Annotated in this window: 45 protein-coding genes and 1 pseudogene (1 of these 46 cut by a window edge); 19 read left to right on the top strand and 27 right to left on the bottom strand. The window is 68.4% G+C overall.

Features of this window, described 5'->3' with window-relative positions; all coding sequences use genetic code 11:
• Positions 1–166, bottom strand: a pseudogene (locus AC1DYK_RS18420) (ribonuclease P protein component); the annotation flags it as partial.
• Positions 167–238: 72 nt separating this feature from the next.
• Positions 239–373: a 50S ribosomal protein L34 gene (gene rpmH, locus AC1DYK_RS18415; RefSeq protein ID WP_007834827.1), complete on the bottom strand. Its 135-nt coding sequence runs from the start codon at positions 371–373 to the stop codon at positions 239–241.
• 320 nt (positions 374–693) lie between these two features.
• Between rpmH and dnaA the strand changes: the two genes are divergently transcribed.
• From dnaA to gyrB, 3 genes are all read left to right on the top strand, one after another.
• Positions 694–2,073 (top strand): chromosomal replication initiator protein DnaA, encoded by a 1,380-nt coding sequence (gene dnaA / locus AC1DYK_RS18410; protein WP_478167621.1) that lies wholly within the window; start codon positions 694–696, stop codon positions 2,071–2,073.
• A gap of 269 nt (positions 2,074–2,342) precedes the next feature.
• Complete coding sequence (gene dnaN / locus AC1DYK_RS18405; protein ID WP_478157682.1) at positions 2,343–3,449, top strand: DNA polymerase III subunit beta; 1,107 nt, start codon at positions 2,343–2,345, stop codon at positions 3,447–3,449.
• A gap of 146 nt (positions 3,450–3,595) precedes the next feature.
• Positions 3,596–6,214 carry a DNA topoisomerase (ATP-hydrolyzing) subunit B gene (gene gyrB / locus AC1DYK_RS18400; RefSeq protein ID WP_478167620.1) on the top strand — a complete coding sequence of 873 codons (2,619 nt, stop codon included), beginning with the start codon at positions 3,596–3,598 and terminating at the stop codon, positions 6,212–6,214.
• A 4-nt stretch (positions 6,215–6,218) separates the two neighbouring features.
• Here the strand turns inward: gyrB and AC1DYK_RS18395 are convergent, their stop codons facing one another.
• Positions 6,219–7,454 (bottom strand): MFS transporter, encoded by a 1,236-nt coding sequence (locus AC1DYK_RS18395; RefSeq protein ID WP_478167619.1) that lies wholly within the window; start codon positions 7,452–7,454, stop codon positions 6,219–6,221.
• Between the two features lie 267 nt (positions 7,455–7,721).
• On the opposite strand from AC1DYK_RS18395, the gene AC1DYK_RS18390 reads away from it, so the two are divergent.
• On the top strand, positions 7,722–8,207 hold the full coding sequence (locus AC1DYK_RS18390) for a hypothetical protein (RefSeq protein WP_478167618.1): 486 nt from the start codon (positions 7,722–7,724) through the stop codon (positions 8,205–8,207).
• A 96-nt stretch (positions 8,208–8,303) separates the two neighbouring features.
• Positions 8,304–9,482: a metallophosphoesterase gene (locus AC1DYK_RS18385; protein WP_478167617.1), complete on the top strand. Its 1,179-nt coding sequence runs from the start codon at positions 8,304–8,306 to the stop codon at positions 9,480–9,482.
• A 116-nt stretch (positions 9,483–9,598) separates the two neighbouring features.
• Here AC1DYK_RS18385 and AC1DYK_RS18380 read toward each other — a convergent pair whose 3' ends face one another.
• From AC1DYK_RS18380 to AC1DYK_RS18370, 3 genes are all read right to left on the bottom strand, one after another.
• On the bottom strand, positions 9,599–10,030 hold the full coding sequence (locus AC1DYK_RS18380; RefSeq protein ID WP_478167616.1) for a PaaI family thioesterase: 432 nt from the start codon (positions 10,028–10,030) through the stop codon (positions 9,599–9,601).
• Complete coding sequence (locus AC1DYK_RS18375; RefSeq protein ID WP_478167615.1) at positions 10,027–10,443, bottom strand: MerR family transcriptional regulator; 417 nt, start codon at positions 10,441–10,443, stop codon at positions 10,027–10,029. Before AC1DYK_RS18375 ends, AC1DYK_RS18380 begins: the two co-directional genes overlap by 4 nt.
• A 127-nt stretch (positions 10,444–10,570) precedes the next feature.
• Entirely contained in the window at positions 10,571–11,068 is a 498-nt protein-coding gene (locus AC1DYK_RS18370) for a polyhydroxyalkanoate granule-associated phasin (protein ID WP_478087370.1), read from the bottom strand.
• A 184-nt stretch (positions 11,069–11,252) separates the two neighbouring features.
• Between AC1DYK_RS18370 and AC1DYK_RS18365 the strand changes: the two genes are divergently transcribed.
• A complete protein-coding gene (locus AC1DYK_RS18365) occupies positions 11,253–11,825 on the top strand; it encodes an acyloxyacyl hydrolase (protein ID WP_478167614.1) in 573 nt (190 codons plus the stop codon).
• Here the strand turns inward: AC1DYK_RS18365 and AC1DYK_RS18360 are convergent.
• From AC1DYK_RS18360 to AC1DYK_RS18295, 14 genes are all read right to left on the bottom strand, one after another.
• The gene (locus AC1DYK_RS18360; protein WP_478167626.1) at positions 11,813–12,820 is read right to left on the bottom strand and encodes a lysylphosphatidylglycerol synthase domain-containing protein; all 1,008 of its coding nucleotides are present in this window, start codon (positions 12,818–12,820) and stop codon (positions 11,813–11,815) included. The two genes, AC1DYK_RS18365 and AC1DYK_RS18360, sit on opposite strands and share 13 nt — an antisense overlap.
• On the bottom strand, positions 12,820–14,079 hold the full coding sequence (gene clsB, locus AC1DYK_RS18355) for a cardiolipin synthase ClsB (protein ID WP_478167613.1): 1,260 nt from the start codon (positions 14,077–14,079) through the stop codon (positions 12,820–12,822). Before clsB ends, AC1DYK_RS18360 begins: the two co-directional genes overlap by 1 nt.
• Entirely contained in the window at positions 14,076–14,804 is a 729-nt protein-coding gene (locus AC1DYK_RS18350) for an endonuclease/exonuclease/phosphatase family protein (RefSeq protein ID WP_478167625.1), read from the bottom strand. Before AC1DYK_RS18350 ends, clsB begins: the two co-directional genes overlap by 4 nt.
• A gap of 231 nt (positions 14,805–15,035) precedes the next feature.
• Positions 15,036–15,599 carry a Spy/CpxP family protein refolding chaperone gene (locus tag AC1DYK_RS18345; RefSeq protein ID WP_478167612.1) on the bottom strand — a complete coding sequence of 188 codons (564 nt, stop codon included), beginning with the start codon at positions 15,597–15,599 and terminating at the stop codon, positions 15,036–15,038.
• Positions 15,600–15,775: 176 nt separating this feature from the next.
• Positions 15,776–16,681 carry a pirin family protein gene (locus AC1DYK_RS18340; protein WP_478167611.1) on the bottom strand — a complete coding sequence of 302 codons (906 nt, stop codon included), beginning with the start codon at positions 16,679–16,681 and terminating at the stop codon, positions 15,776–15,778.
• Positions 16,682–16,746: 65 nt separating this feature from the next.
• On the bottom strand, positions 16,747–17,478 hold the full coding sequence (locus AC1DYK_RS18335) for an aspartate/glutamate racemase family protein (RefSeq protein WP_478167610.1): 732 nt from the start codon (positions 17,476–17,478) through the stop codon (positions 16,747–16,749).
• Between the two features lie 13 nt (positions 17,479–17,491).
• A complete protein-coding gene (locus AC1DYK_RS18330; RefSeq protein WP_478167609.1) occupies positions 17,492–18,382 on the bottom strand; it encodes an ABC transporter permease in 891 nt (296 codons plus the stop codon).
• Positions 18,383–18,442: 60 nt separating this feature from the next.
• Complete coding sequence (locus tag AC1DYK_RS18325; protein ID WP_478167608.1) at positions 18,443–19,378, bottom strand: ABC transporter permease; 936 nt, start codon at positions 19,376–19,378, stop codon at positions 18,443–18,445.
• Positions 19,375–20,646 (bottom strand): ABC transporter substrate-binding protein, encoded by a 1,272-nt coding sequence (locus AC1DYK_RS18320; protein ID WP_478167607.1) that lies wholly within the window; start codon positions 20,644–20,646, stop codon positions 19,375–19,377. The genes AC1DYK_RS18325 and AC1DYK_RS18320 overlap by 4 nt, the downstream gene beginning before the upstream one ends.
• A 73-nt stretch (positions 20,647–20,719) precedes the next feature.
• Entirely contained in the window at positions 20,720–21,832 is a 1,113-nt protein-coding gene (locus AC1DYK_RS18315) for an ABC transporter ATP-binding protein (protein WP_478167606.1), read from the bottom strand.
• Between the two features lie 87 nt (positions 21,833–21,919).
• Complete coding sequence (locus AC1DYK_RS18310) at positions 21,920–23,206, bottom strand: biosynthetic peptidoglycan transglycosylase (protein WP_478167605.1); 1,287 nt, start codon at positions 23,204–23,206, stop codon at positions 21,920–21,922.
• 15 nt (positions 23,207–23,221) lie between these two features.
• Entirely contained in the window at positions 23,222–23,794 is a 573-nt protein-coding gene (locus tag AC1DYK_RS18305; protein WP_478167604.1) for a hypothetical protein, read from the bottom strand.
• Positions 23,775–24,653: an exosortase Q gene (gene xrtQ, locus AC1DYK_RS18300; RefSeq protein ID WP_478167603.1), complete on the bottom strand. Its 879-nt coding sequence runs from the start codon at positions 24,651–24,653 to the stop codon at positions 23,775–23,777. The genes AC1DYK_RS18305 and xrtQ overlap by 20 nt, the downstream gene beginning before the upstream one ends.
• 22 nt (positions 24,654–24,675) lie before the next feature.
• The gene (locus AC1DYK_RS18295; protein WP_478167602.1) at positions 24,676–26,748 is read right to left on the bottom strand and encodes a VIT and vWA domain-containing protein; all 2,073 of its coding nucleotides are present in this window, start codon (positions 26,746–26,748) and stop codon (positions 24,676–24,678) included.
• A 213-nt stretch (positions 26,749–26,961) separates the two neighbouring features.
• Between AC1DYK_RS18295 and AC1DYK_RS18290 the strand changes: the two genes are divergently transcribed.
• Complete coding sequence (locus tag AC1DYK_RS18290) at positions 26,962–29,331, top strand: penicillin-binding protein 1A (RefSeq protein WP_478167601.1); 2,370 nt, start codon at positions 26,962–26,964, stop codon at positions 29,329–29,331.
• A gap of 288 nt (positions 29,332–29,619) precedes the next feature.
• Positions 29,620–30,225 (top strand): hypothetical protein, encoded by a 606-nt coding sequence (locus AC1DYK_RS18285; protein WP_478167600.1) that lies wholly within the window; start codon positions 29,620–29,622, stop codon positions 30,223–30,225.
• Here the strand turns inward: AC1DYK_RS18285 and creC are convergent.
• The 4 genes from creC to AC1DYK_RS18265 all read right to left on the bottom strand — a co-directional run bounded on the left by creC (position 30,219) and on the right by AC1DYK_RS18265 (position 33,768).
• The gene (gene creC / locus AC1DYK_RS18280) at positions 30,219–31,658 is read right to left on the bottom strand and encodes a two-component system sensor histidine kinase CreC (protein WP_478167599.1); all 1,440 of its coding nucleotides are present in this window, start codon (positions 31,656–31,658) and stop codon (positions 30,219–30,221) included. The genes AC1DYK_RS18285 and creC overlap by 7 nt on opposite strands.
• Positions 31,659–31,868: 210 nt before the next feature.
• The gene (gene creB, locus AC1DYK_RS18275) at positions 31,869–32,621 is read right to left on the bottom strand and encodes a two-component system response regulator CreB (protein WP_478167598.1); all 753 of its coding nucleotides are present in this window, start codon (positions 32,619–32,621) and stop codon (positions 31,869–31,871) included.
• A gap of 61 nt (positions 32,622–32,682) precedes the next feature.
• Entirely contained in the window at positions 32,683–33,456 is a 774-nt protein-coding gene (locus AC1DYK_RS18270; RefSeq protein ID WP_478167597.1) for a TIGR04325 family methyltransferase, read from the bottom strand.
• A gap of 117 nt (positions 33,457–33,573) precedes the next feature.
• The gene (locus tag AC1DYK_RS18265) at positions 33,574–33,768 is read right to left on the bottom strand and encodes a heavy-metal-associated domain-containing protein (RefSeq protein WP_442285188.1); all 195 of its coding nucleotides are present in this window, start codon (positions 33,766–33,768) and stop codon (positions 33,574–33,576) included.
• Positions 33,769–33,883: 115 nt separating this feature from the next.
• On the opposite strand from AC1DYK_RS18265, the gene AC1DYK_RS18260 reads away from it, so the two are divergent.
• Together AC1DYK_RS18260 and AC1DYK_RS18255 are read left to right on the top strand one after the other, a co-directional pair.
• Positions 33,884–34,573 carry a response regulator transcription factor gene (locus AC1DYK_RS18260; protein WP_478167596.1) on the top strand — a complete coding sequence of 230 codons (690 nt, stop codon included), beginning with the start codon at positions 33,884–33,886 and terminating at the stop codon, positions 34,571–34,573.
• Positions 34,570–35,955: a sensor histidine kinase gene (locus AC1DYK_RS18255; protein ID WP_478167595.1), complete on the top strand. Its 1,386-nt coding sequence runs from the start codon at positions 34,570–34,572 to the stop codon at positions 35,953–35,955. Before AC1DYK_RS18260 ends, AC1DYK_RS18255 begins: the two co-directional genes overlap by 4 nt.
• Before the next feature lie 217 nt (positions 35,956–36,172).
• Here the strand turns inward: AC1DYK_RS18255 and AC1DYK_RS18250 are convergent, their stop codons facing one another.
• Complete coding sequence (locus AC1DYK_RS18250) at positions 36,173–37,276, bottom strand: alkene reductase (protein ID WP_478167594.1); 1,104 nt, start codon at positions 37,274–37,276, stop codon at positions 36,173–36,175.
• Positions 37,277–37,399: 123 nt separating this feature from the next.
• Between AC1DYK_RS18250 and AC1DYK_RS18245 the strand changes: the two genes are divergently transcribed.
• A complete protein-coding gene (locus AC1DYK_RS18245; RefSeq protein WP_478167593.1) occupies positions 37,400–38,611 on the top strand; it encodes a YbfB/YjiJ family MFS transporter in 1,212 nt (403 codons plus the stop codon).
• Between the two features lie 136 nt (positions 38,612–38,747).
• Here the strand turns inward: AC1DYK_RS18245 and gstA are convergent, their stop codons facing one another.
• Positions 38,748–39,353, bottom strand: coding sequence for a glutathione transferase GstA (gene gstA, locus AC1DYK_RS18240; protein WP_478167592.1), 606 nt, complete (start codon positions 39,351–39,353; stop codon positions 38,748–38,750).
• Positions 39,354–39,621: 268 nt separating this feature from the next.
• Here gstA and mnmG point away from each other — a divergent pair, with 268 nt between their 5' ends.
• The 7 genes from mnmG to AC1DYK_RS18205 all read left to right on the top strand — a co-directional run bounded on the left by mnmG (position 39,622) and on the right by AC1DYK_RS18205 (position 46,223).
• Positions 39,622–41,571: a tRNA uridine-5-carboxymethylaminomethyl(34) synthesis enzyme MnmG gene (mnmG, locus tag AC1DYK_RS18235; RefSeq protein WP_478167624.1), complete on the top strand. Its 1,950-nt coding sequence runs from the start codon at positions 39,622–39,624 to the stop codon at positions 41,569–41,571.
• Positions 41,568–42,206: a 16S rRNA (guanine(527)-N(7))-methyltransferase RsmG gene (rsmG, locus tag AC1DYK_RS18230; RefSeq protein ID WP_478167591.1), complete on the top strand. Its 639-nt coding sequence runs from the start codon at positions 41,568–41,570 to the stop codon at positions 42,204–42,206. The genes mnmG and rsmG overlap by 4 nt, the downstream gene beginning before the upstream one ends.
• A gap of 60 nt (positions 42,207–42,266) precedes the next feature.
• A complete protein-coding gene (locus AC1DYK_RS18225; protein ID WP_478157690.1) occupies positions 42,267–42,881 on the top strand; it encodes a LysE family transporter in 615 nt (204 codons plus the stop codon).
• Positions 42,882–42,883: 2 nt separating this feature from the next.
• A complete protein-coding gene (locus AC1DYK_RS18220) occupies positions 42,884–43,741 on the top strand; it encodes a ParA family protein (protein ID WP_478089587.1) in 858 nt (285 codons plus the stop codon).
• A gap of 14 nt (positions 43,742–43,755) precedes the next feature.
• Entirely contained in the window at positions 43,756–44,298 is a 543-nt protein-coding gene (locus AC1DYK_RS18215) for an RBBP9/YdeN family alpha/beta hydrolase (RefSeq protein WP_478167590.1), read from the top strand.
• 5 nt (positions 44,299–44,303) lie between these two features.
• Positions 44,304–45,245, top strand: a complete 942-nt coding sequence (locus AC1DYK_RS18210; protein WP_478167589.1) for a ParB/RepB/Spo0J family partition protein — start codon at positions 44,304–44,306, stop codon at positions 45,243–45,245.
• Between the two features lie 105 nt (positions 45,246–45,350).
• A complete protein-coding gene (locus tag AC1DYK_RS18205) occupies positions 45,351–46,223 on the top strand; it encodes a CsgG/HfaB family protein (protein ID WP_478167588.1) in 873 nt (290 codons plus the stop codon).
• A 270-nt stretch (positions 46,224–46,493) separates the two neighbouring features.
• On the opposite strand, the gene AC1DYK_RS18200 is transcribed toward AC1DYK_RS18205, so the two are convergent.
• On the bottom strand, positions 46,494–47,918 hold the full coding sequence (locus tag AC1DYK_RS18200; protein ID WP_478167587.1) for an FAD-binding oxidoreductase: 1,425 nt from the start codon (positions 47,916–47,918) through the stop codon (positions 46,494–46,496).
• A 68-nt stretch (positions 47,919–47,986) separates the two neighbouring features.
• Between AC1DYK_RS18200 and AC1DYK_RS18195 the strand changes: the two genes are divergently transcribed.
• Positions 47,987–48,359: the 5' portion of a cob(I)yrinic acid a,c-diamide adenosyltransferase gene (locus tag AC1DYK_RS18195; RefSeq protein WP_478089583.1), read on the top strand. Its footprint extends 209 nt past the window's final position; only the first 373 of its 582 coding nucleotides appear in the window; the start codon lies at positions 47,987–47,989; the stop codon falls past the right edge of the window.

Here is a 48,359-nt window from a genome sequence, read left to right as displayed (position 1 = left end):
GCTTGGGAACCATCGCGCCGAGCCACACGTCCTCGGTGGCGAACAGCGGCTCGACCCCGTCCGGCGCGGCGAGCGCGCAGCGGTGCAGTGCGAAGTGGGCTGTGCGCGCCACGGTGGCACCTGCGAGGACGGCCTGGAACTGCGCGCGGGTCTTGAGCCGCTGCATGGAAGCCAACCGCGGGACGCCGTCGGACGGTGAGGGCGGCAGCGGGTCGACTGGCAACGGTGCCGGCGCGCCTTAGACGGCCAGGCGCTTGCGGCCCTTGGCGCGGCGTGCGTTGATCACGGCGCGGCCACCGCGGGTCTTCATGCGGACCAGGAAACCGTGGGTACGGGCGCGGCGGACTTTGGAAGCTTGATAAGTGCGTTTCATGATGATTTTCCTGATTCACCGGCCAGGCCGGCGCTTGAGCCTCCGGGCCCCGAAGGCCGTCGGCAGTTTTTTTCCGGGGAGGCCCCCAGATACACGGACATACCCCGAAACACACAAAGAGGTTTTCAGGGAAACCCGCGATTATCGCAAAGTTTCGTCCGCGCCACAATCACCGGCGCCGATCCCGGCCTCTTCAACGACCGCCGAAACGGTGTGGATAAGGTTTTGACAAGTTAGAATCGAGGGCGCATCGCGGGTGCGACTATCCACAATATCAAGACGAGAGATGGCTGAGGGACAAACCACTTTTCAGAGCACCCATGCCGAGTGACGGCATCGGCGACAGCCTCTGGCAGGCCTGTGTCGACCAGCTCGCACAGGAGCTGTCCGAACAGCAATTCAACACCTGGATCAAACCACTGACCGCACGGGTCGCGGACGATCTTTCGCGGGTCACGGTCTTCGTGGCCAACCGCTTCAAACTCGACTGGATCCGGGCCCAGTACGCCGGCAAGATCGCCGCCATGGCGGAGAAGCTCTACGGTCAGCCTGTGATTATCGAGTTAGCGCTCGCTCCTCGGGAAATCGTTGCCAGGCCTGTATCGATGGCCGTGATTTCCGAAACCGACGTGCCGCGCGACCTGCCCGCGCCGGGCGAGGATCCGGCGGCTGCGGCTTTCAAGAACCGGCTGAACTCCGGCCTCACTTTCGACACCCTGGTGGAAGGCACGGCGAACCGCATGGCGCGCGCCGCCGCCATGCACGTGGCCGGCATGCCGGGCCACCTCTACAACCCGCTTTTCATCTATGGCGGTGTCGGCCTGGGCAAGACCCACCTGATGCACGCGGTGGGCAACCGCTTGCTCGCCGACCGGCCGGACTCCAAAGTTCTCTACATCCATGCGGAGCAATTCGTTTCGGATGTGGTCAAAGCCTATCAGCGCAAGACTTTCGACGAGTTCAAGGAGCGCTACCACTCGCTCGATCTGCTGCTGATCGACGACGTCCAGTTCTTCGCCAACAAGGATCGGACGCAGGAAGAGTTCTTCAACGCCTTCGAAGCCTTGCTGGCCAAGAAGTCGCACATCGTGATGACCAGCGACACCTATCCCAAGGGTCTGGCGGATATTCACGAGCGGCTGGTTTCGCGCTTCGATTCGGGTCTGACTGTCGCGATCGAGCCGCCCGAACTCGAGATGCGCGTCGCGATCCTGATCAACAAGGCGCGTGCCGAGAGCGCCGAGATGCCTGAAGAGGTGGCCTTCTTCGTTGCCAAGAACGTGCGCTCCAACGTGCGCGAGCTCGAAGGCGCGCTGCGCAAGATCCTGGCCTACTCGCGCTTCAACCAGAAAGAGATATCCATCGCGCTGGCGCGCGAGGCGCTGCGCGACCTGCTGTCGATCCAGAACCGGCAGATCTCGGTCGAGAACATCCAGAAGACGGTGGCCGACTACTACAAGATCAAGGTCGCCGACATGTACTCGAAGAAGCGGCCGGCCTCGATCGCCCGGCCGCGCCAGATCGCGATGTACCTGGCCAAGGAACTCACGCAGAAAAGCCTGCCCGAGATCGGCGAGCTGTTCGGTGGCCGCGACCATACGACGGTGCTGCACGCGGTGCGCAAGATCTCGGGCGAGCGCCAGCAGCTCACCGAGCTCAACCAGCAGTTGCACGTGCTGGAACAAACCCTCAAAGGCTGACCGGTGAGCGCCCTGTACAGAAGCGCTGCGGCCTGTCAAAGGACAACTCTGTGGACAGTTCCGGTGCAAAAAGGCACTTGTCCACAGGCTGGAGGTACGGTCCGAAGTTGTGCGCTTTGGCGCGACAGCAAAAAAGCACGGCTGCGCACAGCCGGCCGGCTGCCGCAAGTGCCTGTCACGAAAGCGGAAAATGCCCCTGTCCACAGCGCAGCGCGTTCCTTATCTACTACTACTAATTTGAATTAAAGAAATAAAGAAGAGGTAAGACAATGATCGTTTTGAAGGCTACACAAGACAAAGTCCTCGCGGCCCTGCAATCGGTGGCGGGGATCGTGGAGCGGCGCCACACGCTGCCCATCCTGGCCAACGTGCTGATCCGCAAGACCGGCGGCCAGATCCAGCTGACCACGAGCGACCTCGAGATCCAGATCCGGACCCAGGCCGAGCTTGGCGGCGACGAGGGCAACTTCACGACCACCATCGGCGCGCGCAAGCTGATCGACATCCTGCGCACCATGCCGGCCGACCAGACCGTGAGCCTCGAATCCAGCGCCAGCAAGCTGGTGCTCAAGGGCGGCAAGAGCCGTTTCACGCTGCAGTCGCTGCCGGCCGAGGACTTTCCGCTGGTCCAGGAAGCGGCCAACTTCGGCCCGGTCTTCAGCGTGCCGCAAAAGACGCTCAAGGACCTGCTCGGCCAGGTGTCGTTCGCGATGGCGGTGCATGACATCCGCTACTACCTCAACGGCATCCTGTTCGTCGCCGAGGGCAAGCAGCTGAGCCTGGTGGCGACCGACGGCCACCGGCTGGCCTTCGCCTCGGCCATGCTCGACGTCGAAGTGCCGCGCCAGGAAGTGATCCTGCCGCGCAAGACCGTGCTCGAGATGCAGCGCCTCTTGTCCGACGCCGAAGGCGCGATCGAGATGCAGTTCGCGAACAACCAGGCCAAGTTCAGCTTCGGCGGCATGGAATTCGTCACCAAGCTGGTCGAGGGCAAGTTCCCCGACTACAACCGCGTGATTCCGAAGACCCACAAGAACACGGTCACGCTGGGCCGCGCGCCGCTGCTGGCCAGCCTGCAGCGCACCGCGATCCTTACCAGCGAGAAGTTCAAGGGCGTGCGGCTCAACATCGAGCCCGGCACCCTGCGCATTGCCTCGAACAACGCCGAGCAGGAAGAGGCGCAGGACGAACTCGACATCGACTACGGCGGCGACACGATCGAGATCGGCTTCAACGTCACCTACCTGATCGATGCGCTGGCCAACATGAGCCAGGACATGGTGAAGCTGGACCTGGCCGACTCCAACAGCTCGGTGCTGATGACGATTCCCGAGAATGCGTCGTTCAAGTACGTCGTCATGCCAATGCGCATCTAGCACAAGGATTTGGCACACCCCCAGGTTGGCTCACTGCGTGTAGCCGCCCACCCCCTTGCAGGGGGCGATACCAGCGGACCGGCGGAGCCGGTTCCGCGGTATCTCCCGAAAATTGCGGTAGCACTTGTACCGACAGAAAGAGTCTGATGAGCGAAGAAAACAAGCCGGAAGTGCCGCACACCGAGCCGGTTTACACCCCTGAAATCGACAGCGCGATTCCGATCGAGGTGATCCCGGCCGACACGACCTACGGTGAAGGCTCCATCACGATCCTCGAAGGGCTGGAGGCCGTGCGCAAGCGCCCGGGCATGTACATCGGGGATACTTCCGACGGCACCGGGCTGCACCACCTGGTGTTCGAGGTGGTCGACAACTCGATCGACGAGGCACTGGCGGGGTATTGCGACGACATCGTCGTGACCATCCACACCGACAACTCGGTCTCAGTCACCGACAACGGCCGCGGCATCCCGACCGGCGTCAAGATGGACGACAAGCACGAGCCCAAGCGCTCGGCAGCCGAGATCGCGCTGACCGAACTGCACGCAGGCGGCAAGTTCAACCAGAACAGCTACAAGGTCTCGGGCGGCCTGCACGGCGTGGGCGTGAGCTGCGTCAACGCGCTGAGCAAGATGCTGCGCCTGACGGTGCGACGCGAGGGCAAGGTCCACACGCTGGAGTTCAGCAAGGGCTTCGTGCAGAACCGCATCGTCGACGTCGTCAACGGCGTCGAGGTCTCGCCGATGAAAGTCACGGGCGAGACCGAGAAGCGCGGCACCGAGGTGCACTTCCTGCCCGACTCGGAGATCTTCAAGGAAAACGCGGATTTCCACTACGAGATCCTCAGCAAGCGGCTGCGCGAGCTGAGCTTCCTGAACAACGGCGTGCGGATCCGCCTGCTCGACGAGCGCACCGGCAAGTCGGACGATTTCTCGGGCGCCGGCGGCGTCAAGGGCTTCGTCGAGTTCATCAACAAGGGCAAGACCGTCCTGCACCCGAACGTGTTCTACGCCGCCGGCGAGAAGCCCGCCGAGACCTACGGCGGCATCCCCGGCACCCACATCGGCGTCGAGGTCGCAATGCAGTGGAACAGCGGCTACAACGAGCAGGTGCTGTGCTTCACCAACAACATTCCGCAGCGTGACGGCGGCACCCATCTGACCGGCCTGCGCGCCGCGATGACCCGGGTCATCAACAAGTACATCGAAGAAACCGAGCTGGCCAAGAAGGCCAAGGTCGAGGTCACCGGCGACGACATGCGCGAGGGCCTGTGCTGCGTGCTGAGCGTGAAGGTGCCCGAGCCCAAGTTCTCGAGCCAGACCAAGGACAAGCTGGTGTCGAGCGAGGTGCGCGCGCCGGTGGAAGACATCGTCGGCCGGCTGCTGTCCGACTACCTGCAGGAGCGTCCGAACGACGCCAAGATCATCTGCGGCAAGATCGTCGAGGCGGCGCGGGCGCGCGAAGCGGCGCGCAAGGCGCGCGAGATGACGCGCCGCAAGGGCGTGCTCGACGGCATGGGCCTGCCGGGCAAGCTGGCCGACTGCCAGGAAAAGGACCCGGCGCTGTGCGAGGTCTACCTGGTGGAGGGCGATTCCGCCGGCGGTTCCGCCAAGCAGGGCCGCGACCGGAAGTTCCAGGCCATCCTGCCGCTGCGCGGCAAGATCCTGAACGTCGAGAAGGCGCGCTACGAGAAGCTGCTGACCAGCAACGAAATCCTGACCATGATCACGGCGCTCGGCACCGGCATCGGCCGGGCCGGCGCGACGACCTCGGGCGGCGGCGCCGACGACTTCAATGTCGCCAAGCTGCGCTACCACCGCATCATCATCATGACCGACGCCGACGTCGACGGCGCCCACATCCGCACGCTGCTGTTGACCTTCTTCTATCGGCAGATGCCCGAGCTGGTCGAGCGCGGCCACATCTACATCGCCCAGCCGCCGCTGTACAAGGTCAAGGTCGGCAAGGAAGAGCAGTACCTCAAGGACGGGCCGGCGCTCGACGCCTTCCTGCTCAAGGTGGCGCTGAAGGACGCCAGCGTCGCCACCGGCGGCGCGAGCCCGACGACCCTCAGCGGCGACACGCTGGCTGAACTGGCGCGCAAGCACCAGCTCGCCGAGGCCGTGATCGCGCGGCTCGGTGTGTTCCTCGATGCGGCGGCGCTGCGCGCCATCGCCGACGGCGTCTCGCTCGACCTCGACACCACCGCCAGCGCCGAGGCCTCGGCCGTGGCGCTGCAGAACAAGCTGCGCGAACTCAACACCACCGGCGCGCCGGCCGATGTGTCGAGCGAATTCGACACCCGTACCGACAAGCCGCTCCTGCGCATCAGCCGCCGCCATCACGGCAACATCAAGAGCAGCGTGCTGACGCAGGACTTCGTCCATGGCGCCGACTACGCGGCGCTGGCCGAGGCCGCCAAGACCTTCCGCGACCTCCTGGGCGAGGGCGCCGTGGTCAAGCGCGGCGAAGGCGAGCGCGCCAAGGAGGAAAAGGTCAACGATTTCCGCGAAGCGATGCGCTGGCTGATCGGCCAGGCCGAGAACGCGACCGCGCGCCAGCGCTACAAGGGGTTGGGCGAGATGAACCCCGAGCAGCTGTGGGAAACGACGATGGACCCGGCGGTGCGCCGGCTGCTGCGGGTGCAGATCGACGACGCGATCGAGGCCGACCGCGTGTTCACGATGCTGATGGGCGACGAGGTCGAACCGCGGCGCGAGTTCATCGAGCAGAACGCGCTCAGGGCCGCGAACATCGACGTTTGAGCGTTCAGCTGCGGCGTTCGGCCGAGGCGGTCAGCGCCACCCGGCCGGGCGCCCGCCCGAGTCCGCCCACGACCCCCGCAGCCACCAGCACCAGCGCGCCGCTCAGCAGCATCGCGGTCGAGATGCCCCAGCCGTCGACCGCGAGGCCGCCGAGCAGGGCGCCGGAGGCGATCGCCACCTGGAAGCCGCTGACCAGCAGCGCCTGGCCGGCTTCGGGTGCATCGGGCACGGCTTCCATCATCCAGCCGGTCAGCGCGACCGGGATCATGCCGAACGCGACGCCCCAGGTGATGACCACTGCTGCGCCGGCCGCGAAGCCGCTGCCCACCACCGTCGACAGCAGCAGCGCGGTGGCCAGCAGCACGGCAGCCAGCAGCACGGCGGAGCGCACGTTGCGCGCGACCAGGCTGCCGCCGATGAAGGTGCCGACGAAGCCGACCGCGCCGTAGGCCAGCAGCAAGGCCGTGACCGGGCCCGAGCCCAGTCCGAAGACCTGCTGCAACAACGGCTTGAGGTAGGTGTAGGCCGCGAAGTGCCCGGCGACCAGGAACAGCACGGCCAGCAATCCGACCTGCGCCATGCGCCGGGTCAGCGGCGTGAGCAGGTCGCGCGGCCGGATGGCACGGGCCGGCGGCATCGCGGGCAGCAGCCAGATCTGCACCGCGAGCACGATCGCGGCCAGACCGCCCGTGACACCGAAGGCCGCGCGCCAGCCGGCCAGCGTGCCGACCAGTGCCCCGGCCGGCACGCCGAGCACGGTGGCCACCGAAACGCCGGCGAGCACCAGCGACATGGCGCGTGCCTGGGAGCCCGGCGCCACCAGTTGCGTGGCGGCGCTCGGCGCGAAGGTCCAGAAGCCGCCGACGCACAGGCCCAGCATCAGCCGGGCCACCAGCATGGTCGTGAAGTCGGGCGCGAAGGCGGCCAGCAGGTTGGAAGCGACCAGCAGCGCCGTGAGCGCCACCATGACGGTGCGGCGGTCGAGGCGGCCCGAGGCGACGATCAGCGCCGGTCCGGCGAAGGCGGCGAGCACCCCCGGCATCGTGACCATCAGGCCGGCCGTGCCGTCGCTGACCTGCAGGCCGGCGCCGATGTCGGTCAGCAGGCCGATCGGCAGGAATTCGGTCGTGACCATCGCGAAAGTGCCGACGGCGATGGAGCCGACCGCGAGCCAGGCGGAGCGCGACGAATCGGCGGCGGGGGCCAGCGTATCCGCGCAAGGGGAGCAGGGTGCGTTCATGAGGGCGGCGGGAAGCGGCTTGGGCGCGGCTTCCGGAGCTTTGTTGCGAGGCCATCGAGTCTGGCCGTGGATCGCAGGCCCCGAAGCGTCCCGCAGAACATCTCAATTTCCGGTTCGCCAACAATGAAAACCGTCGGTTGTCTTGCGTTTTTCGTTCTTGGTGCGTCTCGGCGGCGCCACTGCGTGTAAACGCTATGCCTAGCCCGACTCTTGCTAAGGAGAATTGCCGGCGAGCAATCGCCATTCATGAGCAAGGACAGCAGAGCAATGACCCCGATCCGGTTTTGGCGGCCCGCAGCGGCCCTGGCGATCCTCGGTGCATTCACTTCGGCGCAGGCGTTGACGAATCCGCCGATCCGAATTGCCCAGGGCATCGAATACATGTGCGGCGGCAAGAGCAGCGCCGAGGCGAGCTTCATGGAGACGGTGGCGCCGCGCTGGGCCGCCACCCTGGAGTTCGCGGTCAGCCGCGGCAAGCCGGGCCAGTTTCCGAGCGACGTGAAGGTCGTGGTTCGCGATCGCTATTCCGGCCGGCTGGTGATGGAGGCGGCCACCGGCGCACCGATCATGCTGGCACGGCTCGACCCCGGCGCCTACGAGGTCGAGGCCACGCTGGCCGGGATCACGCTGCAGCAGCCGCTGACCGTGTTCAACGGCCTGAGCTCGAAGGTCATGTTCGTCTGGCCCTCGAACGTCGATTTTGCCGCCGCGATGGGCCTCCCCCGCGCCGAACAACAAGCCTCCGTCAGGTAAACCGAACCTGCGGCTGGCGCCCGGCAAGGGGCCTTGAATGTGGAGCGTTCGCTCCAACATGGAGGGGCCGGGCGCTGCCCGTCTTTCTGGGCCCCGATGCCGTTTCGCCCCCTCATTCTTCTCACCACGCTGTTGCACGTCTACATCGGCCTGCGGCTGTGGCCGGCGCTGGCGGGCCTGCCGTTCGCGCAGCCGGTGCTGCTGGCGGCGCTGCTCGTGTCGGCCGCGACCATGCCGCTGCCTTTCGTCGGCATGCGTTCCGAAAGACCGCAGTTCGCCGACGTCTGGAAGTGGATCGGGCTCATCAGCATGGGCTGGTTCTCGTCGATGATCCTGCTCACGCTGTTGCGCGATGCGGGTCTGCTGCTCGGTTGGCTCGGCGCGGCCGCGTCGGGTGCGACCGTCGACTGGGCGCGCTGGGGTGTCTGGAGCGCCGCGGCCGTGCCGCTGGTGGCGAGTGCGACCTCCCTGGTCGGCTTGCTGAACGCGCGGCGCACGGCGGGCGTGGTGCGGGTCGACGTGCCGATCCGCGACCTGCCTTCGGCGCTGAGCGGTTTCACGATCGTGCAGCTCAGCGACATTCACGTCGGGCCGACGATCAAGCGCGGCTACATCCAGCGCATCGTGAATGCGGTCAACGCGCTGGGTGCCGACATGGTCGCGATCACCGGCGACCTGGTCGACGGCACGGTGGCCGAACTGCGCGACCATATCGCACCGCTGCAGCAACTCAAGGCACGGCACGGCACCTTCGTGGTGACCGGCAACCACGAGTACTACGCCGGTGCGCATGCCTGGATCGAGGAGTTGCGCCGGCTCGGCCTGCGCGTGCTGCTCAACGAGCACGTGGTGCTGCAGACGCGCAACGTGAAGGGCGCCCAGACCGACGAGGAAGTGCACGAAAGCGCGCTGCTGGTGGCGGGCGTGACCGACTACACGGCGGGCCATTTCGATGCGGCGCATGCGAGCGACCCCTATGGCGCCCTGTTCGACGCGCCGCCGCTGGTGCACACGCGGGTGCTGCTGGCCCACCAGCCGCGCAGCGCGCCGGACGCCGCCGGCGCCGGCTACCACCTGCAGCTCTCCGGTCACACGCACGGCGGCCAGTTCTTCCCATGGAACCTGTTCGTGCCGTTGCAGCAGCCTTTCACGGCCGGCCTGCACAAGCTGCAGGAGATGTGGGTCTACACCAGTCGCGGCACCGGTTACTGGGGCCCGCCCAAACGCTTCGGCGCCCCGTCGGAGATCACCTTGTTGCGGCTGGTGCAGGCTTGAGCCCCCACGCTCCGTCACTTCGTGTACTCGCTGCCCCCCAAGGGGGAAGCAGCAGGCCGCCCGTCCGTGCGAAGCGCGGACTTCGCCGCGCTGGCGGCCCGGCGCCGGCCTGAGCTTCAAGCTGCTGCGGGCTTGATGTTGCGCGCGCTGCCGAGCAGCGTGGCGCAGAGCGTTTCGTTGCCGTCGGCATCGACCGCGAACACGTCGGCCGCGCAGACGGTGAGCAGCTTGCCGGCGCTGACCACGCGGCCCCTGGCGCGCAACGCCGCGCCGACGGCGGGCGCCACCAGTTTCAGCGTGGCGTCGACGGTCGCGTTGATCCAGCCCTCGGGCAGCACGCTGCCGGCAGCACCGACCGCGGCGAAATCGGCCACGGCGAAGACCGGCGTGGCCTGGAGCTGGCCGGGGCGGAAGGTGAAGGCTTCGGCGATCGGGATCTCGAGCTCGACCTCGCCGCGGGCGAGTCGGATAAAACGAAGGCCCAGCGTGCGCGCCATCGGCATCGCGAGCACGGCGCGTTCGAGCTGCTGGAGGTGTGAGGTGGTCATTTCCTGTCCTTTCGAGCGGCCGTCTTCGGCCAGGGGGTGGGGGGCCGGGTCCGGGCGCGTTGCCGGCGGTCCTGCTCGTGCAACCAGGATGCGTGTTCAAGAACCTGGCTGCGCTGCGCCTGCAGTTCGGTGATCTGGCGCTCCAGCGCGTTGGCGCGGTCCTGCAGCGCCTCGGTCATGGTGGCGATGCTCAGGCGGCCGGCGCGATAGGCCGGCAGCAGTTCTCCGATGGCCTGCAGCGAGAAGCCGATGCGCCGCGACATGGCGATGAACACGACTTCGCGGCGCATCGATTCCGGATAGTCGCGGTAGCCCGACGCCGTGCGTGCCGGCAGCAGCAGGCCCATCCGCTCGTAGTGGCGAAGCGCATGCACCGTGACGCCGGCGCGTTGGGCGAGTTCGGAAATCCGCATGTGCGAAGGCTAGCAAGCCTCGCGTTGCGCGAAGCTTGGGGCGGCCGGATTTATTCTCCGCCCGGCGTCGCTTCAGAGTTCGGCGCCGGCCGCGAGGACCGGAAGTGTCGGCGTGTCGGGGGCTCTCTCAGGCCTGCTCGGCGAAGAGCCGGCGCGCATTGGAGGTCGCCTTGGCGTGGATCGGCTTGAGACCGCGTTGCGCGATGCGCGCGCTCGCGCTGGACAGTTGGCTCACCGCCTCGGCCGAACGGGCGGCGGCGCTGCCGAAGGCTTCGGCATGGCCCACGGCCTGGGCCGTCGTGGTGCTGGTGGCCAGGGAAAACAGGGCCGCGCCGCTGCTCAACCAGTGCTTCACGGCGCGATTCACGAGCGCGAACTGGGTGGTGTGCAGCTGGTTGGCCATGGCGGCCCCCGATTCGCTCGCCGCCGCGAGCTTTTCGTGGCTCATGAGCTGGAATTCGGCGAGATCGACCTCGCTCGGCAGGAGCCCGGCCTTCGCCATGCGCTCGGTGCGCATCTGGATCACCGAGCCGGACGACAGCAGCATCTCGTGGGTCTTCAAGGCCACGTCGACCCACAGCATGAGCGGGTTGAAGAAGCGCGGCGAAGAGAAGCTGGGAGTCATGGAGGTCTTTGGACGGTGTTCGTGGAACTGATCCGACTATAGACCTCCAGGCCCCGTTTTGCTGCACTGCAGCATTGAATTGGGGTTCTCGTCCTACCCCTCGGCCGGGTGAAATGTCGAGACATGCCTGACACAAAGTTTGCGGTGCTTGTTACATTCGCTTTTAAAACGCAAGCCTAGATCAATGACCAACATGCCGCGCTGCGTCAAGCTGCTGCCGTGTGCAGGATGCCTGTCGCTTTCCCTCGCTGCCGCAGCGGCTCCGCAGGACAGCGCGCCGGGCATCTACATCGATCTCGGGCAGGCTCTCCACAGCAATGCCAATACCGATTCGCTGACGCTCGGGGCGGTGGTGCCGTGGACGCACTGGCCTCAGGTCCAGAGCGGCGCCGTGTCGTTCTATTGGGATTTCTTCGTGAGCCAGTGGCGCGCCCCGCGCCCGCACGGCGCGGACAAGCGGAACTACGCCCAGCTCGGCGTGATCGCCAACTGGCGCTATCGCTTCGACCAGGGCGATTCGCCCTGGTTCGTCGAGGCCGGCATCGGCGGGACTGTGATGAACCACCTCTACCGCACCGTCGACCGGGAGTTCAGCACCACCTTCCAGTTCACGGAACAGTTCGGCGTCGGGCGCAGCTTCGGCGGCCAGGGCGAGCACGAGCTGTCGCTGCGGCTGCAGCATTTCTCGAATGCCGCCATCAAGTCGCCGAACCCGGGCGAGACCTTCGTGCAGGTGCGCTACCTCTATCGCTTCTGATCGTCGTCAGTCGCTGCACCGGCGCGGCGCAGCTTTCTGACACGCCACTCGGTGGCCACGACGGCCAGCGCGGCGAGAGTCAGCGGCACGAGGTAGTAGATCGCCCGGTACGCGAGCAAGGCGCCCAGCAGCGTGCCCTGCGGCAGCCGGTGCCCGAGCAGCGCCAGGAAGACGGCCTCCAGCACACCCAGCCCGCCCGGCACGTGGGTGATGACGCCCGCCACCGCGGCGACCAGGAACACCGCGAGCACTTCCGGGTAGGGCAACTGGTGCAGCAGCAGCAGCCAGACGACGCCGCCCATCAGCGACCAGTTGGCGGCCGAGAGCAGGAGTTGAAGCAGCGCCATGCGCAGCGACGGCGTGTCGAGCTCGTGGCCGCGGATGCGCCAGGTGTGCTCGCGCGCGATGGCGCAAAGGCCCAGGTAGGCGATGCCCGCGACCAGCAGCAGGGCGCCCAGGATGCGCAGCCCCTCGCCGTCCAGGTGCCATTCGGGCGGCAGCGTCATCGGCCAGAAGCAGAACACCGCGCCGGCGAGCACCAGGTAGCCGATCCAGTTGGTCAGCATGCTGAAGCCCAGCAAGCGCGTGATCGTGGCGTTGTCCAGGCCGAGGCGCGAGTAGAGCCGGTACCTGAACGCGACGCCGCCGATCAGCGCGCCGAGGTTGAGGTTGAAGGCGTAGCTGATGAAGGTGACGCGCATCACCACGCGAGTGCCGAGCCGGTGGCCGGTCATGCGTCGGCCGAGGAGGTCGAAGGTGCTGTAGAGCAGGTGGCTGCAGCCTGCGAGTGCGCCGGCTGCGAGCAGCGCGGGTAGCGGGATGTCGCGCAGCGCGTCGAGCACCTCGCCCCAGTCGATCGTGCGGGCCTGGCGCACGATGAGTACGAGCACGACCGCGAAGAAGAGCCAGGCGGCGATCCGCCGCAGGCGCGCCCAGGCTCCGGCTGCCTTCGGCCATGGTGGCGCGGCGTCGCCCGCTGCGGGCCGGCGGGCCATCATGCCCTGTCCGTCCGGGTGGCGCCGGCGTCTTTCGCCTCGGGCGTCTCGAGCGGCTCCAGCCGCGGCGCATGGCGCGGCAGCCAGCCGACCCAGGAGGGATACCAGCGCAGCAGGTGGAAGACGAAGAAGCTGCGCACCAGCCGCCAGCTGCTCCATTCGCCCAGGTCCGAGGGCTGGACCCGCTTGCACTTGTTCCGCATCAGCGCATCGAGCCGCTCCCACAGCGCCTGGTTGAAGGATCGGTCGCGAACGATCACGTTCGCTTCGAGGTTCAGCGTCAGGCTCAGCGGGTCCAGGTTGCTCGAGCCGACGGTGCTCCAATCGTCGTCCGCCAGCGCCACCTTGCCGTGCAGCGGGCGCTCGCAGTACTCGTAGATGCGCACGCCGGCGTGCAGCAGGTGGTGGTAGAGCAGGCGGGCGGCCGCCTTAGCGATCGGCATGTCGGGGTCGCCCTGCAGGATCAGCCGGACGTCGACCCCGCGCCGCGCGGCGCGGCGCATTTCCTTGATCATCCGGTAGCCGGGGAAGAAGTAGGCATTGGCGATCACGATGCGATGCCGCGCACTGCGGATGGTGGCGAGGTAGTGGCGCTCGATGCCGTTCGTGTGGCGGCGGTTGTCGCGGGTCACGAACTGCGCTGCGGCCTCTCCCGCCGGCGCGGTATTGTCGTGCACCGCGGCCTTGAGCCGGCGCCGGTACCAGCCCGGGCCCTTGCCGCCGATCGCGATCGCTTGCAGCACGAAGCGGTGGATCTCCGAGACGATCGGACCGGCGAGCTCGACCGCGTAGTCCTGCTTGGCCTTGGGGCCGAAGTCGAGCAGGTGGTCGGCCGAATAGTTGATCCCTCCGACGAAGGCGAGCTCGCCGTCGATGACCACGATCTTGCGGTGCATGCGCCGCAGGACGTTGAACCGCTGGCCGAAGAAGCGCCGGCCCGGATCGAACACCCGCACCTGGACGCCCGCGGAGGTCAGCCCGCGGATGAAGCCGGGCGACAGCGAGGGCGAGCCGAAGCCGTCGATCATCAGGTCGACTTTCACGCCGCGCGCAGCCGCCGCGCGCAGGGCGGCGTGCAGTTGCTCGCCGACCTTGTCCTCGAACAGGATGAAGGTCTCGACGACGACCTCGCGCCGGGCCTCGCGGATGGCTCCGAACACGCGCGGGAAGAACTGCTCGCCGTTCTCCAGCAATGCGACGCGGTTGCCTTCGGTCCAGCGTCGGCCAGCGGCCTGGGTGTCTTCGGCGTAGCCGCTCACAGCGCGATCTCCGCCACCAGCGGCGTATGGTCCGACAGGTGCGACCAGGGCTTGCGCGGCAGCACGACCGGCGAATGCGCGCTGGCGTTGCGCACGTAGATTCGGTCCAGCGGCAGCATCGGAAAGCGCGCGGGAAAGGTCCTCGCGGCGCTGCCGTTGGCCTGCACGAACACTTCGCGCAGCAATGCGCCCTGCGCGAGGATCTCGTGCGCGCGGCCGCGCCAGTCGTTGAAGTCGCCGGCCACGATCAGCGGCGCATCCGCCGGCACCTCGTCGCGCACGATGTGGCACAGCAGTTCGAGCTGCTGCAGGCGGTGCGTTTCGGCCAGCCCGAGGTGGGCGCAGATCGCGTGGACGTCGATCGGCCGTGCCGGCAGCCGCAGCACGCAATGCAGCAGGCCGCGCTTCTCCGGACCGACGATCGAGATGTCATGGTTGCGGTAGTGGACGATCGGGAACTTCGACAGCACGGCGTTGCCGTGGTGCCCCCTGGGATACACCGCGTTGCGGCCATAGGCGAACTGCGGCCACATGGTGTCGGCCAGGAACTCGTAGTGCGGCGCCTCGGGCCAGTTGTCGATCTTGCGCGAATGGCGCGAGTGGGTGCCCAGCACTTCCTGCAGGAACACCACATCGGCGCCCACCGTGCGTACCGCCTCGCGCAGTTCCGGCAGGATGAACTTGCGGTTCAGCGCCGTGAAGCCCTTGTGGGTGTTCACGGTCATGACCTTGAGCGAGGTCGAAGTGGCCGCCGCGACGGCCGAATGGGAGGTGGGCTTCACAGCCTTCGTTGTAAGCCCGAGGCTGTGCCGCGGCTGTAGGAACGCACCACCTTCTTCGCCGGCTTGCGCGGGACGGGCAGCGTCCTGACCGCTTCGCCGTCGACGTCTGCGGCGACCATGGGTAAAAGCCCCCTGCGCGCGAGCGCCGGGGGCTTGGTTCCGCATGGGGCCGTATCAGCTCTTGGCGGGCGGCGGGGCGGAATGATGGCGATGCCCGCCAGGGCCGCCGTGACCCTCGTGCGCACCGAAGCGAGGCATCGATTCCGCATCGAAGGTCTTCTGCTGCTCCGGCGTCAGCGTCGCGTAGAAGCTGCGCGTCGCATCGGCCCGCTTGGCGAACATCGCGCTGCGCTCGGCCTGGCGCGCCTGCATGCGGTCGAGGCGCTGCGGTGTCGTCAGCTTGGCGAACTCGGCGCGTTCGGCATCGGCTTGACCCATGGGACGGGACGGCCGCTGCTGGGCCGCCGTGAAGCTGCTCCAGGCGCCTTCCTGGGCCGGCGTGAGTTTCAGCTTTTCCTTCAGCGCCGCGAGGCGCTTGGCGTGCTGCGCCTGCATGCGCTCCAGGCGCTGGGCGTGGTCGGCGCGGTCGTGGGGCGGCTTGGCCGGGGCTTGTGCGCCGGTCTGCGCCTCGGCGGCCGGCGGCGGCGTCACCGGGGCCTGGGCGAAGGCGCCCGAGCAGGCGAAGGTGGCGGAGGCCAGCAAGCCGGCCAGGAGGAATTTCTTGCGGGACGGGATCATGACAGTGCTTCCTTTCGAAGAAGCCCGCCGCCGATGGGCAGCAGGTGAAGCCAAGTGTGGCGACCGCATGTATCGCGACCGTGAGCCCGGGGTTAGCGCGGGTAAAGATAGATGAAGGCGCTGCGCCGCGTTGCCAGCGGCGGTGGCGGTCCAGGGCGCGTGCGTTTCGGCGCGCCTCAGCCCAGCTTGCCGTTCTGGAAGTCGTGCATCGCCTGCGTGACCTGCTCGCGCGTGTTCATCACGAAAGGGCCGTACTGGGCGATCGGTTCGTGCAGCGGCTTGCCGGCGATCAGCAGGGCGCGTGCCGGACTGTGGTTGGACGCCGGCGCACGCAGTACGGCGCCGTCGCTGCCGGGCTCGTTGGCGAGGATCGCCATGCGCTTGGTCGGGATCTCGCTGTTGCCGATGTAGAGCGACTCGCGAAAGACATAGACCAGCGCGTTGTGGTCGTCCGGCAGCGGCTGGGCGAATTCGGCACCGGGAGGCAGTTCGATGTCGAGGTAGAGCGGCTCGGTATGTTCGCGCTGCATCGCACCCTTGACGCCGTGGCTGTGGCCCGCGATGACACGCACGTGCGTACCGGACGGGGTGGTGAATTCGGGGATCTCGGGGCTCTGGATGTCGCGATACCAGGGCTCCCGCATCTTGTCCCTGGCCGGCAGGTTGAGCCAGAGCTGGAAGCCTTCCATGAGACCCTCTTCCTGCTCGGGCAGCTCGCTGTGCACCAGTCCGCGGCCGGCGGTCATCCATTGCACGCCGCCGTTCGAGAGCAGGCCTTCATGGCCCGCGCTGTCGCGGTGGCGCATGCGCCCCGAGATCATGTAGGTCACGGTTTCGAAGCCGCGGTGCGGGTGGCTCGGGAAGCCGCCGATGTAGTCCCCGGCGTTGTCGCTGCCGAAGGCATCGAGCATCAGGTAGGGATCGAGCCGCTGCTGCAAGGGTTGGTGCAGCACCCGCGTGAGCTTGACGCCATCGCCGTCGCTGGTCGAGACGCCGGCGACGATCTGGTCGATGCCGCGCGGCCGGGCGAGCGACGCCGGTTCGACCGCGTGGGTGGGGTGGGCGTGGGAGGGGTGGCTCATGGCGGCATGGTGGCACGGTTGAGGCGACCGCGCCGCCGGTGGGGCTGTAGCAGACATCGGGCCGGTCAGCCCAGCGCCTCGAGTTCCCAGGACACGCTCTGCCAGGCCACGCCGAATCCCGCGGCGGCGGCGGGCGCCGTGCCGATCCGGATGGCCTCGAGCGCCCACGCGCCGCCTGCGCTCACGCTGTCGATCAGTGGCACCGGAACCGAATCGGCGATGTCGGCGGCGATGCCGGCCAGGGCGGCGCCGCCGAGGATCACGGCCTGCGCCTGGAAGCGCAGCGCGGCCTCGCGGCAGGCCTCGGCCAGCAGGGCGCGGGCGCCGGCGGGGTCCTCGGCGAGTTGGGCGCCGGTCGGCGCCACCGTGTGGATGCCGGCCAGCGAGGCCGAGCAGCCGAGCGAGGATGCCAGCCGCCCGAGCATCGGCCGCCAGCGTTCGCCGCCGGTCACGATGGCGAAACGGCCGTGCCGTGTCGCCGCAGCGAAGGCGGCTTCGGCCAGGCCGCCGATCGGCACGCCGGCGCCGTCGCGCAATGCGAACAGCCCCGGGTCGCCGAAGCAGCCGATCAGGATGGCATCGGGCCGCTCGCCGTGCGCGTGTGCCGCGGCCCAGGCGTCGAGCACCGCGTGCTGCGCCACCGCGTAGGTGGCCTCGCTGGCGATGTAGGGGGCGCCGAAGCGGGCGGTGACCGTGCGGACGCTCGCCGCGTTGCCGAGTTGCGCCTGCAGATGCTGCTGCAGAAGGACGCTCACCGAGGCGGAGGTGTTCGGGTTGATCACCAGCAGACGGGTCATGGGCGGGCCTGCATCAGCGTGCGCGCTTCGCGCGTGGGCGCAGCAAGGCGGCGGTTCCCAGCGCGAGCGCCATCACGGCGAAGGACACGACGGTGGTCACCGTGCCGAGCGCGTAGATCGATGGCGTGGTCACGGTGGAGGTCAGCGCCTGCAGCTCGAGCGGCAGCGTGTTGACATCGCCGATGGCTTGCGAAGTGCGCGCGATCTCGTCCCAGCTCAGCGTGAAACCGAACATGCCGATGCCGACCACCGACGGCCCGATCAGCGGCAGCACGACGTGCAGGAAGCTCTGCCACGGCGTCGCGCCGAGGTCGCGCGCGGCTTCCTCGTAGGCGGGATTGAAGCGGTTGAAGACCGCGAACATGATCAGCAGACCGAAGGGCAGCGTCCAGGTCAGGTGGGCGCCGAGCGCCGAGGTGAGGAGCCCGAGCGCGGTACCGTAGTTCTCGAGCGTGCCGGTGGCACCCAAGGCGCCGAGTGCGCCCTTGAGGCCATTGTCGAGCAGCCGGAACTGCAGGCCGATGCCCAGCGACACGATGATCGACGGCATGATCAGGCTCGCCACGGTGACGAAGAACAACGCGTTGCCGCCCTTGAGCCGCTTGCGGAAGGCCAGGCCGGCCAGTACCGACAGCAGCACGGTGCACAGCATCACCACCGCACCGAGCATCAGCGAGCGCCCGAAGGCGGCGCCGATGTCGACGGTGCCCAAGCCTTCGGCGAGCTTGCGGAACCAGTGCAGCGAGACGCCGCGCAGCGGAAAGGTGAGGCCGCCCTCGGGGCCCTGGAAGCTCAGCACGAAGATCGTGACCATCGGGCCGTAGAGGAAGACCACGAACAGCGCGAAGACGATGGCCAAAGGCCGGAACCCCGGGCTGCGCTGTTCACCGATGCGTTGGCTCATAGGAAACCTCCGCGCAGCAGCGCTTCGGTATTCGCCTTCGGAGCGGCCGTGCGGCTCATGTCAGAGTTCCTTTCGGATGTCGACCAGTCGCGTCAGACCCCAGATGATCATCAGCACCACCGCCAAGAGAATCATCGCGTTGGCCGCCGCCAGCGGGAACTGCAGGTACGAGGTCTGGACCTGGATGATCTTGCCGACCGAGGCGATCTGCTGGCCGCCCATCACGCCGATGGTGACGAAGTCGCCCATCACGATCGTGATGACGAAGATCGAGCCGATCAGGATGCCGGTGCGCGACAGCGGCACGATCACGTTCCACAGCGTCTGCCAGCCCGAAGCGCCCGAGTCGCTGGCGGCTTCGAGCAGCGAGCGGTCGATGCGCATCATCGAGTTGAAGATCGGCACGATCATGAACATCGTGTAGAGGTGCACGAAGGCCAGCACCACCGAGAAGTCCGAGAACAGCAGCCACTCGACCGGCGTGTCGACCAGGCCCATGCCCATGAGCCCCTGGTTCACGAGCCCGTTGCGCCCCAGCAGCGGCACCCACGAGATCATGCGGATGACGTTGGAGGTCCAGAAGGGCACCGTGCACAGCACGAACAGCAGCGTCTGCATGCCCGGCGAGCGCACGTGGAAGGCCAGGAAGTAGGCCACCGAGAAGCCGACCAGGAGCGTGATGCCCCAGACCAGCAGGCAGAACTTCAGCGTGCTGATGTAGGTCGACAAGGTGACGCAGAAGTCGCCGTTGTCTGTGAGGTGCGAGCACCCTTCGAAGATGCTCAGGTAGTTGCGCAGCGAGACCGCCGGGATCAGTTCGTACTCGTTGAAGTTCCACAGGCTGACCATCGCGATCAGCGCCAGCGGGATCAGAAAGAACAGCAGGAACACGAGCCCGAACGGCGCCGCCTGCCACCAGGCCTTGATGGGTCTGGTGGGCGGCGATGTGGCGTGGCCGGCTACACGCAGTGAGCCAACCTGGGGGGGCGAGCTCATGCCGCCACAAATTCGTTCCATTTCTTTACCATGTATTCGTTCTCGTCCATGACGGCGTTCCAGCAGGCGATGCCGCCCATGCGCTCCTCGTAGCTGCCGCCGTCGCGCAGCGCGCCGGCCTTGGCGATGACGTCGCCCTGCGGGCTCCTGATGTCCTGCGTCGCCGGCTTGCCTTCCATCCAGTAGGCCCACTCGTAGGGTTCCATCTTGGCCTTGGCGGTTTCCAGCACGGCGCTGTAGTAGCCCTGGCGGTTCAGGTAGGCGCCGGCCCAGCCGTCGAGGAACCAGTTGATGAATTCGTACGCGCCGTCGAGTTTCTTGCCCGACAGCGTGGCCGGCAGGCCGAAGCCCGAGGCCCAGGCGCGATAGCCTTCCTTGAGCGGCTGAAAGGTGCAGGCGATGCCCTTGCTGCGCACCGCGGTCACGGCCGGCGACCACATCGACTGGATCACGACCTCGCCCGAGGACATCAGGTTGACCGACTCGTTGAAGTCCTTCCACAGGGCGCGGAACTGGCCCGCCTTCTTCGCTTCGATCAGGGTCTTGATCGTCAGGTCGATCTCGGCCTTGGTCATGTTGCCCTTGTCGGCGTACTTGTGGATGCCCTTGGCCTCCACCACCATCGCCGCGTCCATGATGCCGATCGAGGGGATGTTGAGGATCGCCGCCTTGCCCTTGAACTCGGGGTTCAGCAGTTCGGCCCAGGAGCCGATCGGACGCTTGATCAGGTCGGGCCGGATGCCCAGCGTGTCGGCGTTGTAGGTGGTCGGGATCAGCGACATGAACTGCGTCGGCGTCTTCGAGAAGGCCTTGCTCTTCTCGCCCTCGAGGAAGATCACCTTGATCGGCGCCGTGCCCTGGTCGCCGACCTTTTTCCCCGCGACCTCGCCCTTGGTGAACAGCGAGGTGATCTTGTCGGCGTTCTTCACGCGCCGCGTGTCGATGCCCTTGAGGTTGCCGGTGGGCACAATCTTCTTGAGCGAGAAGTACTCGGTGTCGATCAGGTCGAAGCTGTTCGGCGCGGTCACGGCGCGCTTGGTGACGTCGTCGGTGGTGACGGCCACGTACTGGATCTCGATGCCGGTGTCGGCCTTGAATTTCTCGGCGATCGCCTTGTCCTGGTTGACCGCGGTGCCGAGGTAGCGCAGCACGATCTTCTCCTGCGCATGGATGGCCGGGAACACGCCCGCCGCGAGGATGCCCGCGGTGCCCTGCAGCAGCGCGCGGCGCTGCACGCCGGTGGAGGGGGTTTCGATCTTTTTGGACATGGGAGGTCTCCTGGAAGCCGGTGGTGAAGAAAGTGGAAGAACCGAAATGCAGAGGCGTGCGTGGCGGGCGCTGTCACGCCGCCATCGCCGCCAGGGCCGCCATCGGCGCGCGCCCGGCAGGCGGCGTGCCGCCACCACGCGCTTCGGGGCGCGTGGCGCCGGGGCCCAGCGTCCGCGCGTCGGCCTCGGCCCACGAGAGGCGCACGCTCTCGCCGACCGCGTGGCTGCGGGCGGCGAAGTCCTTCTCGGTCAGCAGCACCGACACGCTGCTGAACTCCGGGCGCACGCCCGTGAGGCGCAGGCCCAGCAGCACGTAGGTGCCCTGGTACTCGACATCGGTCACGTGCGCGGGCAGGCCGGTGTCGCCGCCGACGGCGCCCGCGGGCGCGATCCGCATGTGGTCGTTGCGCACCGCGACCAGCCCGTCGTCGAGCGCGAACACGTTGTGGCCGCCCATGAAGCGAGCCACGAATTCGCTGGCAGGATGGTTGTAGACCTCGTGCGGCGAGCCGACCTGCTCGATCAGGCCGTTGTTCATCACCACCATGGTGTCGGCCAGTGCCATCGCCTCCTCCTGCGAGTGCGTGACGTGGATGAAGGTGAGGCCGAGCTCCTTCTGCCAGCGGCGCAGCTCCGCGCGCATCTGGATCCGCAGGAAGGGGTCGAGCGCCGACAGCGGCTCGTCGAGCAGCAGCACACGGGGTTCGGTGATCAGGGCCCGCGCCAGCGCCACGCGCTGCTGCTGGCCGCCCGACAGCTCGCCCGGCTTGCGCTCGGCCAGGTGCCCCATCGCGACCCGTTGGAGCAGGTTGGCCGCGCGCTTGTGGCGTTCGGTCTTCGAGACGCCCTTCATCTTGAGGCTGAAGGCGACGTTGTCGAGCGCCGACAGGTGCGGGAACAGCGCGAAGCTCTGGAACATCATCGCGGTGCCGCGCGCCGCGGCCGGCAGGTTCGTGATGTTGCGGTTGTCCAGCAGGATGTCGCCGCCGGAGGCCGACTCGTGGCCCGCGACCATGCGCAGCGTGGTGCTCTTGCCGCAGCCCGAGGGGCCCAGCAGGCAGCAGTAGCTGCCGCTGGCGATGCGCAGGTCGATCTGGTCGACCGCGGGCGGGGCGCCGGCGGCGTAGCGCTTGCTCAGCGCGACGATTTCAACGGCTGCGGGCGGGGGGGCGGAGACAGCATCCATTGCGGATGCCATCGCAAGACATGTGCCAGCGAGCCGGCCTGCCGCCGGCCTGTCGTCGCGCCGAGTTGGTGCGTGCCGCGGGCCGCGTCAGGGTGGTGGTGCGAAGCGGGCCGCGGCCACGCTGCGCAGCAGGGCGTCGCGCTGCGGCTTGCTGATGCCGCGCACGCCTTCGGCCACCCACTTGGCGCGGTCGACGTTGATGTTTCCATCCGCCTGCCACTTGCGTACCGCGGCGGCCGGGTTGTTCAGCATGGCGGCCAGCCAGACCGCCTGCGCCGGCTCGAGGTTGCGCGCGGAGCGCTTGAAATAGGTGCGCGCCGCCTTTTCGGCGCCGCAGATCTGGGCGCCCCAGGGCGCGTTGTCGAGGTAGAGCTGCAGGATGCGCGCCTTGCCCAGCGTCTGTTCCATCTCGACCGCGTAGAGCAGTTCGCGCAGCTTGCGGTCGGCGCTTTGCTCGCCGCCCGTCACCAGCATCTTGGCGAGCTGCTGGGTCACGGTGCTGCCGCCGCGCTCGGCCTTGGCGGCCTTCTGGTTGATTTCGAGCGAGGCCGTCAGCTCGACGATGTCGTAGCCCGGATGGGTGAAGAAGCGCTGGTCTTCGGCCGCGATCACGGCGCGCGCCAGCCAGCTCTCGTTGCCGAGCCGGCTCGGTGCGCCGCAGCTGCTGCTGCGCGCGTTGGCGATCGCCTCGGTGCCCAAGCCTTCGACCGTGAAGTCGGCGATGCGCGGCTGCAGCGTGAAGGTGCCGGCGGGCAGCACCACCTGGGCGTTCAGCGCCAGGGTGCCGCCGATGCGGGCGCGTTGCAGCTCCGCCAGGCCGGGCGCCAGCGCCGCGTACCAGCGCACTATGGGCGTTTCGGGCACATGGATGTCGATCGTCAGGGCCTTCTGCGACAGCCGGCCGTTCCAGCGGGCATGCAGGATGCCGTCGTCGCTGCCGCCTGCCGCCGCCGCCAGCCGTCCGGGCGGCGCGGCCTCGAGCACGCCGCCGAGCGTGCCGGCGTCGCGGCGCACCGTGCCCCGCAGGCTGTCGAGCCGGATCGGCTGGCTGCCCAGCGCCGGCACCGTGGCACTGCAGGGCGCGCAGCGGAGTTCCAGGGTTTCGGTCGCCGCGTTCCAGCCGAACCGGACCGGGCCGTGGGCGGTGTCCAGCGTTCGGCCGGCCAGCCAGGGCGCGAACCAGGTCGAGGTGGCCAGGCGGATCGCGGTCGGTACGCCGACATCGATCGCCACCGGGCCGGCCTGGATGCGTGCCGGCCACTCGTCGGGCCCGGGCGCCAGCGCCAGCCTGAGGATCAGGAACACCGCGACCGCCGCAGTCAGCACCAGGGCCAGGGTCGCGAAAAGCAGGTAAACCAGCGCTTTTTTCAGCAAATCACTCTCACTCTGTCATTCGATCTGTCTCGCCAGGGTCACAGCTTGCCACGGGCCGCTCGAGCGGCCGCTGGCCGCCGCCCAGTACCAGGCTGAAGTGTCGGTGAAAGCATCGCCCCCGGCGTCGACGATGCGCTCGCAGACCCTGATTTTTTGCCTGGCGCCGCGTTCGGCGACGAAACAACGCCACAGTCGTTCGTGCAGGTCGCGCTCCAGACGGGCCTGGGCGATGCCGTAGCCCAGGGCGCGGTAGCAGTCGGCGGCCGGATGCAGCATGCGGGTCGGGGCGTTCACCTGGCGCAGCACCAGCACCTGTTCGCCGTCGGTCAGGCGCGCGATGGCGCCCGGAAAGCGTTCGGCGAAGCGGCGTTCGACGGCGCTCATCGCCAGCGGCCGCAGCGGCGCACCGTCCCACTCGCTGGGCCATTCATGGAAGACGGCGGCGGCAGCGCCCGGCGTCGATCGATGCAGCGCCGAGCTGCCCGACCAGGCCAGGCAGAGCAGCATCGCGAGCGCGAACACCGCCTTGTGCAGGATGCGGTGCACGAAGCGGTTGGCGAAGCAGCGCTCAAGCAACGGGATGGCCATGGCGGTCTCCTCGGGAAGTGGTCATCACCCATGCAATGCCGCCGCAGACCCCGGCCAGCAGCGCCAGGCCGAAGGCATCGTGCAGCCAGGCCGCGGGCGCATGGCCGGTGGCTTCGAGCGCCACCAGCACGCTGTTGCGCACGATGTTGCCGGCCAGCACCAGCAGGCCGACGGCCGGCAGCCGTGCCAGGAAGAGACGGTCGTCGCGCCGGGCCCAGAGTGCGACCACGCAGGCCGTGAAATAGCCGAGCCAGACCATCTGCACGCCCGAGCAGGGTGCATCGACGATGACCAGCTGGCCTTCGATCCACAGGCTGCTGCCTTCGCGCGCGACGTCGAAGCCCGGTGCCAGCAGCCAGCGGCTGGCCTCGGCGGTGATCACGCGCAGCGGATAGCCGGCATAGAACTGCAGGGAGGACAGCAGCGGCAGCGCCAGCACCGCCAGCCCGGCGACCGGCCACGAGGCGACCTGTCGCGGCAGGAAGGCCAGCAAGGCACAGGCCAGCGCCAGCATGGCGATGAGCGCGGCGGCCAGGGGCGGCAGCGAGGGCAGCGGGCCGACGCCGGTGCGGCCCAGCGTGGCGGCCAGCGTGGCCGCCGCGGCCAGCGCCATCCAGCCGAGGCGTGGCGCGGCGCGCAACTCGCGTCGCAGCGCGGCGACCAGCACACCCAGGGCCGCGAGCGCCAGCAGGCCGAGCGGATCGTCGGAGCGGTCCAGCATCCGCTGTCCCATCCAGAGCCAGGTCGGCGCCAGCGCGGCGGCCTGCAGCGCGAGCCAGCCCAGGGCCGGCGCGCGGTCGAGCCGGATCCCGGCCTCGACGAGGCGCGGGTGGCGGCTTGCGAGTGAGGCAAGTGTCATCGTCATGGTTTTTCTGATCAGCTCACGAGGTCAGCCGCCGGCGGTCGTTGCGGCGGGCGCGGCGCCGCAGCATCGCCAGCATCGAGAGCACCACCGCGATCGCGCCCAGCGTCTCGGGCTCGGGCGTGCTCGGCACCTCGGCGCCCAGGCTCTGGCCGAGCGCGAGTTCGCTCACGCCCTGCGGCAGCGGCAGCGGCTGGTCGACGCTGGCGCCGTTCTGCGGCGCCGCGTTGCGCACCACCTGGTCGATCGCGATGAAGCTGGTGTATTGCGTGAGCAGGCCGTAGCGAAGCCCCAGGTCGGTGATGCGCTGGCGCAGGTCGTCGCCGCCCTCCAGCGCTTCCTGGTCGGAGAGGCTCGCGATGCGATGCCGCGCCCACAGGCTGCGCAGCGCGGCCGCGTCCCGGCGCGCCTGCGGGTCCACCTTGAGCACCTGCTGGTACGGACCCTCGGCGCTGCGGCCTTCGATCACGAGCCGGCCCTTGGCCTCGCCGCGCCACTTGCCGAACAGGATCACCGGGCGCTCGCCGAGCACGTCGGGCAGCGTCATCGGCTCCACCTCGTAGACATCGAGGCCCTCGAAGCGCGCCTTCACCTGGGTCAGCACCGGCGACTCGATCATGCGGCGGAAGCGCGCGGCCTGCTCGGGCGCCTGGACCGGATCGGTGATCACGAAGGGCTCGCCCATGCCGGCGCGCGCCAGGCCTTCCATCAGGTGGCGGTTGACCGAAGAGCCGATGCCGAAGGCGAACAGGTTGGCCTTGGAGAGGTTCCTGCGAACCAGCTCGAAGGCCTCGCGCTCGACCGTGACGTAGCCGTCGGTGACCACCACCAGGGTGCGCGAGACGCCCTCGGCCTTCGGTTCGGCATAGGCGCGCTTCAAGGCCGGGATCAGCTCGGTGCTGCCGCCGCCGCCGTAGTTCTGGATCGTGGCCAGCGCCTGCGTGATGTTGGCGCGGGTGGCCGGCACCGAGTGCGGCGACAGCATCCTGTTGCTGCCCGAGAACAGCAGCACGTTGAAGGTGTCGCTGGGCCGCAGGCCGCCGATGAGGCGCTCCAGCATGGCCTTCGCGGTGTCGAGCGGAAAGCCGTGCATCGAGCCCGAGATGTCGACCACGAAGATGTAGTCGCGCGGCGAGATGGCGCTCGCGGCCACCGATTTGGGCGGCTCGACCATCGCGAGGAAGAAGTTCTCGGCGTCGTCGCCGTGGCCCTGGTAGAGCATCAGGCCGGACTGGATGCGCTCGCCCGCGAGCCTGTAGTCGAGCACGAAGTCGCGGTTGTCCGCGGGCCCGGCACTGCGGGCCAGCGTGACGTCGGCATGGGCATCGCCATCGCGCCGCGCAAGCTCGATCGCGTGGCTCTGCGAGCGCACTTGCTGCAGCGGCATCGGCATGTCGAGCGCGACCTTGAGCTTGAAGGCGGTGCCCGGTGCGACCGCCGCGCGCAATGTGGGCTGCGCCACCCAGCGGGCCTGCGCGTTCTCCGACTGAGGGCTGTTGTAGCGCGGCCCGACCACGGTCGGATAGACGAACTGGTAGTTGCCGCCCTGAGGCACCAGCAGCTCGGTGTAGCGCAGCGCCACCTTGACCTCGTCGCCCGGCAGGATGTTGGCGACGTTCATCTGGAATACGTTGGGCAGGTGCTGCTCCAGCAGCGCGGCGGTCTTGCCTTCCTTCTTCGCGGCGTCGTAGTCGATGCGCGCCTGCGCCTTCTCGCGGATCTGCGCCGTGATGAGGCGGTCGCCGATCCGCACGTGGAGGGCGCCGACCGCGGCGCGGGTCGAGCCGGGGAACACATAGCGCGCCTCGATCGCCCGCTGGCCCTCGTTGCGGTAGGTCTGCGTGACGGTGACGTCGGCGATCACGCCCGAGATCTTCACGTCGACCTCGGTGCCCTTGAGCGGCAGGCGGTCGAGCTCGGGATCGTCGCTCTTGACGAAGAAGTACGGGCTCTCGGTCTTCGCGCGCGGGCCCGGCGCTTCCTGCGCATGCAGCGGCCGTGCGCTCAGTGCGAGAAAGCTCGCGGCGGCCAGCGTCACGGTGACGAGCCAGAGCCAGCGGCCGGGGCGGATGGGGGTGGCAGGGGCGTCCATGGTGTTGTTCTTTCTCCTTCTTCTTGTGCGAACTTGCACGGTGCCCACTGTCGGGAGCGAGCGCGAAGGGAGTTCGAAGGCATCTTGAAGTCGGCGCGCCCGAGGCAGGCTTGTGTGAAGTCCGTGTGAAGTCCCGCGCGTCGGCACTTCACACGGACATCGCGCCCATGGGGAACCATCGGGGCCTGTTCCTGTTCCTGCTCCCTCCCTGCCATGACCCCTTCCTCCGCAACTCCCTCCCGAGCGCCGACCTGGCGCCGCCCGGCAGCCTGGATCGCCGCGCTGTCGGCCGGCACCGTCGTCGTCCTGGCGATCGCCGGAGGCATCGCGGTGGCCACCATCTACCCGCGGCTCCCCGACGTCGCGCAGCTGTCGGATTACCAGCCCAAGCAGCCGCTGCGGGTCTATTCGGCCGAGGGCACGCTGATCGGCGAGTTCGGCGAGGAGCGCCGCAACCTGACGCCCTTCGCGCAGATTCCCCAGGTCATGAAGGACGCGGTGCTGGCGGTGGAGGACGCGCGCTTCTACGAGCACGGGGGCCTCGACTACAAGGGCTTCGCGCGCGCCGCGCTGGCCAGCCTGCAGGGCGGGCGCAAGCAGGGCGCCTCGACGATCACGATGCAGGTGGCGCGCAACGTCTACCTGAGCTCGGAGCGCACCGTGCGGCGCAAGACCTGGGAGATCCTGCTGGCGCTGCGCATGGAGCGCGAGCTCACCAAGGACCAGATCCTGGAGATCTACCTGAACCAGATCTACCTGGGCAACCGGGCCTATGGTTTCGCGACCGCTGCCGAGACCTATTTCGGCAAGCCGCTGCAGGACATCACGATCGCCGAGGCTGCGATGCTGGCTGGCCTGCCGAAGGCGCCGGGCACCAACAACCCGGTGGCCAACCCGCGCCGCGCCCGCGCCCGCCAGCTCTACGTGATCGATCGCATGCAGGAGACTGGTTTCATCACCGCCGCGCAGGCCGACGCCGCGCGCCGTGAGCCGCTGCAGCTGCGCGACGCCGCCGACCCGTCGCGGCTGCATGCCGAGTACGTGGCCGAGACCGTGCGCCAGATGATGCATGCGCAGTACGGCGACAGCATCTACACCAGCGGGCTCAAGGTCACGACCTCGCTGATCGCGGCCGAGCAGCAGGCGGCCTATCGGTCGCTGCGCCGAGGCATCATGGACTACGAGCGGCGCCAGGCCTATCGCGGGCCCGAGGCGGTCATCGATCTGCCGGCCGATCCGAAGGCGCTCGACGACGCGGTCGACGACGCGCTGGCCGAGCATCCGGACAACGGCGACCTGATCGCCGCCGTGGTGCTGCAGGCCAGCGGCAAGGAGGTCACGGCGGTGCGCGCCAATGGCGAGACGCTGCAGATCAGCGGCGAGGGCCTGAAGCCGGCGCAGTCGGGCCTGTCGGAGAAGGCGGCGCGCAACATCCGCATCCGCCCCGGTGCCGTGATCCGGGTCGCGCGCACGCCGAAGAACAGCTGGGAGATCACGCAGCTGCCCGAGGTCGAAGGCGCGTTCGTCGCCATCGACCCGCGCAGCGGCGCCATCCAGGCGCTGGTCGGCGGCTTCGACTTCGGCAAGAACAAGTTCAACCACGCGACGCAGGCCTGGCGCCAGCCCGGCTCGAGCTTCAAGCCCTTCATCTATTCGGCCGCGCTCGAGAAGGGCTTCACACCGGCCACCGTGGTCAACGACGCCCCGCTGACCTTCGAGGCGGGCGCCAACGGCACGGCGTGGGAGCCGAAGAACTACGACGGCGGCCACGACGGGCCGATCACGCTGCGGCGCGCGCTCCAGCAGTCGAAGAACCTGGTCACGCTGCGGGTCATGCAGTCGATCGGCGCCGACTATGCGCAGGACTGGGTCACGCGCTTCGGCTTCGAGCGCGAGAAGCAGCCCGCCAACCTGCCGATGGCGCTGGGCGCCGGCTCGGTGACGCCGATGCAGATGGCGGCCGGCTATGCGGTGTTCGCCAACGGCGGCTATCGCGTCAATCCCTACCTCGTGACGCGGGTCGCCGACGCCCGGGGCAAGGTCCTGATGGAGACCGAGCCGCCGGTGCTGGACGAGGCCCGGCGCGCGATCCCTGAACGCAATGCCTTCCTGATGGATTCGCTGCTGCAGAGCGTGGTGAAGGGCGGCACCGCCTCCAGGGCCTACCAGGCGCTCCGGCGCGACGACCTGTACGGCAAGACCGGCACCACCAACGACTCCTTCGACACCTGGTTCGCCGGCTTCCAGCCGACGCGCGTGGGCATCGCCTGGGTCGGCTACGACACGCCGCGCCAGCTCGGCGTGCGCGGCGAGACCGGCGGCAGCCTGAGCCTGCCGATCTGGACCGGCTACATGCAGGCGGCGCTCAAGGGCGTGCCGGTGGCGGCGCTGAAGCCATCCGACGGCGTGGTGCAGGTCGACGGCGAGTGGTATTACGACGACTATGCGCCGGGCCGCGGCGTGGCCAGCCTGGGCCTCGACGTCGCGCTGGCGCCGCTGCCGGCCGAGGACCTGACCGGCGTGCCGGTGAGCCCGCCGGCGCCACCCGAAGAGCGCAGTCGCATCCTCGATTTCTTCCGGTAGCTGTTGCTCGCCCCCAGGTTGCCCCGCACTTCGTGTCGGGGCGCCCACCCCCTACCGGGGGCAACACCAGCGGCCCGGCGAAGCCGGTTCCGCGGTGGCACTGTTGCTCGCCCCCAGGTTGCCCCGCACTTCGTGTCGGGGCGCCCACCCCCTACCGGGGGCAACACCAGCGGCCCGGCGAAGCCGGTTCCGCGGTGTTTCACGAAGGGGCCGGGCTGCGCCGGCCGCGCAGAGGCGGGGTCGCTCCTACACTTGCGGCTGCCACAACGCCCTCTCTTGCCGCCCCCCATGGAAACTCTCACCCTGGTGACGCTCATCGTCATCGGCGCCTACCTCGTCAAATCCCAGCACCAGCGACGGCGCATCGCGCTGCTGGGCAGCCACCTCGGCCACTACCAGATCGAGAAGCTGATGGAGAACCTCACCGAGGGCTACCTGCGCTGCCTGGGCGAGGACGACCCCGAGCGGCGCGAGCAGATCTGGCGCCTGCTCGACACCACCGAGGAAAAGCTGTCGGCCCAGTTCGACAGCTTCGCGGCCGAGTTCGCCCGGGTCGGCGAGAAGGAGGCGCGCGTGAGCAAGCTGCCGCTCGCGCTGCCCTTCGCGCAGCAGCTGTTCCCGGCCGCGACCTTCGATCTGCGCCAGGCCTTCGCGATCCATGCGCGCGGCATCGCCGCGGTCATGCGCAACGAGCGGCACCGGCCGTCGAAGGCCAAGGCCTTCATGATGTCGGCCGAGCTGTTCCTGATGCAGCACAGCTGCCACTGGTACTGCAAGTCGAAGGCCGTGGCCTCTGCGCGCCTGCTGGCGCGCCACAAGACCTCCTATGAGCAGGTGCTCGATGCGGTCAGCCCCGAGACGCGCAAGGCCTACGCAGAGCTCACCGGTCAGTGATGTGACAGCAGCGGCAGCGTGAGCGTGGCCAGCGCGCCGCCGCGCGGTGCGTTGGCGAGCTCGACCCGGCCGCGGTGCAGCGCCGCGATCTCCTTCACGAAGGCCAGGCCCAGGCCGGTACTCTTCTTCTGGCTGTGCGGCCGGGCGAGCGAATAGAACTTCTCGAACACCTTGTCCTTGGCGTAGTCCGGGATGCCCTGGCCGCGGTCGCGCACGCTCACGATGGCGCGGCGCGAGCTGGCCTCCAGCGCCAGCAGGACTTCGGCGCCCGCGGGCGAGAAGTCGATCGCGTTGTCGAGCAGGTTGCTGATCGCGCGGCGCAGCAGGAAGGGGTCGCCCTCGACGCTGGCCTCGGCGTGGATCGCCACCTGCACCCGGACCTCGCGCCTGGCCGCCGCGGCCTGGGCGCCGGCGGCCACGTCCTGCAGCAGCGGGGCCAGCGCCACCGGCTCGCTGCGGTCGAGCGCGCGCCGCGTCTCGAGGGCGGTGAGCTCCATCATGCGGTCGACGATCTCCTGGATGCGCTGGGTCTCGTGCGCGATGTTGCCGAGGAAGCGTTCGCGCTCGGCCTGCGGCATCGACGGCTCCTGGATCAGCTCGGCGGCGCCGCGGATCGCCGACAACGGGCTCTTGATCTCGTGCGTGAAGGTCTGGACATAGTCGGCGACATAGTTGCGGCCGGTGAAGGCGTCGCGCAGCTCGCCGAGGCCGCTGCGCAGCGTGTCGACCGCCCGGCGCAGCATGCGCCCGAGGCTCGGGCTGCGCTGCGCCCGCAGCCAGCCCACGTAGTCCGAGATCAGCCCGAAGGGCCGCACCAGCCAGATCGAGACGATCACCGCGCCCACCAGCAGCGCCAGCGCCGAGCCGACGCCGACGCCCAGCGTGCGGGCCCGGGCGTCCTCGACGAACTGGCCGAAGCTCTGCACCGGCTTGCCGACGCTGACCACGCCGACGATCTCGTTGCCCCAGCGCACCGGCGCGCCCACGTACATCACCGAGCTCAGCGGATCGCCCGCGATGTCGCGCGTGGTGCGGGCGCCGTAGGTGCCGGCCAGCGAGCGCTTGACGTCGCTCCACTGCGAGAAGTCGGCGCCCAGGTTGCGGCCCAGCGAATCGAACAGCACGCGGCCGTTGCGGTCGGTGACATACATGCGCAGTTCGACGTGGCGCTTGTGCAGGTTGTAGATCTGGGCCGAGAACTGGCGCGCATAGACCGAGCGGAACAGCGGCTCGAGCCGCGTGGTGTTGATCGCGCCGGCGATCACGTCCTGCTCGACCAGGCTGGCCATCAGCTGCGAGGCTTCGACCAGCGACTCCTCGGCCGACTCGCGGTAGCGCGGGTCGATGTCGATCACCACGCGGTAGAGCAGGAAGGCGATGCCTGCCGTGTAGATCAGCAGGATCCCGAGAAAGATGCGCGTCCGGCTCGTCATTTCATGGCCCCCACGCTTCCCCACTTCGTGTGGGTCGCTGCCCCCCGAGGGGGCCGCAGGCCGCCTTGGGGCGGCCCGGCGTCGGCCTGAATGGCCCCCACGCTCCCCCACTGCGTGTGGGTCGCTGCCCCCCGAGGGGGAGACAGCAGGCCGCCCGTCTGCGCGAAGCGCGGACTTCGCCGCGCTGGCGGCCCGGCGTCGGCCTGGTACTCATTGGGTGGGCGGCAGGTCTTCGTTCAACGCGTAGCCCGTCCCGCGCAGCGTGCGGATCGGATCGACCTCGGGCGCGATCGCCTTGAGCTTGGCGCGCAGGGTCTTCACGTGCGCATCCACCGTGCGGTCGAAGCTGTCGCTGGCTTCGTCCCAGACCAGTCGCAGCAGGTCGTCGCGCGTGTAGACGCGGCCGGGCCGCTGCACCAGCAGCCGCAGCAGGCCGTACTCGTAGCGCGAGAGTTCCAGCAGGCGGCCGTAGTAGCGGATCTGCATGCGTTCGCTGTCGAGCGCAAACGGCGTGGCCGGCGCCTCCGGGGCCGGAGTCGGGGCTGCGGGTGCCGCTGCGGGGGCTGTCGCGCTCTGCGCGCCGCGTCCGCTGCGGCGCAGGATGGTCCGCACCCGCGCCACCAGCTCGCGCGGCGAAAAGGGCTTGGCGATGTAGTCGTCGGCGCCCAGCTCGAGGCCGACCACGCGATCGATCTCGTCACTGCGCGCGGTCAGGAACATCATCGGCACCTGCGCGCCGCCGGGCAGCGCCTGCAGCCGCTTGAAGAGCTCGAAGCCGTTCATGTCGGGCAGGCCGACGTCGAGGATCGCGAGCGCGGGCGGTTCGGCCGCGAACTGCGCGATGGCCTGCTCCGCGGTGGCGCACCAGACCGGCACGAAGCCGTCGGTGCGCAGCACGTATTGCAGGGTGTCGGCGATGCCGGACTCGTCTTCGGCGATCAGGATCCGGGGGTGAAAAGGCATGAGCGGATGGTAGCGGGGCGCTCGCCCCGGCCGGGCGCCCCGCGCTCCGGGAGCACGCGGCTCAACGCAGATCGAAGCAGCAGCCGGAGTAGAAGGCCTTGTCGCCACCCTCGACGAACGGCACCTCGATCGGCTTGCCCTCGTTGCGCCACGCATCGCGGCGCTGGTAGCCGGACTCCATCAGTTCGTTCAGCAGGGCGTCCTGGTGCTGGATGCGGTAGGGACAGACCGCGAAGCCGATGCTGTTGAGCGTGAAGAGTGTCCGGTCGGAGTGCGTCGCTGCCGTGTTGATCACGATGCGCTTCGGCTTCACGGGCATCTGGGCGAGCATTTCCGAGATCCGCAACGGCAGGTATTGCAGGCTGCCCGACGCGTACAGGACGTCGTATCCGCTGGCGTTGCGAAAGTCGGTCGTGAAGTCGAGCTGGGACGTCGCTTCGCGCTGGAGGGCGAGCTCCTGGCCCGCCTGCACGACGCCGGGCAGGTCGCACACGGTCCAGCGCAGGTTCGCAGGGTAGGGAAGCACGCGGCGGAAGGCGTAGTACTTGATGCCGACGTGGCCACCCAGGTCGAAGACGCTGCGCATGCCCCCGTCGAGCGCGCGCCCGAGCCAGAACAGGCCCGGGTAGTCGTAGAAATAGATCTGGTGGCTATAGAGCGTCTTGGCCGCCTCCGCGTCGTCGTAGCCGACCGCCTTGCCGGGTGGCGCATTGGCTTGTGCAGCGGCAAAGCTCTCGAACGAGCCCATGAACAGGTTCTCGCTCTGGGGGTTCTCCAGAAACTTGCGCCGATAAGCAGCTTCGCGGGCGGAGAAGGGCAGCAGGCTCGAGAACATGGGCATCTTTCTGTCCAAGTGATTTGCAGCACGCATTTTGCACTTTGAAACACAAAGTATTCAACTGTTCTCTCGTTTTGGCGCGCTGCCCGTCCTTCGGCGCCGAAGAAAGCGAGGCTATTGGGCCTGGTAGCCGGCGTTCTCGATCGCCACGATGATGTCCCGTCGAGGATGCTCGCTGACCACATCGACGTGGCCGGTTTCGAGATCCACCGTGACTTGCGCACTGGGATCGATCGTCTGGACGGCGCTCTGCACCACACCGGCGCAGTGCCCGCAACTCATGCCCGTGACCTGGAACTTCTGGCTCATCGTGTTGGCTCCTTCATGTGAACGAATGACGAGTTTGAACCTTTCCCCCATGCCAATGTCCGGCATGGGGGTGCTGCGTGTTGTACAAACAGCCGATACCTTTCACTCCCCTGCCATGCGAATCCTACTGGTCGAAGACGATGAAGTCCTGCGCGGCGTGGTGCTGCGAAGCCTGGGCGATGCCGGCCACCGCGTCGACGTGGCGGCCAACGTCGAGGACGCCGACCACCTGTGGCGCGTGCAGACCTTCGATGCCGTGCTGCTGGACCTGAACCTGCCGGCCACCGCGAACCCGACCAGCGGCCTGGCCAGCGGGCTGGTCGCGCTGCGGCAGGCGCGCGCCCGCGGCGACCGCACGCCGGTGCTGGTGCTGACCGCACGCGACCGCACCGACGAGCGCATCGTGGGCCTGGACGCGGGCGCGGACGACTACCTCGGCAAGCCCTTCGACCTGGCCGAGGTGGAGGCCCGGCTGCGGGCGCTGGTGCGCCGGGCCCAGGGCACCGAAGACATCGCGGTGCTCGGGCACCTGCGGCTCGATCGGCGGGCTCGCCGCTTCGCGGTCGGCGGCGTACCGCTCGACCTGCCGGCGCGCGAGTTCGAGGTGCTGTGGGAGCTGATGAGTCCGCCAGGCCGCACGATCAGCAAGCGCGAGCTGTCGGACAAGCTGTCGACCTTCGACGAGTCCCTGGGCGACAACGCGCTCGAGGCCTTCATCTCTCGCCTGCGCAAGAAGCTGGTCGCCAGCGGCGCCGTCATCCGGACCCTGCGCGGCATCGGTTACCTGATGGAAGCGCAGACGTGAGTGCGGGCGCGGCGGCGGCGCCGTCGCTGACCGCGCGGGTGTTGCGCCGCGTGCTGCCGCCGCTGGGCCTGACGTGGCTGCTGGGCACGGCGGTGGCGCTGCTGGTTGCCAGCTATTTCACCGAGCAGGCCTTCGATCGCGCGCTCCTCGACGACGCCTATTCGGTGTCGGCCAGCGTGCGCGCCGGCGAAAGCGGTCTCGACCTCCTGCTGTCGCCGCGCGAGATCACCAACGTCCTGTTCGACCAGTCGGAGACGGTCTTCTTCGCGGTGCTGCGGCCCGACGGTTCGCTGCTCGCCGGTGACCGGGGGCTGGTGGCACCGGCACCCGAGGAGGGCGTGCGCCACCGCTTCTCGCGCATCGACTACCGAGGCCAGACCTTGCGCGCGGTCGTGCTGGACCACGAGGCGCCGGCTGCCTATCGCGTGATCATTGCCCAGACCACGCGTGCGCGCGCGACGCTGATCGAGAAGCTCCTGATCTATTCGCTGGCGCCTCAGCTGGTGTTGCTCGCGTTGCTCGCGGGCTGGCTCTGGCGCGGCATCGAGCGCGAGCTCCACCCGCTGGGCGAACTCAGGCGCACGCTGGAGCAGCGCAGCGCGCATGACCTGGCGGCCGTGCCGGTGGCGCGCACTTCGCGCGAACTCGAGCAGCTTGGCGATACGCTCAACGCGCTGCTCGAGCGGCTGGCCCAAAGCGCCTCCGCGCAGCGCGAGTTCGCCGGCAACGTCGCGCACGAGCTGCGCACGCCGCTCGCGGGCATCCGCGCGCTGGCCGACTACGGCCTGGCCCAGCAGAGCCCGGCCGTTTGGCGCGAGCAGCTGCAGCAGATCGCGCAGAGCCAGGCCCGCGCCAGCCGCCTGGTCGACCAGTTGCTGGCGCTGGCGCTGGCCGACGAGGGGCGCACCGGCCTGCAACGCGAGACCCTGCGCCTGGACCAGCTGGCGCAGCAGGCGGTGCTGCGGCATCTGGCGCGCGCCGACGCCCGGGGCGTGGACCTGGGCGCACTGGGCCTGGACGAGGCGGTCACGGTGCAGGCCAATGCCGCGCTGGTCGAGGGCATCCTCGACAACCTGATCGACAACGCGCTGCGCTACGGCGGCCGCACCATCACCGTGGAACTCTCCGGTCTCACGCTCGGAGTGGCCGACGATGGCCCGGGCATTGCGCCCGAGGCCGAGCGCGACCTGCTGCAGCGCTGGGCCCAGGGGCCCGCCGGGCGCAAGCTCGGGCAGGGGGCGGGACTGGGCCTGGCGATCGTGGCGCGCTACGCGAAGCTGCTCGGCGCGGAGCTGAGCTTCAGCAAGGCCTCGGGCGAGGGCGGTCTGCGCGTACGTGTTGCATTCGCGCCGGCTCCCCCCTCAGCCGCCCCCCACTTGTGAACGTGCGCGGCCAGGCCTTTTCGTGAAACACCGCGGAACCGGCTTCGCCGGGCCGCTGGTGTTGCCCCCGGTTGGGGGTGGGAGGGCTACACGAAGTGAGCCCGACCTGGGGGCGAGCAACAGTGCCACCGCGGAACCGGCTTCGCCGGGCCGCTGGTGTTGCCCCCGGTTGGGGGTGGGAGGGCTACACGCAGTGAGCCCGACCTGGGGGCGAGCCTCAGGCCAGCGCGGGATAGTCGATGTAGCCGGCTTCGCCGCCGCCGTAGAACGTGCTCTTGTCCCAGGCATTCAGCGGCGCGCCTTCGCGCAGGCGGCGCACCAGGTCGGGGTTGGAGATGAAGGGCTTGCCGAAGGCGACGAGGTCGTCGCCTTCCTTCAGCGCCTCTTCGGCCAGCGGCTTGTCGTAGCCGTTGTTGACCATCCAGGCGCCCTTGCCGCCGGCCTCGCGGTAGGCCGCCTTGAGGGCCTCGTAGTCGAAGGGCCGATCGTCGAGCTCGCGCGGGCCGCCGGTGGCGCCTTCGATGACGTGGATGTAGGCCAGGCCGAGCGGCGCCAGCTGCCTGACGACGAAGTCGAACAGCGGCTGCGGGTCGGCGTCGTGGACGTCGTTGGCGGGCGTGACGGGCGACAGGCGGATGCCGGTGCGGCCGCCGCCCACCGCATCGACCACCGCGCGCGTCACCTCCAGCAGCAGGCGGGCGCGGTTGGGGATGCTGCCGCCGTAGTCGTCGGTGCGCTCGTTGCTCCCGGTCTTGAGGAACTGGTCGAGCAGGTAGCCGTTGGCGCCGTGGATCTCGACGCCGTCGAAGCCGGCGGTCTCGACCGCGTTGCGCGCCGCGGCCGCGTAGGCGTGCACGATGCCCGGCAGTTCGGCGGCGTCGAGCGCGCGCGGCTCCGAGGTGTCGACGAAGGTCGGCACGCCGTCCTTGATCAGCACGGTCTTGGTCCTGGCGGTGATCGCGGAAGGGGCCACCGGCTTGCCGTTGTCGGGCTGCAGCTCGGTGTGCGAGACGCGCCCGACATGCCAGAGCTGGACCACGATCTTGCCGTCCTCGGCATGCACGGCGTCGGTCACGCGCTTCCAGGCGTCGAGTTGCTCGGTGCCGTAGAGGCCGGGCACGTCGGCGTAGCCCTGGCCCTGATGGCTGATCGCCGTGGCTTCGGTGATCAGCAGGCCGGCCGAGGCGCGCTGTGCGTAGTAGGTGGCGGTGATGTCGCCCGGCACCGCGTTGGGTGAGCGGTTACGCGTCAGCGGCGCCATGACGATGCGGTTGCCGAGTGCGAGATCGCCGGCCTGGACGGGATCGAAAAGAGTGCTCATGCCTGGGTGCCTTGTGGTGACGTGAATGAAGAAGACGGCGCCAGGGTAAACCCGGAACCGCAACCCTGCTGTCGCGGGGTTGTCGCTTTGGTGCTAAGCGATGCTGCAGAATGCGCCCGCCCCATGCCTTCGACCGCCGCCACGCTCACGCCCGCCCAAGCCCTTCGTCTCGCGCTGGCCCTGTCGCTGGGAGCGGCGGTCTCGCTCGGCATCACCCGCTTTTCCTACGGCCTGCTGCTGCCGCCGATGCGCGCGGACCTGGGCTGGAGCTATGCGCTGGCCGGCGGGATGAACACCGCCAACGCCGCGGGCTACCTGCTCGGTGCCATGCTGACGCCTGCCCTGATGCGTCGCTTCGGCCCTGTCCGGCTGCTGGTCGGCGGCGCGGTCGCGGCCAGCGTCTTCATGGCCGCCAGCGGCTTCTTCACTTCGGCCCCGGCCCTCTTGCTGCAGCGGCTGCTGGCCGGTCTCGCGAGCGCCTGGGTGTTCGTCGCCGGTGGCCTGCTGGCGGCGCGGCTGGGTGTCTCGCAACCCTCGCGCGCGGGCTTCCTGCTGGGCCTCTACTACGGCGGCACCGGATTGGGCATCACGCTGTCGGCACTGCTGGTGCCGGCCGTGCTGCAGGCTGCGGCGGGCGCGCCGCATGGCTGGGCCTGGGCCTGGTGGGCGCTGGCGCTGGCGAGCGTCGCCGCGACGGCCGTGCTGGCGCTCGCGGTGCGTGCGATGCCGGGGGAGGGCGTGGTCGCGAGTCCGGCATCGAGGCTGCCGCTCATGGTCGATGGCCACTCGCCGGTGCGGCGATTCGGCTGGGCCCTCGCGGGCTATGCGCTCTTCGGTGCCGGCTACATCGGCTACATGACCTTCGTGATCGCGCTGCTGCGCGAGCAGGGTGCGAGCCCGGGCGAGATCACATGGTTCTACGCCTTGCTCGGGGTCGCCTGCGTCGCTTCGTCACGGCTCTGGGCGGGGCTGCTGGACCGCTTCCGCGGCGGTGGCCCGCAGGCGCTGCTGAATGCGCTGCTGGGCGTGGCCACCCTGCTGCCGGTGTTGAGCCCGGCATGGCCGGTGACCCTGGCCTCGGGCCTGATGTTCGGCGCGGTGTTCCTGTCGGTGGTGGCCTCGACCACGGCGCTGGTGCGCCACAACCTGCCACCGGCCCAGTGGGCGACGGGCATCAGCGCCTTCACGATCGTGTTCGCGCTGGGCCAGATCGTCGGCCCGACCGTGACCGGCTGGATCTCCGACGGCCAGGGCGGGCTGGCCGGAGGCCTACTGGCCTCGGCCCTCACCCTATGGCTCGGGGCCCTGCTGGCCTGGCGCCAGCGGGTTGGATAGCGTGTGCAGTTTCCGCAGGCCAGCGAAGCGAGGCCCGTTCGTGAAACACCGCGGAACCGGCTTCGCCGGGCCGCCGGTGTTGCCCCCGGTAGGGGGTGGGCGGGCTACACGAAGTGAGCCCAACCTGGGGGCGAGCCTACTTCAAGCCTTCGGCCTTCAGCGCCTCCTGCACGGCGGGCCGGGCGGCGACGCGCGCATGCCAGGCGTTCAGGTTCGCGAATTTCGAGATGTCCAGGCCGGTGGGCTTGGCCCAGTTGGTCACCGTGAACAGGTAGCCGTCGGCGACGCTGAAGTGCTCGCCCATCAGGAAGTCCTTGTCGGCCAACTGGCTGTCGAGCCATTCGTAGCGCGACAGCAGCCTGGTCTTCGAGATGGTCTTGGCTTCCTCGGGCATGTTCGGGTTGAACAGCGGCGAGAAGCCCTTGTGCATTTCGGTGCCGACGAAGGTCAGCCATTCCTGCAGGCGATAGCGCTGCATCGTGCCGTTGGCCGGTGCCAGGTTCTTGGTCGGCGCCAGGTCGGCGATGTACTGCACGATGGCCGGGCCTTCGCGCAGGCGCGTGCCGTCGTCGAGTTCGAGCATCGGCACGTAGCCCAGCGGGTTGATGCCGTAATAGTCGGTACCGTCCTGCAGCTTGTGGCTCTTGGTGCTCGCGAGCACCGGCTCGAAGGCCAGGCCGGCCTCGCGCAGCGCGATGTGGGGTGAGAGCGAGCAGGCGCCCGGCGAGTAATACAGCTTCATTCGAAAAACTCCAGTGATTAGGCGAAACGCGTTCTTGACGACGCGAGGCCGATGCTAGCGGTTTGGCGATGGACGCGTTCTTGCCTCGCTGGCCTCGCGCCCTGCAAACCATGATGCTATCAAAATGATAGCAATACTTCCAGCACAGATGGCCTGTGGCGCGGATGCCAGGCCTGGCTTGCTTGTCCCCAAAGGGTGCACGGAGGCGCGCCGGCGATTAAAATTGACGCCCCCTTTCCGAGAGCGCATGCCTCCTGCGCCCCTTTCCATGCTGTACCCCGAAGAATTCGATGTGATCGTCGTCGGCGGCGGCCATGCCGGCACCGAAGCCGCGCTGGCTTCCGCGCGCATGGGCGCCCGCACGCTGCTGCTTACCCACAACATCGAGACCTTGGGGCAGATGAGCTGCAACCCCTCGATCGGCGGCATCGGCAAGGGCCATCTCGTGAAAGAAGTCGACGCCCTCGGCGGCGCCATGGCCATCGCGACGGACGAGGGCGGGATCCAGTTCCGTGTCTTGAATTCGAGCAAGGGGCCGGCCGTGCGGGCGACCCGGGCGCAGGCCGACCGGGTCCTGTACAAGGCCGCAATCCGCCGCCGCCTCGAGAATCAGCCCAATCTGTCGCTGTTTCAGCAGGCGGTCGACGATCTGATGATCGAAGGCGATCGTGTGGTGGGGGCAATCACGCAGGTGGGCATCGCCTTCCGCGCGCGGGCGGTGGTGCTCACGGCCGGCACCTTCCTGGACGGCCGCATTCATGTGGGATTGGACAATTACCAGGCTGGGCGCGCCGGGGACCCGCCCGCGATCAGCCTGTCGGCGCGGCTCAAGGAACTCAAGCTGCCGCAAGGCCGCCTGAAGACCGGGACGCCGCCGCGGCTCGACGGTCGGACCATCGATTTCTCGAAGTGCGCCGAGCAGCCTGGCGACGGCATGCCTGGTGGCGCCGGGCCGATGCCGGTCTTCAGCTTCATGGGCCACAAGGACATGCATCCGCAGCAGATGCCTTGCTGGATCACGAACACCAATGCGCGAACGCACGACATCATCCGCTCGGGCTTCGACCGAAGCCCGATGTTCATGGGCAAGATCGACGGCATCGGGCCGCGCTACTGCCCGAGCGTCGAGGACAAGATCAATCGCTTCGCCGACAAGGACAGTCACCAGATCTTCCTCGAGCCCGAAGGGCTGACCACCCACGAGTACTACCCCAACGGGATCTCGACCAGCCTGCCTTTCGACATCCAGTACCAGCTGGTGCGCTCGATGGTTGGCCTGGAGAACGCGCACATCCTGCGGCCGGGCTACGCGATCGAATACGACTACTTCGACCCGCGCGAGCTCAAGAGCAACTTCGAGACGCGTGCGATCCGCGGCCTCTTCTTTGCCGGACAGATCAACGGCACCACCGGCTACGAGGAGGCTGCCGCCCAGGGACTGTTCGCCGGCCTCAATGCTGCACTGCAATGCAGGGGCGAGGGCCCCTGGCTGCCGCGCCGCGACGAGGCCTACCTGGGCGTGCTGGTCGATGACCTGATCACCAAGGGCGTGACGGAGCCGTACCGGATGTTCACCAGCCGCGCCGAGTTCAGGCTGCAGCTGCGCGAAGACAACGCCGACATGCGGCTGACCGAGGTCGGCCGGAAGCTCGGGTTGGTCGACGATGCGCGCTGGGATGCTTTTTCGCGCAAGCGTGATGTTGTTTCACGTGAAACACAGCGGTTGCGATCGATCTGGGTCAATCCGCGCAACCTGCCGGCGGTCGAATCGGAGCGCGTCCTGGGCAAGGCCATCGAACACGAATACAACCTGGGTGACCTGCTGCGGCGGCCGAACGTCAGCTATGAGTCGCTGATGTCGCTGGATGGCGGAAAGTACGCGGCTGCCGAAACGCCGGGCCCGACCGAGGTGGAACAGATCGAGATCGCTGCCAAGTACTCGGGCTACATCGATCGCCAGCATGACGAGGTGGAGCGGGCTGCGCACTTCGAGAATCTCAAGTTACCCGAGACCTTCGACTATGGCCAGGTCAAGGCGCTGAGCTTCGAAGTCCGCCAGAAGCTGTCAAAGCACCGCCCGGAGACGCTGGGCATGGCCTCGCGCATCTCCGGCGTCACGCCGGCCGCGATCTCGCTGCTGATGATCCATCTTCGCAAGGGTGGGCACCAGGCCTTTGCCCAGGATGCGGCCACGACAGCAACGCCGGTCGCCGAATGAGCCAGGAGCAACTGCTGCGCGAGGGCTCGGCCGCGCTCGGACTGAACTTGAGCGATCTTCAATGCGAGCGCCTGCTGGCCTACGGCGCCCTGATCCTCAAGTGGAACAAGGTGTACAACCTCACCGCGTTGAGGGACCCGGCGACGGTTCTGACTCACCATCTGCTCGACAGCCTGTCGGTGATCCAGCCGCTGAAGAGGGAGTGTCCAGGCGACGCGAGATTGCTGGACGTTGGGGCGGGCGCCGGTCTGCCGGGGGCGGTGATCGCGATCGTTCGGGGCGACATCCAGGTCACCTGCCTCGACGCCGTGGCCAAGAAGGCGGCTTTCGTCCAGCAAGTGGCGTCGGAACTGGGGCTGAAGAATCTTCGCGGACTGCATGCGCGGGTCGAAATGCTGGCGGGAAGCTACGAGCTGATCAGTTCCCGGGCCTTCGCATCGCTGGCCGACTTCATCGCAGGCTCTCGCCATCTGCTGGCGCCGGACGGCGTCTGGATGGCCATGAAGGGCAGGGCGCCTGACGACGAAATCGCCCAGCTTCCGGTGGATTGCGAAGTGTTTCACGTGGAACAACTGTCGGTTCCGGGCCTGGATGCCGAACGGTGCATCGTCTGGATGCGAAAACGCGTCGCCTGACAGGCGCTCATTGCGTCGACCTCGCTTAGACTCGACGCACTCCCATTTCAGGCCATTTCCATGTTCGGCATCGCTGACTACGGCGCGTTCGTCGCCGCCATCATTCTCTTTCTGGCGATACCCGGGCCTGGCAATCTCGCATTGATCACCTCGACCGGCAAGGGTGGGATCCGTGGCGGGCTGGCTGCGACGCTGGGCGTGATCGCGGGCGACCAGGTGCTGATGTGGGCCGCCGTGGCGGGTGTCGCCGCCCTGCTCAGTGCCTACCCGGCCGCATTCAGCGCGGTGCAGTGGGTCGGCGCCGCCTATTTGGCGTGGCTCGGCTTCAAGATGATCCGCGCCAGGCCGGGTGCAGCGCCCATCCTCAATATCCGGCCGCGGCAGTACCTCCAGCAGGCCTTGACGATCACGCTGCTGAATCCGAAGGCCATCGTCTTCTACATGGCCTTCTTCCCGCTGTTCATCGACCCGACGCGGCATCAAGGCTTCCCGACCTTTGCCGCGATGGCGGCCACGATCGCCTTCCTGACCTTCATGTATGGCCTGATCGTGACGCTTCTGACCTATTTCCTGGCCGAGCGCCTGCGCGCCAACCCCCGCGTCTCCGGCATGCTCGGAAAGCTCGCGGGGGTCTTCCTGATCGCCTTCGGCTTCAAGCTGGCCATTTCCAGGTAAGCATGGCCAAGATCTTTTGCATCGCGAACCAGAAGGGCGGCGTCGGCAAGACCACCACCACGGTGAACCTGGCCGCGGGCCTGGCGAAGGTCGGGCAGCGCGTCCTGATGATCGACCTCGATCCCCAGGGCAACGCCACCATGGGATCGGGCGTCGACAAGCGCCAGCTCGAAACCACCGTGTATGACGTCCTGCTGGAGTCGGCTTCGGTGGCCGAAGCCCGCGTGAAGTCCGAGAAATGCGGCTACGACATCCTGGGCGCCAACCGCGAGCTGGCCGGCGCCGAGGTCGAGATGGTGGCCATCGACCGGCGTGAAAAGCGCCTGCGCACCGCGCTCGCCGCGGTCGGCGCCGAGTACGACTTCATCCTCATCGACTGCCCGCCCAGCCTGAGCCTGCTCACGCTCAACGGGCTGTGCGCCGCGCACGGCGTGATCGTGCCGATGCAGTGCGAGTACTTTGCCCTCGAAGGCCTGACCGACCTGGTCAACACCATCAAGCAGGTGCACGCCAATCTCAACAAGAATCTTCAGATCATCGGCCTGCTGCGCGTGATGTTCGACCCGCGCATCACCCTCCAGCAGCAGGTAAGCGAGCAGCTCAAGGCCCATTTCGGGGAAAAGGTGTTTGACACCGTGATACCGCGCAACGTGCGGCTGGCCGAGGCGCCGAGCTACGGACTGCCGGGCGTGGTGTTCGACCCGCAGGCCAAGGGCAGCCAGGCCTTCGTGGCCTTCGCGCAGGAACTGGTCGAGAAGATGCCGCCGGCCAGCGCGCTGGCGTCCGAAGCCGCCGCGCCGCCGGTGCCCGCGCCGATGGATGCGCCGCTGGTGGCGGTCCACGCGCCCGAAGGTCCTTGATCATTGCCCCGCAGATGACCGCTCCGAAGATCCTGCTGCTGCCGGGCTGGCAGAACAGCGACCCCGCCCACTGGCAAAGCCGCTGGGAGACGAAGTACCGCGACCACCGTGTCGACCAGCACGACTGGATGCGGCCGCTGCGCGGCGACTGGTCCACCCGGCTCGAGGACGAGGTGCTGGCCGCCCCCGGCCCGGTCGTGCTCGTGGCGCACAGCCTCGGCTGCATCCTGGTGGCGGCCTGGGCCGCGCACTCCCGCCGGACGGCCAAGGTCCGTGCGGCGCTGCTGGTCGCCCCGGGCGACGTCGAGCGCGACGACCTCCGCCAGATGATTCCCGGCTGGGCACCGATCGTGCGCCAGCCCCTGCCGTTTCCCGCGCTGATGATCGCGGCCCAGGACGACCCCTACTGCGAGGCCGCGCGCTCTCGCGAGATGGCGCGAAGCTGGGGCGCCCGATTCGTCGATGCCGGCGCCCGCGGACACCTCAACAGCGAATCCGGACTGGGCGACTGGCCCGAGGGCCGGGACCTGCTGAACGACCTACTGAAAGAAGAATGACTTCCATGGCCACCAAAAAACCGAAGGGCCTCGGCCGCGGACTCGAAGCCCTCCTGGGCCCGACTTTCAACGGCTCGGACAGCGCGATTCTCGATGATGCGATGCCGCCGAACCCGACCACGCTCCAGCTCGATCAGATGGTGCCCGGCGTCTACCAGCCGCGCACGCGCATGGACGAAGGCGCGCTCTACGAGTTGGCCGAGAGCATCAAGGCGCAAGGCATCATGCAGCCGATCCTGGTGCGTCGGCTGGATGCCGACGGGGCGCGCGACAAGAAGGCCGAGTTCGAGATCATCGCGGGCGAACGGCGCTTCCGGGCGGCCGGCCTGGCCGGGCTCGAAAGCGTGCCGGTGCTGGTGCGCGACGTGCCCGACGAGGCCGCCGCGGCCATGTCGCTGATCGAGAACATCCAGCGCGAGGACCTCAATCCGCTTGAAGAGGCCCAGGGCCTGCAACGATTGGTGCAAGAGTTTGGGCTTACTCACGAATCGGCCGCGCAGGCTGTCGGACGCTCCCGCAGCGCCGCCAGCAACTTGTTGCGCCTGCTGAACCTGGCCGAACCGGCCCAGGCCATGCTGATGGCGGGCGACATCGACATGGGCCATGCGCGGGCCCTGCTGTCGCTCGACAAGGGGACGCAGATCACCGCGGCCAATCAGATCGCGGCCAGGAAGATGTCGGTCCGCGAGGCCGAGGCCCTGGTCAAGAAGCTGGCGGCCGAATTCAGCCTCACACCCTCGCCGCGGCGCGGCGCGGCGGAAAAATCCCGCGACCTGCTGCGGGTCGAGGAGGAACTCGCCGACCTGCTGGCGGCCGAGGTCGAGGTCCGGGTCAAGAAGCGCACCAAGCGCGGCGGCAAGATCGAGGAGACCGGCGAACTCGCGATTCACTTCGGCTCGCTGGACGCGCTCAACGGCTTGATCGACCGCATCCGCCAAACGGCCTAGCGCAGCGCCGAAGCCATCCCGCTTCCGGTCGATTGATTCAACCGGTTACGGGTCCTATTCTCCTGATGCAACTATTTAATATTAAAGTTCTAAGGGGAAATCCAAATGGGACTCTACAGACTGCCGTTGGCGGCGGTTGCCGCGGCGGTGCTGCTGCTGGCCGGTTGCCAGACCACCGACATGCAGATGGGCAGCCAGAGTGCGAAGACGGTCGCCACCGGCAGCGCGGCGGGCAGCGCCAGCGCCAACACCAGCGGCGCGCTCGAGAAATGCGCCTCGCCGCTGGGCACCGTGTCGCTGGTCGAGAACCAATCGGCCGGCTGGTACACGGTCCTGCGCAATGAGTACAAGCTGCCACCCACCGCCAACCTGCTGAAGCTGCTGGTCCAGCAATCGAACTGCTTCGTGGTGGTCGAGCGGGGTGCCGCCGGCATGAACGCCATGTCGCGCGAGCGCCAGCTGTCGCAATCGGGCGAGATGCGCCAGGGCAGCAACTTCGGCGCCGGCCAGATGGTGGCTTCCGACTACGGCCTCTCGCCCGAAATCGTCTTCAGCAACCAGAACGCGGGCGGCGTCGGCGGCGCGCTGGGCGGACTCGTCGGCGGCCGCTACAGCGGCGTGCTGTCCGCGGTCGGCGGCAGCATGCAGACCAAGGAGGCCAGCGCATTGCTGACGCTGATCGACAACCGTTCGGGCGTGCAGGTCGCGGCCTCCGAAGGCAGCGCCTCGAAGACCGATTTCGGCGCCTTCGGCTCGGTCTTCGGCGGCAGCGCCGGGGGCGCCCTGGGCGGCTACACCAACACGGCCCAGGGCAAGGTGATCAGCGCCGCTTTCATGGACGCCTTCAACCAGATGGTCATCTCGCTGCGCAACTACAAGGCGCAGGCGGTCCAGGGCCAGGGCCTGGGCGGCGGCGGCCGCCTGGGGGTAGATGGCGGCGCCGCGCCGTCGCAGACCTCGGCACCGAAAAAGAAGTAGTAGCTCGCCCCCAGGTTGGGCTCACTTCGTGTAGCCCGCCCACCCCCTACCGGGGGCGCAGTCAGCGGCCCGGCGAAGCCGGTTCCGCGACTGCCCACGAACGGGCGCGCTGCGCGCAGCCGTGGAACAACCACAGTGCCGATCGCTTATGGCCGGTGCAGCCAGGCCCGTTGGTGAAACACCGCGGAACCGGCTTCGCCGGGCCGCTGGTGTTGCCCCCGGCAAGGGGTGGGCGCCCCGACACGAAGTGCGGGGCAACCTGGGGGCGAGTCACACCGTGAATATCTTGCCTGGGTTCATGATGTTCTTCGGGTCCAGCGCGCGCTTGATCGTGCGCATCATGTCGACCGCGCCGACACCGGCCTCGGTCACCAGGAAGTCCATCTTGTGCAGGCCGACGCCGTGCTCGCCGGTGCAGGTGCCTTCGAGGGCGAGCGCCCGGCTCACGAGGGCGTGGTTCAGCTTCTCGGCGGTCACGCGCTCCTCGGGCACGTTGGGGTCGAGCAGGTAGCCGAAGTGGAAGTTGCCGTCGCCCACATGGCCGACCAGGAAGTAGGGGATGCCGCTGGCGTCGGCCTCGGCCACGGACTCGAGCAGGCAATCGGCCAGCCGCGAGATCGGCACGCAGGTGTCGGTCGAGATCACGCGGCAGCCCGGGCGCGACTGCACCGCCGCGAAGTAGCTGTTGTGGCGCGCCGTCCAGAGGCGGGTGCGCTCCTCGGGCGTGCTGGCCCATTCGAAGGCCTTGCCGCCATGGCCGCTGGCCAGTTCCTGCACCGTCTCGGCCTGCTCCTTGACGCCGGCCGGGGAGCCGTGGAACTCCATCAGCAGCATCGGTTCCTCGCGCAGGCCGAGCTTGGCGTAGGCATTGACCATGCGCACCGTGTTGACGTCGATCAGCTCGACGCGCGCGATCGGGACGCCGAGCTGGATGATCTCGATCGTGGTGCGCACCGCCGCCTCGATGCTCGGGAACGAGCAGATCGCGGCCGAGACGGCTTCGGGCAGCGGGTAGATGCGCAGCGTGACCTCGGTGATCACGCCCAGCGTGCCTTCGCTGCCGACGAACAAGCGCGTCAGGTCATAGCCGGCGGATGACTTCTTGGCCCGCGTGCCGGTGCGGATCACCTCGCCGCTGGCCGTGACCAGTTCGAGCGCCAGCACGTTCTCGCGCATGGTGCCGTAGCGCACCGCGTTCGTCCCGCTGGCGCGCGTGGCGGCCATGCCGCCGATCGAGGCATCGGCGCCAGGGTCGATCGGGAAGAACAGGCCGGTGCTCTTGATCTCGTCGTTGAGCTGCTTGCGCGTGACGCCGGGCTGCACCGTCACCGTCAGGTCGTCGGCGTTGACGGAGAGCACGCGGTTCATGCGGCTGACGTCGATGCTGATGCCGCCCTGGACCGCGAGCAGGTGGCCTTCGAGCGAGGAGCCGACGCCGAAGGGGATCACCGGCACGCTGTGCTCGCTCGCGAGCTTCACCGCGTCGGCGACGTCCTGGGTGCTCTCGGCAAAGACCACTGCGGAGGGCGGCGGCGCATCGAAGGACGATTCGTCGCGGCCATGCTGCGTGCGCACCGCCAGCGCGGTCGAGCAGCGGTCGCCGAAACGGGCCTTCAGGGCGGCGATCAGCGCGTCGGGCACCTCGCGCAGCGCGATCTCCGGGGTCAGGTGGGAGGGGGCGGTGGGAGCATTCATGGGGCGCGGTCTCCTGAAGGGTCTAACATTCTAAGAACCTCATTCTCAACCGAACCCGAAAGCACCTCATGGGCAACCGCTTGACACAGATCGCGACGCGCACCGGCGACGACGGCAGCACCGGCCTCGGCGACAACACGCGCGTCCCCAAGGACCACCTGCGCGTGCACGCGATGGGCGACGTGGACGAGCTCAACTCGCACATCGGGGTGCTGCTCTGCGAGCCGATGCCGGCCGCCGTGCGCGAGCTGCTGGTCGATGTGCAGCACCAGCTCTTCAACCTCGGCGGCGAGCTCTCGATGCCGGGCTACACGCTGCTCAAGGCCGAGGCGCTGCTGCAGCTGGACAACGCGCTGGCCGAGCACAACGCGGCGCTGCCGCGGCTGGCCGAGTTCATCCTGCCCGCGGGCACCCGCGCCGCCTCGCAGGCGCATGTCTGCC

It is taken from the genome of Variovorax sp. P2_H12 (assembly GCF_056403395.1).
Note: the sequence above shows the minus strand (reverse complement) of the source record. Positions and strands in the feature narration are given on the sequence as shown.

Bases quoted from the DNA above. Each gene is read 5' to 3' on its own strand.
- mnmG (WP_478167624.1), top strand. From the start codon at position 39,622: ATGCTGTACCCCGAAGAATTCGATGTGATCGTCGTCGGCGGCGGCCAT.
- gyrB (WP_478167620.1), top strand. From the start codon at position 3,596: ATGAGCGAAGAAAACAAGCCGGAAGTGCCGCACACCGAGCCGGTTTAC.
- AC1DYK_RS18345 (WP_478167612.1), bottom strand. From the start codon at position 15,599: ATGATCCCGTCCCGCAAGAAATTCCTCCTGGCCGGCTTGCTGGCCTCC.
- AC1DYK_RS18200 (WP_478167587.1), bottom strand. From the start codon at position 47,918: ATGAATGCTCCCACCGCCCCCTCCCACCTGACCCCGGAGATCGCGCTG.
- creB (WP_478167598.1), bottom strand. From the start codon at position 32,621: ATGCCTTTTCACCCCCGGATCCTGATCGCCGAAGACGAGTCCGGCATC.
- rpmH (WP_007834827.1), bottom strand. From the start codon at position 373: ATGAAACGCACTTATCAAGCTTCCAAAGTCCGCCGCGCCCGTACCCAC.
- creC (WP_478167599.1), bottom strand. From the start codon at position 31,658: ATGACGAGCCGGACGCGCATCTTTCTCGGGATCCTGCTGATCTACACG.
- AC1DYK_RS18380 (WP_478167616.1), bottom strand. From the start codon at position 10,030: ATGACCACCTCACACCTCCAGCAGCTCGAACGCGCCGTGCTCGCGATG.
- AC1DYK_RS18370 (WP_478087370.1), bottom strand. From the start codon at position 11,068: ATGACTCCCAGCTTCTCTTCGCCGCGCTTCTTCAACCCGCTCATGCTG.
- xrtQ (WP_478167603.1), bottom strand. From the start codon at position 24,653: ATGACACTTGCCTCACTCGCAAGCCGCCACCCGCGCCTCGTCGAGGCC.
- AC1DYK_RS18285 (WP_478167600.1), top strand. From the start codon at position 29,620: ATGGAAACTCTCACCCTGGTGACGCTCATCGTCATCGGCGCCTACCTC.
- AC1DYK_RS18215 (WP_478167590.1), top strand. From the start codon at position 43,756: ATGACCGCTCCGAAGATCCTGCTGCTGCCGGGCTGGCAGAACAGCGAC.
- AC1DYK_RS18205 (WP_478167588.1), top strand. From the start codon at position 45,351: ATGGGACTCTACAGACTGCCGTTGGCGGCGGTTGCCGCGGCGGTGCTG.
- AC1DYK_RS18270 (WP_478167597.1), bottom strand. From the start codon at position 33,456: ATGTTCTCGAGCCTGCTGCCCTTCTCCGCCCGCGAAGCTGCTTATCGG.
- AC1DYK_RS18250 (WP_478167594.1), bottom strand. From the start codon at position 37,276: ATGAGCACTCTTTTCGATCCCGTCCAGGCCGGCGATCTCGCACTCGGC.
- AC1DYK_RS18360 (WP_478167626.1), bottom strand. From the start codon at position 12,820: ATGGCCCGCCGGCCCGCAGCGGGCGACGCCGCGCCACCATGGCCGAAG.
- AC1DYK_RS18365 (WP_478167614.1), top strand. From the start codon at position 11,253: ATGACCAACATGCCGCGCTGCGTCAAGCTGCTGCCGTGTGCAGGATGC.
- AC1DYK_RS18340 (WP_478167611.1), bottom strand. From the start codon at position 16,681: ATGAGCCACCCCTCCCACGCCCACCCCACCCACGCGGTCGAACCGGCG.
- AC1DYK_RS18305 (WP_478167604.1), bottom strand. From the start codon at position 23,794: ATGGCCATCCCGTTGCTTGAGCGCTGCTTCGCCAACCGCTTCGTGCAC.
- gstA (WP_478167592.1), bottom strand. From the start codon at position 39,353: ATGAAGCTGTATTACTCGCCGGGCGCCTGCTCGCTCTCACCCCACATC.
- AC1DYK_RS18315 (WP_478167606.1), bottom strand. From the start codon at position 21,832: ATGGATGCTGTCTCCGCCCCCCCGCCCGCAGCCGTTGAAATCGTCGCG.
- AC1DYK_RS18290 (WP_478167601.1), top strand. From the start codon at position 26,962: ATGACCCCTTCCTCCGCAACTCCCTCCCGAGCGCCGACCTGGCGCCGC.
- AC1DYK_RS18390 (WP_478167618.1), top strand. From the start codon at position 7,722: ATGACCCCGATCCGGTTTTGGCGGCCCGCAGCGGCCCTGGCGATCCTC.
- AC1DYK_RS18395 (WP_478167619.1), bottom strand. From the start codon at position 7,454: ATGAACGCACCCTGCTCCCCTTGCGCGGATACGCTGGCCCCCGCCGCC.
- AC1DYK_RS18225 (WP_478157690.1), top strand. From the start codon at position 42,267: ATGTTCGGCATCGCTGACTACGGCGCGTTCGTCGCCGCCATCATTCTC.
- AC1DYK_RS18385 (WP_478167617.1), top strand. From the start codon at position 8,304: ATGCCGTTTCGCCCCCTCATTCTTCTCACCACGCTGTTGCACGTCTAC.
- rsmG (WP_478167591.1), top strand. From the start codon at position 41,568: ATGAGCCAGGAGCAACTGCTGCGCGAGGGCTCGGCCGCGCTCGGACTG.
- dnaN (WP_478157682.1), top strand. From the start codon at position 2,343: ATGATCGTTTTGAAGGCTACACAAGACAAAGTCCTCGCGGCCCTGCAA.
- AC1DYK_RS18375 (WP_478167615.1), bottom strand. From the start codon at position 10,443: ATGCGGATTTCCGAACTCGCCCAACGCGCCGGCGTCACGGTGCATGCG.
- AC1DYK_RS18220 (WP_478089587.1), top strand. From the start codon at position 42,884: ATGGCCAAGATCTTTTGCATCGCGAACCAGAAGGGCGGCGTCGGCAAG.
- AC1DYK_RS18320 (WP_478167607.1), bottom strand. From the start codon at position 20,646: ATGTCCAAAAAGATCGAAACCCCCTCCACCGGCGTGCAGCGCCGCGCG.
- AC1DYK_RS18260 (WP_478167596.1), top strand. From the start codon at position 33,884: ATGCGAATCCTACTGGTCGAAGACGATGAAGTCCTGCGCGGCGTGGTG.
- AC1DYK_RS18325 (WP_478167608.1), bottom strand. From the start codon at position 19,378: ATGAGCTCGCCCCCCCAGGTTGGCTCACTGCGTGTAGCCGGCCACGCC.
- AC1DYK_RS18295 (WP_478167602.1), bottom strand. From the start codon at position 26,748: ATGGACGCCCCTGCCACCCCCATCCGCCCCGGCCGCTGGCTCTGGCTC.
- AC1DYK_RS18265 (WP_442285188.1), bottom strand. From the start codon at position 33,768: ATGAGCCAGAAGTTCCAGGTCACGGGCATGAGTTGCGGGCACTGCGCC.
- AC1DYK_RS18335 (WP_478167610.1), bottom strand. From the start codon at position 17,478: ATGACCCGTCTGCTGGTGATCAACCCGAACACCTCCGCCTCGGTGAGC.
- AC1DYK_RS18350 (WP_478167625.1), bottom strand. From the start codon at position 14,804: ATGACCGTGAACACCCACAAGGGCTTCACGGCGCTGAACCGCAAGTTC.
- AC1DYK_RS18245 (WP_478167593.1), top strand. From the start codon at position 37,400: ATGCCTTCGACCGCCGCCACGCTCACGCCCGCCCAAGCCCTTCGTCTC.
- AC1DYK_RS18330 (WP_478167609.1), bottom strand. From the start codon at position 18,382: ATGAGCCAACGCATCGGTGAACAGCGCAGCCCGGGGTTCCGGCCTTTG.
- AC1DYK_RS18210 (WP_478167589.1), top strand. From the start codon at position 44,304: ATGGCCACCAAAAAACCGAAGGGCCTCGGCCGCGGACTCGAAGCCCTC.
- dnaA (WP_478167621.1), top strand. From the start codon at position 694: ATGCCGAGTGACGGCATCGGCGACAGCCTCTGGCAGGCCTGTGTCGAC.